Origin of the sequence: Shewanella litoralis (assembly GCF_009828585.1) — a bacterium.
Classification (GTDB): domain Bacteria; phylum Pseudomonadota; class Gammaproteobacteria; order Enterobacterales; family Shewanellaceae; genus Shewanella; species Shewanella litoralis.
The window spans coordinates 1-57,671 of record NZ_WSRZ01000023.1; the positions used below are offsets into that span (position 1 = coordinate 1).

A 57,671-nucleotide genomic window follows, 5' to 3' on the forward strand; every position below is an offset into this window, starting at 1 on the left:
GTTAAAGAGCGTACTAATACCAAAAGAATCAATCTTTCGCTTAGTGGCCGTTGACGCTAGGTCGTCGGCTTGGGCTGCGTATTCTACGCTTTCCCGTGTCGGCGTCAAGTGTTTTTTCAAACTTTTTTTCGCCTTGAACTCAGTATTTTAAAGCACTTTATTCAACCTAACCCGGTGACCGCTTTCGCTGTCTGCCGTGTCAGTGGATGCGCATTATAGGCACCGAGAGATTTAGTGCAACCCCTTTTTTAATGTTATTTGTTGTTTTCGACTTGTTTGCGGATAATTTAGCCTGACCAGCTAGTTTTTAAGCATTATACTGTCACAAACCATGAATATATAAGGATTGTTATGTCTACGAACGTAAGAACTTACCAAGGAATACACCCTGATTTAGCTGATAGTGTCTATGTTGATGAGTCGGCTGTGCTTGTAGGTGATATAAAATTAGACCATGACGCAAGTATCTGGCCTCTTGTTGCTGCTCGTGGTGACGTGAATATAATACGTATTGGTAAACGTAGTAATGTTCAAGATGGCAGCATATTACATGTTACTCGAAAATCTGCTGCTAACCCTGAAGGTCACCCATTGATTATTGGTGACGATGTGACGATTGGTCACAAAGCTATGCTGCATGGTTGTAAGGTTGGCCATCGTGTATTAATTGGCATGGGGGCGATTTTACTTGATGGTGCAATAGTAGAAGATGATGTCATTGTTGGTGCTGGTTCTTTGGTACCACCAAATAAAGTGCTACAAAGTGGTTTCTTATATGTAGGTAGCCCTTGTAAACAGGCTAGACCGCTAACAGATGCAGAACGAGCCTTCTTACCACAGTCTGCTGATAATTATGTACGTCTGAAAAATGAATATTTAGTCGATTTGCAGCAATCAAGCTAATCCTGCTCAGTGTAATGGGCCATATCCTTTGTGCCCATTTCATATTTACCCTATTAAAACAGCCTTCTGTCTAATGTTGTGGCTATTGCACTTGATTAAACGGCATTGCTTTATATGATAGATGTTCTTGAATGTGATTTTTCACTTCAGGATTTACTTATATAAAGTCAAAAGTGTTCACTTGGTCTACATTTAAGTTGTTCCAATAAAACACTGTTCTGTTTATATATTGCTATAAACCGTTAATGACGCTTTATGAACAAGGATGATTCGGTGCACCACAAAAATCTACAGCAAAATACACACAAAGCGTACATCGATATCAAGCAGCATTTATTACTGCTGGTTATTCCATTGCTACTTATTAGCATTTTGACTTTTGTGTTCATTGATGCCGACCAAGCCTATTTGTACTTGTTGCTGATTTGCGCTGGCTACGTGACAAGTTATGCGGTGACCTACTATGTCCATAAGCAGAATATGTTGCGTCTTTGGCAGCACTTAGCTCAGGTGGTACGGATTAATGATACAACTTTTGAGTTAGTTAATTTATCTAATCAGTACGATTCCGAAAAATCCTTTTTAGATGCTTTATTACAAAAAGCAGTAAATGCAATTGACGATGCGGAAATGGGTAGCATTATATTAGTTGATAATGCCGCTAATCGCTTACAGTTTGAGTCTGTTATTGGTTTGAATATTGACACTCTGCGCAGTATTAACTTTACCCTTGAAGAAACCTTTTTATACCGATTAACGAAGGGCCGTTTCGATAAAGCCGTCGTCATTAATAATATGCGAAACATTAATGCCAAAAGCACCCTGACAGATGATGATCAATTTGTTCTACTCAATGCATCGTCAAAGCCAATTTGTTCAACATTATCTAGCCCAATTAGAATTGAAGGTCAGCTATACGGGATGATGAACCTCGACAGTAGCAAAATGGAAGCTTTTGGTGAATATGATATTAATCTTGTTAACATTCTCACCTCAGAGGCGGCCAATGCTATTTCTTTGTATCAAAAATCGAAAAAAATCGAAGTGATGGCTAATTTCGATGGTTTAACAAACTTGTATAACCGTAAAAAATTTGATGCTGCTATTTTGCAATGGCAACACGATGCGACTTTAGCAAGCTATATTGTCATTCTGGATATGGACAACTTGAAACCACTGAATGATTTACACGGCCATCAAGCTGGTGATGATGCACTTAAAGCCTTTGCTCATGCATTAAAATCAATGTGGCACCCAGGCTTTTTGGTTGCTCGATATGGTGGAGATGAATTTGTTGCACTATGCCGTGGCCCGATAGAGACGTTAGAGGCACAGATAAATCAACTGCAACAAAATTTAGCTCTGCTGTCGCCAGCCATTCATTTTAGTTATGGCATAGCGCAATACCAACAAGATTGGCAAAGTGCATTTAAGCTGGCTGATAGCAATATGTATCAACAAAAGCGCCTTAAAAAACAAAACCCTATTAATTGAATATTTTGCCTAGATTGAAAATCAATTACTGACGGATTAAATTTCCACATCACCCTTGTCGTTAAAGACTTCTCGCTCTATCTGCGCTTCTGCTTTATCTTCTAAATCAAAACGGCAAAGCTCAAACAGGTTGGCAGCATTTGATAAGTTGACCTCTTGTTGCTCACACAACTGACTTATCGTACTGAAACGGGCATAACAATTGATATTGGCCCCTTGCTGTTGGGCAATAAATTTCACTTTATCTGCTTCAATATATAATTGGTCGGTAAAAATGATGCTTTGATTCATTACTCGACAGCCTCTTGTGCCAATAATTCGCGAAGCTTACGCAATACAGGACCTTTGTCTGGAGTAACATCGCACCATAAACTGAAACTTGCCGCCGCTTGCCCTACTAGCATGCCTAAGCCATCTGCAGTTTTACGCGCATGTTGTGCCTGAGCCCACTGATTAAACATTGTAGTTTGCTGGCTATACGTCATGTCGTAACAATCGGTAGTTTCATCGACGATAGTATCGGGTAAAGAAATAAGCTGCCCAGATAAACCGGCTGAGGTTGAGTTAATCACTAAATCAAATGGTGAAGTTAATTCTTCAATCGGTTTAGCAAAGAAGTTACCGTACTCATTAAATAACGTTTGTAGTTGTTCTGCTTTCTCGTGAGTGCGATTGCAAATAACCAATTGCGACACATTATGCTGCAAGATAGGTAAAATGCAGCCCCTGGCCGCGCCACCAGCACCCACCAGTAATACGCGCTTACCTCTTAATGACCCAAACAGCATTTCTAAATCGTTAACCAGCCCAACTCCGTCAGTATTGCCACCACCGATTTTCCCATTAGGTAGGTTAAACAAGGTATTAACAGCGCCAGCTAGTTTAGCCAGCTCACTGAGTTCATCACACATGGCAAAGGCTTGTTCTTTAAAAGGTGCGGTAACATTAGCGCCTTTACCACCACTGGCAAAAAACTCAGTTAATGAAGTAGAGAATTGATCTACCGGCGCGAGAATAGCTTCGTAACTCATATCTTGTTGGGTCTGCTGAGCAAACTCACGATGAATAAATGGCGACTTGCTTTGGGCAATAGGATTGCCAAATACCGCGTATTTGTCGGTCATCAAACTCTCTCTTCATTCACATGATTAAATCTAACGATACGCTGCTGGCATATCTGTTTTATGCTGATAGCGATCGCGCAGCTCATCTTGACGGCTTTGCAAAGATTGCTCTTCACCTGCAATCCACATCTTTTGAACTTTGCTGCTAAATTCAAACGGGTCGCCACTCCATAATACTAAATCAGCGGGTTTACCGACGGCAATACGTCCACTGTCTAGATGAAAAATATCTGCGATGTTAGCCGTTACAGCTGCCATAGCGGTATTATAATCCATACCATTAGCAACGGCATTGCCTGCGCTGTAACGCAATGCATATATGCTATGGCTGTCGCCAGGTAAAGCAATCGCCACTTTAACGCCTGCTTTTGCTAACTGACCAGCATTATTGAGTGAATTATGCAGCGAGTCAAAACTGTCAGGTAAATTGCGCATGGCATCGATTACCACTGGAATGCTGGCTTGTACCAATTGCTCGGTAACCAGCACTGCATCGGCGCCATTAACAATCACCACATCTAAATTGTAAACTTGTTTAAGCTTAATTAAGTGCATGATATCGCTTGCACGGTCAACCGCGACAATCAATGGTTTTTCACCGGCTAATACTGCCGAAATGATGCTATCTTCACGACTCGGCTCGTCGCTATCATCTTTATCTGACTGATTGGCTTTTTTGGCTTGGGTGAATGCTTTTTGGGCATCTTCAAGTTGATGTATTAGCTGTTGCATTCCCATTGCGCGCGAGCCTTCATCCGTGGCCCCTAGTTGCACAAATAAACCGGTATTACTGGCGATAACGCTATCAAAATCACCGGTTAGATCGACGACAAAAGTTTGCCCCGCAAAAATGCTTTCTCCGCCATTAGAGGTCACAATGTTACGTGTTATTCCCCCTTTGCGTGCAAAAGGGATCGTGGTGGTTTTAGGATTAAAAGCAAGGCTTGGATCAAAGGTGATATCTGCCTCTTTATCACTGGCGTCTCTAGAGGTAGCCACAGCGCCGACTTCGACTAAGCCCATGTCGTTCATCGCAGCGATAAAGCCTGGCGTTAGCATTGCCCCTTTCGCATCGATTGTTTTATCAGCTTGTAAGCTTTGGGGGTTAATCGCTGTAATGGTGCCGTTTTCAATCACCACTGTCGCATTATTCAGTACGCCCGACTCTGTTGCGGTATGCACTGTGGCATTGATTATCGCTAAGCTTTCCGCTTGCGCAACATTCGCGCTCAAAGCCACACTAAGAGATAAGCTCAAAGCAAGCGCTGATTGAGTAAATAATGTCATTGTCTTACTCCTTATTGCTGACCTAACATAAAGTCACTTTGCGCCTGATAGGCAGGGTCTTGGCGGTCATACACTTTGGCGCCATCAATAAACACTTTTTCAGCTTGGGCATAGACGCTAAATGGATTGGTATTCCATATCACCACATCTGCATTTTTACCGGCTTCAAGCGACCCGGTTTTATCACTTATGCCTAATGATTTAGCTGCATTCGCGGTAATCCAACCAATCACATGTTGCTCTGTTAACTCAAAACCATTGTCGTTTGCGGCATGCATGATTTTTGCGGTTTCTTGATTGAGTCGCTGAATAGTCACACCAGAGTCTGAATGCACAACAGCACAAGAATTTTTAATCGCATCAACCATGGCGACATTTTCAAGTACCATGTCGTAGGCTTCTAATTTAAAACCCCACCAGTCTGGCCACATCGCGGCACAGTTACCATTTTCGGCCAGTAAATCGGCAATTTTATAAGCTTCTACTGCATGGTGGAATGTCCCAGCGTGATAACCAAACTCTTTGCCTAGGTCGATCATCATTGCCATTTCTTCAGCTTTGTAGCAGTGATTATGAATGAGAATATCGCCTTCAAGCACACCTTTAAGGGTGTCTTTCATTAAGTCGCGCTCTGGCGCAACCGGGTTTTTACCTGCGGCGTAGTCTGCATCGTATTTATCCCATGCGCGTTTGTATTCAGTTGCTTGAATAAAAGCGGTGCGATAGCCAGCCATATTTCCCATGCGGGTCATGGGTAATTCATTACGGCTGCCGTATAGGTTTTTAGGGTTTTCACCACAGGCCATTTTTAAACCATAAGGCGCATGGGGGAACTTCATCGCTTGCATGGTCGTGGCTGGAACATTTTTGAGTGTGACTCCACGGCCACCAATCAAGTTAGCTGAACCGGGTAAAATTTGCAGGGTGGTAATCCCGCCTTCTCGAGCACGATTAAAACCGGGATCTTGCGGCCATACGCTATGTTCAGCCCAAACTTCAGCCGTAACAGGATTGGTCATTTCATTGCCGTCATTATGAGATTCAGCATTGGGGCTTGGGTATACACCTAAGTGCGAATGCACATCAATAATACCAGGCGTGATCCACTTACCTTTGGCATCGACAATCACCGCACCTTCTGCAACCAATTGTTGCCCAACTGCACTAATTTTACCCTCTTTGATCAACACATCAGCATCTTCGTGACGCTCGCCTGTACCGGTTAATACTGTGGCATTTTTAAGTAACGTCATTGAATTAGGTAGCGCATAATAAGTACTGGGGTACGGATTTGCGTTGATAGTCACTTGCGGATCTTGCTGTTCGGCTGGGCTACAACCGGCTATTGCGGAAGTTAATGTCACAGCAACCAAAGAAGGCATGAGTTTTGCCATTGGGGTCTCCTTTCTTATTTTGCGACCAATCTAACCAAGTTAACGCTTGAAATACAGCGTAATCGTTAAATAATTGGTATCAAAACGTTAACAACAAAATCATTCTGTGAGGCGATAGATTAGATATAATGGATGCAACATTCTTGACGACACAACACGATGAACTGGTTACGTAAACTATTCACTAAAACGCAAGCAAACGATGACAGAGATACCACGCAATCTAATGCCTACGATATAATTGGTGGCGATAAAGTGATTCGCGCGATAGCTCATGACTTTTATCAGCAAATGCAAACTCGGCCTGAAACTCAAAGCTTACTCGCCATGCATCGCTCTCCTATTGCTGACTCTGAACAAAAATTATATGAATTTTTAAGTGGTTGGCTTGGTGGGCCACAACTGTATCAACAGAAACATGGTCACCCTGCGCTTCGAGCAAGACATATGCCTTTTGCGATTAATGAGTCAATGCGCGATCAATGGCTAATATGTATGCATGCAGCAATTCACAATTCAATAAAAAAGCCTGAACATCAACAAGTGATTATTCAGGCTATTTCAACGTTAGCTGACAATATGCGCAACAGATAATGGCTAACGCAATGTCGCTAACTCATGTTACTAACTCACAGTTAAGCTTGCGCTAACCAGTCTTGTGGTTTTAAGTAAACATCGTACAATTCGGCTTCTGCTGTGCCTTCTTCTGGGGTAAATGCATATTCCCAGCGGACTAATGGCGGCATTGACATCAGTATTGACTCGGTGCGACCACCGGTTTGCAAACCAAACAAAGTGCCACGGTCATAAACCAAATTAAACTCTACATAACGACCACGACGGTATAGCTGGAACTGACGTTCATCATCGCCATACTCTAATGCTTTATTGCGCTCAACAATTGGCGCATAAGCTTCAATAAAACCATTACCGACCGCTTGCATAAACGCAAAGCTTCGCTCAAAACCAGGTTGATTTAAATCATCAAAAAATAATCCACCAACACCACGCGTTTCATTGCGATGCGGCAAAAAGAAGTATTCATCACACCATTTTTTGTATTTTGGATAAACATCTTCACCAAATGGGTCACAAATATCTTTCGCTGTTTGATGCCAGCTAACCACATCTTCTTTAAATGGATAATAAGGCGTTAAGTCAAACCCACCACCAAACCACCACACAGGATCCGCGCCTTCTTTACGGGCAATAAAAAAACGCACGTTGGCATGAGTAGTTGGAATAAACGGGTTATTAGGGTGGATAACTAATGACACCCCCATAGCCTCAAAACTACGGCCAGCTAATTCTGGACGATGTGCAGTTGCGGATGCAGGCATAGCAGCGCCCATCACATGTGAAAAATTTACCCCAGCCTGTTCAAATACCAGCCCTTGTGTCATTACACGGCTAGTACCACCGCCACCTTCTTCACGCTCCCACGAGTCGGCTTTAAACGTTGCTTTACCGTCGAGCTGTTCTAAACGCTGACAAATATTTTGCTGAAGTGCCAACAGAAACGATTTTACTTGTTGTGCATCCGGCACATGATGTTGGGTATTGGGCATGTTTTTAGCTTCCACTTCGAAGAATTTGACCACTGCGGGCATCAATAATGGTCGATGGCTGACGTTGCTCACCAAGTTGACCTAAGATTAATGCCTCAATTTTATCGCTAAAATCAGTGATGATTTGTTGTGCATCGACCACTGGCGGCTCACCCGCTAAATTGGCACTGGTCGAAACTAATGGTTTATTCAGGGTATCGCACAGTTCGCGCACCACAGGATGAGCAGATACTCTTACTGCGATTGAATCAAACTCGCCACATAATAGCTTAGATACACGCGGCTTAATTGGCATTACAAACGTAAATGGCCCTGGCCATTTAGATTGCGCAAACTGCAACTGCGACTCAGTAAGCTGAGTAATATCAATGTAAGGCAATAGTTGTTCAAATGAACTTGCCACCAAAATAAGGCCTTTTTGCCAAGGTCGCTGCTTTACTGCCAGTAATTTTTCAATGGCGGCATCATTATCAGGATCACACCCTAAACCAAACACCGCTTCTGTTGGGTAAGCTATTACATCACCTTGTTGTATGGTGGTGGCGACAGCCGATGGCTGCAATTGCAACATTGGATTTCCTTTCATCTATTTAATGGTGGTAATAACGAATTAAAGCGCTCGCTTATATTTACAAGATTTTTGTGGGCACTCAAGGCGACTGCCAGCTGCACCTTTACGTTCCACTAAAATCCCAAAGCCGCAATCAGGGCAAGGCTCATTATAAGGAGGATAGTTTACGATAAACTTACATTTAGGGTAGGCACTACAAGCAAAAAAAGTCTTACCATAGCGGCTGGTCCGAGACTCCAAATGGCCTTTATTGCATTGAGGGCATGCGATTTGTTCAGCTTCATTGCTGTGATCATGTTTTTCAATGTGGGTGCATTCTGGATAGTGTGTACAACCAATAAAAATACCAAAACGACCAGACTTCACTGCTAACTCATGGCCACATTTTGGGCATTGTGAACCACTAATCACTTGAGTTTCTATCGACTCGTGTTGCACTAAAGGCCGCGTATAATCACACGTGGGATAATTATTGCAGCCGACAAAACTGCCATGCTTACTGTGTTTAACCGACAGCTCTGAACCACAAACAGGACAAAGCTCAAACTCTTTTTCCAGTGCATGCTCGTGGACAGTAAACAGCTGTTGATCAATTTTCGACATGGTGCTCTCAATGAATAATATTCTATAGATCTAAAAAAGGAGGCTAAGCCTCCTTTCTGTTATGAGTGTAAGCGCCCTTCTGGCTGCTCGAAGATTAAATCTTCCATTTGCTCGTAGGCTGACTCATTTCCTGGCACATTGAATAGTACCATTAATACTACCCACTTGAGATCTTCTAACACCAACGTCGGCTCGTCTAACTCCATAACACGGTCAATGACCATCTCACGAGTTTCAACACTGAGCACTTGGATTTGTTCTAAGAACAATAAAAAACCACGGCTCTCAACATCTAACTTAGCCATTTCCGCTTTGGTGTAGATACGGAATGAATGTTGCGCATGATTGCACAAATACGGCTTATCGCTTTCTTGTAGATCAGCTAAGTGCTCTAACCAAGAAAGGGCTTTTATAATATCGACTTGATGAAAACCCGCTCGAGTTAACTCTTTCGTGAGCTCATCTTCATCCACTAATAGTTCAATTTCACTATGAACATAATTTTCAAATAAATACATGAGGATATCGAACATGGCTAACTCCTCTTTAGTCTGACGTAACCACCGGGCACAGCTGCAACCCACCCTTGTAATTCAAGCTCAAGCATTTGTACTAACACCAGATCTATTGGCTTCCCACTATCCTCAACCACTGCATCAATTGCAGTCGTTTCATATCCTACACTAGCTAACAGCGAAGGAAATGGCAAATCACAAATGTCATTATCCTGTATATGGTGCCGCTGATGCAATTGTTCAAGGTGATAATCTGACAAACTGCCTAACTCTTCTATTATATCGGCAGCAGACTCAACAAGTTTTGCACCATTTTTGATTAAATCATGACACCCCTGGCTGTATCCACCTAAAACGGACCCTGGCACGGCAAACACTTCCCGGTTTTGCTCCATTGCTAGCCGAGTGCTAATTAATGAGCCACTTTTACGACTGGCTTCAACCACTACGGTGCCCAGACTTAAACCACTGACAATACGATTACGTTTAGGAAAGTTACCCGCATAGGGTCCAATATGCGGCCAATACTCGCTCATCACACAACCAGAATGAATGATGTCGTGATACAACTGTTGGTGCCGTTGAGGGTAAATCCGTTCAACGCCCGTACCTAAAACCGCCAAAGTTGAACCATTAGCGGCTAACGTTGCTTTGTGGGCCGCGCCATCAATCCCTGTGGCCATACCACTGGTAATGGCAAAACCTTGAGTCGATAAGTTATATGCGAGTTCTGCAGCCATATCTATCCCCCCTCGAGAAGCATTACGACTGCCCACAATAGCAATACTTGGTATCACTAAAGATTCAATTGCGCCTTTAATGAATAGCACCAATGGTGCATCGCTAATTTGCTGTAATAATGGAGGGTAGAGAGGATCTGAGGGAGTTAAAATATAATGATTTGGCTGCGATTGTTGCCATGTTAATGCCTGCTCAACTTTATCAACGTCGATACGGCATTTTGCCAGCAGGTTTGCCGATAGCGGCAATCCCTGAGGTTCATACTCAAGACGTTGACGAAGCTCTTCAACGTCCATTTGAGTGAGTAATTGTTGAATCCGGGCGGGTCCTAACCCGGATACTGCACAAACAATGAGCCAGTCGACCAGCTTATCTGAAATTATTCACCTTTTAAGGTTAACGGCTCAGGCTTAACTAACTTGTCACCAACACGAGCGGGGCGCTCATTAAACATGATTAGGCCTAAACTGGTTTTATCAAATACTTTAAAGACCAGTAAATTGCCATGAAAGACATCAGGCATTTTATGAATCGTGTCTTCAGAGAAGTGTGCGAGCACCTTGTCGTAAGATGAACGGTCTAACGTACGAACAGGTAAACCATCATTATTAATCGTAATATCTTCACCGTCGCGATACATTGAAAAAACATGACCAGTCTCAACACCGTCTTCACTACCACGGTCAAGGTAAACTACATCTAACTTACCGGCTTCACGAATTTTGCCATTAATGGCAATAATCGTAGCGGGTACCGCAAGGTCTGCAGCTTTAGGCACAAAGTAGGCTGACATTAAGGCTTCATCTTCTACTGGCGCAACTTTAAAGCCGCCTTTCGTTTCACGTAAGCTACTTAGCAGCTCTACTTTTGAAATCGGCCCTGACTCAATCACTCGGCCGCTTGAGGCTAAAATCATCTCTTGGCCTAATAAAGCATCGCGCTCTAGTGAGAAAAACTCTTGGCCTTTTTCGTACATGGCCACTTTGAGCCCAAGTTCAAGTTGTGCATTAACATAAATAATATCACTGACCACATGGTGAATAGATGGACTTTCACCACTCATCACCATAGGTAAACTGGCATACCAAGCAGGGTCAACCACGCGATGTTGGACTAAATAAGGTTGTATTAGCGCTAAATCGACCGCAGGAATGGGACCGTCTTTTGATGCGATTCGACCCTCAGGGCTTTTTTTGATGTGCTGTTTCACCACTAATCGTGGTTGACCATCAATAAACACCAATGTCAGTCTATCGCCAGGATAAATTAGATGTGGGTTAGCAATTTGTGGGTTTACGCCCCACAATTTAGGCCAACGCCATGGATCATTTAAAAAGTATCCAGAGATATCCCACAACGTATCGCCTTTTTTAACGACATACGTATCAGGATGCCCAGCTTTTAAAGTTAATGTATCAGCATTAACTCCAAAAATATTTAATGATAAAAAAGCAAGTAAAAGTAAGCGTTTCATGGTGCGGTCCATGTTGTTTAGCTCTTTATTAGAGCTTTTTACTGTTATTGATAGGCGGTAAGGATTAAAATTACCCTAATCGCAACAGCCAGTATAGCTAACTGGCTGAAATTTGACAGACTTGTTAAGAGTTTATATATGCCAATATTAAATGTTTTACGATTTCCAGATGAGCGTTTACGCACTATTGCAGAGCCGGTGACAGATTTTGGGCCAGAACTACAAACCCAAATCGATAACATGTTAGAAACAATGTACGAAGAAAAAGGCATTGGCCTTGCAGCTACGCAGGTAGATTTTCATAAACAGCTCATCGTAATGGATTTACAAGATGATGTTGAGCGCCCAACCATTTTCATTAACCCGCAAATTATTAAAAGTAGCGGTGATTTTGCTAATGAAGAAGGTTGTTTATCCGTTCCAGGTATTTATGCCAAAGTGGATCGTGCTGAGTTTGTAACCCTAAAAGCACTCGACCGTCACGGCAAAGAATTTACCGTAGAAGCCGACGAACTGTTTTCAATTTGTATTCAACACGAAATGGACCATCTCAAAGGGAAGTTATTTGTTGATTACTTGTCACCACTTAAACGTCAGCGCATCAAAACTAAGCTTGAGAAAGAAGCCCGCTTAGCCGCTAAATAGGAAACGATTTGAAACCGTTAAAAATTATCTTTGCCGGTACTCCGGATTTTGCCGCCAGACATTTACAGGCGCTAATTGACTCACAACATGAAGTGATTGCTGTTTACTCCCAACCAGATAGACCGGCTGGTCGTGGAAAAAAACTGACAGCGAGCCCAGTTAAAGTACTGGCGCAAGAACACAACATAGCCGTTTTTCAACCTGCATCACTACGTAACGAAGCGGCGCAACAAGAATTAGCTAATTTGCAAGCCGACATCATGGTCGTGGTGGCATATGGGTTAATCTTGCCAAAGATAGTACTTGATACACCAAGGTTAGGTTGCATCAATGTACACGGTTCAATATTACCACGCTGGCGTGGGGCTGCACCTATTCAACGTGCACTATGGGCTGGCGACAGTGAAACCGGCGTCACCATTATGCAAATGGATGTTGGTCTTGATACGGGCGATATGCTGCTAAAAACGCACTTACCAATAGAAGCAACCGACACCTCAGCAAGCCTTTATGAAAAACTAGCAGAACAAGGGCCAACCGCCTTAGTTGAAGCACTAACCGGGTTAAGCGAAGGTAACCTTCAAGCACAAAAGCAAGATGAAAGCCTAGCAAACTATGCCGAAAAACTGTCTAAGGAAGAAGCACGCCTTGATTGGCATAAAAGTGCCAAACAGCTATGGCAAGAAATTAGAGCCTTTAATCCTTGGCCAGTCAGTTACTTTGAACACCAACAAAGCGTGATTAAAGTATGGCAGGCCACTTACAATGCTCAAGCATGCTCGCAAGCCCCTGGCACGGTGATAGCCGCCACCAAACAAGGTATTGAAGTTGCAACGGCTGATGGCTCATTAGTCATTGAAACCATGCAATTACCCAACAAAAAGCCACTTGATGTGGCAGATATTCTTAATGCTCGTGGTGATTGGTTTACTGCTGGTGTGTGTTTAAACCAAGAGGCTAACTAGCATGAATGTGCGTGCACTTGCTGCTAAAGCGATTTATGAAGTACTTGAAAAGGGCATGTCACTGTCGGTTGCGCTTCCTGAGCAACAGCAACACCTTGAAAACGGTAAAGACAAAGCCTTGTTAGCCGAACTCTGCTATGGGGTTATGCGTCAATTACCGCAACTAGACAAATGCGTCAGTGACTGCTTGGCTAAACCATTTAAAGGCAAACAACGCATTTTGCATCAGTTATTGATTGTGGGTTGTTATCAACTTTACTTCACCCGTATTCCTGCACATGCCGCCATTTCAGAAACCGCAGAAGCCTGTCGGCAATTGCGTTTTGATGGATTAGTAAAGGTCGTTAATGGCGTTTTACGTAATATTCAACGCCAAGATGCAACCTTAAATACCGACTCAGATACTCTGCGTTTTAATACCCCAGCCTGGTTTATTAAACGCTTACAACAAGCCTATCCAGACAACTGGCAAGCCATTATTGAGCAAAGCCATCAGCGTCCCCCCATGTGGCTTCGTAACAATCGTTTATCGCAATCGCGTGAAGACTACTTAAGCGCATTAGCCGCACAAGAAATTAGTGCCCAAGCAGGCCCAAGCCCAGATTCAATATTGCTAGACAGCCCTAAAGATGTCGCCAACTTGCCCGACTTTATGCAAGGCGCGGCGTCGGTACAAGATGGTGCGGCCCAATGGGCTGCAACACTCTTAGCGCCTGCTGCAAATGAGCTCGTGTTAGATGCTTGCGCAGCACCAGGTGGTAAAAGTTGTCATTTAATCGAACTCGCCCCAAGCATTAATCTTGTTGCGGTCGATTTTGATGAAAAACGCCTCGCCCGAGTACAACAAAATCTGGACAGACTGCATTTAAAAGCGCAAGTTATTCACGGCGACGCCGCCAACATAGATTCATGGTGGCAAGGTCAGCAATTTGACCGTATTTTACTGGATGCACCATGCTCGGCAACTGGAGTGATCCGTCGTCACCCGGATATAAAATGGCTGCGTAAAAACAACGACATTGAAGAGTTAGCCACGTTGCAGCGACAAATTTTTGATCATTGTTGGCAATGGCTAAAACCAGGTGGCACATTACTGTATGCCACTTGCTCTATTTTACCGCAAGAAAACAGCCAGCAAGTTGAACAGTTTTTAGCGCGCACGCCAGACGCTAAGTTAGTGCCCATCGCACAACAGTCAAATCCCGAAGATATTGGTTGGCAGATTTTACCCGGCCAGGACAATATGGATGGCTTTTATTACGCACGCCTAGTTAAAGCAATTTAAGGATGTACCCAAAGCCATGAAAATTATTATTTTAGGGGCGGGACAAGTTGGTGGCACACTTGCTGAAAACTTGGTCGGCGAGAATAATGACATCACCTTAGTCGACAGCGACCGGGCACGATTAAGAATTCTACAAGATAAGTTCGATTTACGCGTAGTAGTTGGTCATGGCGCCCATCCAAGTGTTTTAAAAGAAGCCGGAGCAGAAGATGCCGACATGCTGATTGCTGTGACAAACAGTGATGAATGCAATATGTCTGCCTGCCAAATAGCCTACAGTCTATTTGGTACACCAACAAAAATTGCCCGCATTCGCTCTGAAGCCTACCTCGACTTACAAGATAAACTGTTTATTAGTAGTGAAATAAAGTCCGGTGATGCCAAACCTCGTGGTGGTTTTATTATCGATGAGCTCATCGCGCCTGAACAGTTGGTAACCACTTACATACAACGATTAGTTGAATACCCAGGGGCACTTCAAGTACTTGAATTTGCTAAAGGTAAATTAAGCTTGGTCGCGGTAAAAGCATACTATGGTGGCCCGTTAGTCGGTAATGCCCTCGCCACACTGCGTGAACATATGCCGAATATTGATACCCGAGTCGCAGCCATTTTTAGGCAAGGCAGACCCATTATGCCGCGCGGTACCACCATTATTGAAGCCGACGATGAAGTGTTCTTCGTTGCTGACAGTCGTCATATTCGTGCTGTAATGAGTGAAATGCAAAAACTGGATAATTCATACCGTAATATCATGATTGCGGGTGGGGGTAATATCGGTTTTGGCCTCGCACAAAAGTTGCAACGCACCCACTCTGTAAAGTTAATTGAACATCGCCAAGAACGTGCAGAACAGCTATCTGAGAAACTCGAAAAAACCACGGTGTTTTGTGGTGATGCATCTGATCAAGAATTACTCCTTGAAGAACATATAGACCAAACTGATGTGTTTATTGCCGTTACCAACGATGACGAAGCCAATATCATGTCAGCATTACTGGCAAAACGTATGGGCGCTAAAAAAGTCATGGTGCTTATTCAGCGTGAAGCCTATGTCGATATTGTGCAAGAAGCCAATATCGACATTGCCATTTCACCACAACAAGCCACCATTTCAGCGCTATTGACTCATATTCGCCAAGGCGATATTTGTAACGTTTACTCATTACGCCGAGGCGCAGCAGAAGCCATTGAAGCTATTGCGCATGGTGATTCAAGCACTTCAAAAGTGGTTGGCAAGCAAATTGGTGAGATAAAACTGCCGCCCGGTACCACCATTGGTGCAATAGTTCGTAACGACGAGGTATTGATGGGCCATGACAAAACTGTCATCGAGCAAGGCGACCATGTGATTTTATTCTTGGTAAATAAAAAGTTTATTGGTGATGTAGAAAAGCTGTTCCAACCGAGTGCATTTTTCTTTTAGGTTTTTATGTTTAACATAAAACAACTTATTTTTATTCTGGGTATTTTTCTCTCGATACTCACAGGGTTTATGTTGGTGCCAATGGCATTCGCGCTATTTTATGGCGAAGAGACCATTGGCGATTTTATGATATCGGGCTTATTTACCGGCTTTATCGCCATTCTTTGTCTGCAAAATGGCCGTAATCGACAATTTAATCTCAATATTCGAGACATGTTCATGCTCACCAGCGTGACGTGGTTTGTGGTCAGTCTTTTTGCAGCATTGCCTTTCACCTTGTACCACGGCATCAACTACACCGATGCCTTTTTTGAAACCATGTCAGGTATCACTACCACAGGCTCTACCGTGCTCAGCGGCTTAGATACCATGGACCACAGTATTTTAGTGTGGCGTTCTCTGTTGCAATGGCTGGGTGGTATCGGCTTTATTGTGATGGCAGTAGCGATATTACCTTTTTTAAACGTGGGTGGTATGCGGCTATTTAGAACAGAATCATCTGACTGGAGCGACAAAACCATGCCGCGCACCCAGAATATGGCCAAGCATTTATTTCAGATTTATTTTGCGCTTACACTGTTATGTGCCCTAGCCTACCACCTTGCTGGAATGCACTGGTTTGAAGCCATTAACCACGCAATGACCACGTTATCAACCGGTGGCTACTCAACGTCAGACCGCTCCATGGCAGCATTTTCACATGAAGCTCATTGGGTGGGTATCGTATTTATGCTAGCGGGTGGATTACCGTTAATCATGTTTGTTCAGTCAATCCAACAACGCAGTCTACGATTATGGAATGACCAACAAGTAAAAGGCTTTTTACTGTTTGTGTTATTGGTGTCTTGTTCATTAGCATTTTGGTTGTGGCGACATCAGCATATGGATTTTATTGATGCTCTGAGGTTATCAAGCTTTAACGTAATATCCGTTATCACTACAACAGGTTACGGATTAACAGATTATCAAGCTTGGGGAGCGGTCGCGAGCGTGGTGTTTTTGTTCTTAATGTTTATCGGAAGCTGTTCTGGTTCAACGTCTGGTGGGATAAAAATATTTCGTTTCCAAATTGCCTTTTCAATTATGCGCCAGCAAATTAAACAACAATTTCATCCTAATGGCGTGTTTAAAGAAAAGTACAACGGCCATCGAATAAATGATGACATTGTTCGCTCAATTATGGCTTTTTTTATGTTGATGTTTGTGGTGATTTTAGGCTTATCGATTATTTTAGTGTCAACCGGCTTAGACCCAATGACCAGCTTTACCGGCGCAATCACCGCGGTAACCAATGTTGGGCCAGGGTTAGGGCCAATAATCGGCCCTGCGGGTAACTTTGCCCCCTTGCCAGATATTGCTAAATGGGCCCTCGCTGTGGGTATGCTTTTAGGGCGCCTGGAAATTCTCACCGTGGCGGTATTATTCCACCCGAAGTTTTGGCGCTTCTAGACCCTAGCTAAACTCAACTTGAGCCAGCTTAGCAATATGATTGCCATAAGCTTTTACATCTTGCCAATCAGTATAATCAATAATGGCGGTGGGATCTGTTGGTCCATCAGTCATTTTCATGATCAATCTAATCATTAAGCTGTCGTACCAAGGCCAGGATGGATAATCCACCTTACCGGCAATGATCTTAACATCTTGAGGTTTCCAGGCCGATAACGTTAAAAACTTCTGTAAATATTTATTGTTTTCAGGGATGCGCTTTTCTGGATTACGTGCCACAACGTTGACACAAAAAAAGCTATTTGGCATGTTCGACAATGCTTGCTGATGTTGGCTGACAAACTCAAACACCGATTTATGGTACGAGCCATATAAAACACAGGCGCCTAAAGCCACTGCCTGATATTTAGACCAGTCGATTGGCTGTTGTTTGGTGTCATGAATGTTCATCACATCACATTGATCGCCGTTAGCAATAATTTGCCCAGAAATTGCTCGACTAATTTGAGCCGTGTGCCCACCACGAGAATAATAAAGTACTAATATATGCGCCATGTTAGGTCTCATTACTGCGTTATTTGCCTCAGTTTGGCAAAAAAGGTCTTTTTAAACCTCTGCAATGATCACAAATTAGAAATAGCTCATATATTTAATAGTTAAAATTGAGATCTGTAAGGCGCGGAAGTATGATGACGTTAGATAGGCAGTTATGATTAAACTGAGCCACGTTCACCAGATAGGAACACACATGCAGCAAGATATCGATGTCGCAACCATGCTTAACAATGCAGAGACAGCCGCGCAATGGCTCAAGGCGATTGCTAACCCTTATCGACTGATGATTTTGTGTTTACTGCTGGAAAAAGAACACAGCGTAACAGAGTTGAATGAAACAGTACCCTTAAGCCAGTCGGCATTGTCGCAACATTTAGCGGTACTTCGTACACAAGACTTAGTCCATACACGTAAAAGCTCACAAGTGGTGTATTACACTCTTAAAAATGAGCAAGTAACCGAAGTGATATCCATTCTTCACCGCCGTTATTGCGCCTAATCTCCATTAGGCGTTTGATTAACGCTTTTGCGCCACGATTTGTTTGGCGTAATCGTCAACTTTATCCCAATCGGTAAATTCAAACGTGCCGCTAGTATCAGTCGGCCCTTTGGTCATCCACATAATGAAACGAATCATAACCTTGTCAAAAAAGCGGTAGCGAGGATAATCAATCTTGCCCGCAAACACACCTAGCATATTAGGTGTCCAAGCCGACAGTATTAAAAATTTCTGCATATAAGGATTGGTTTCTGGGGTATTTTTAAGCGGCTTTCTCGCCACAACATTAACCGTGAAAAAGCTGTTTAATTTACTGTCTAGCAAGGCTTGATGCTGCTCAGCAAACTTAAATAACTCAGGCCGATGTTTACCGTAACGAATGCTGGCGCCAATCACCACTTTATCCACTGCAGCGAGTTGCTCTGCGTCGGCGTCAGCAAGATCAATCACACTCACTTGCTCACCATTGGCAGTTAATGTTTGCTCAATACGCTGACAAATAGCGCGCGTTTGTCCATCTACCGTTGAATATAAAATTGCGGTTTTTAACATTAGTTTTTCCAAAACGTCGGTGTAAATAACACTAATAAAGTAAATACTTCTAAACGGCCAAACAGCATAGCAACAACCAATACCCACTTAGCCCCATCAGACACATTGGCATAGCTTGATGCAACATCACCTAGGCCGGGACCTAAGTTATTTAAGCTCGCTGCAGTGGCACTAAATGCAGTAATGGCATCCATGTCCATAGCCATTAAAATCACCATACACACCACAAACACCAGCGCATAAGCAGAAAAGAATCCCCATACCGCATCAATAATTCGGTCAGGTAAGGCATTTCCACCAATTCGGATTGAATACATTGCTTTAGGGTGAACTAGTCGTTTCAACTCACGTGAGCCTTGCAGCACCAATAGAACTAATCGAATCACTTTCATACCGCCACCGGTTGAGCCTGCACAACCACCGATAAAGCTAGAAAATATTAATAAAATTGGTAAAAATAATGGCCAGGAATGAAAGCTTTCGGTACCAAAACCGGCAGTAGTTGAGATAGACACTACTTGGAAAAAGGCATAATCGAGGGTTTGTTCTGCCGAGTCATAAATACCCGACTGATATAAGGTAATAAAACAAATGGCTGTTAATACCAACTGCACTGCTATTAACACTTTGAATTCGGTATCTCTAAAATAGATTTTAAAGTTAATGCCACGCCAACTAAACGCGGCAAAATGCAGGCTAAAATTAACCGCGGCAATCAATAAGAATACCGCACAAATCACGTTAATTAATGGGCTATCAAAATACCCTAAACTGGCATCGTGGGTAGAAAAGCCACCAATAGCAATGGTAGAGAATGAATGACATATCGCATCAAACGCATCCATTCCAGCAAAGTAAAACGCTAACGCACACGCGGTGGTTAACATAAAATAGATATACCACAATGCTTTGGCTGTTTCGGCTATTCGCGGTGTCACTTTGGTATCTTTAACTGGGCCAGGAACTTCAGCTTTATACAGCTGCATACCACCAATCCCTAACAGCGGTAGAATGGCCACTGCCAGTACAATGATACCCATACCGCCCATCCACTGAAGCAAATGTCGATAAAACAAAATTGATTTAGGCAAATCATCGAGGCCAACAATCACGGTGGCTCCCGTGGTGGTAAGCGCTGAAAATGATTCAAAAAAACTGTCTGTCCAACTGAGATCGGGCTCGTTGGCAAAAATAAATGGCAATGCTCCTATTGACCCAAGTACGGTCCAAAACAGCACTACAATAAGGAAACCTTCTCGGGTACGTAAATCGCCTTTTTGATGACGATTGGGATACCACAATAAAAAGCCTAAAAAGATACTGACAAAAAAGGCCTGAATAAACGCAGTACCACCACCATCTTTATACAAGATAGCCACTAATGCTGACGGCAGCATGGTGATTGAAAATAATCCCATCAACAAACCGGTGATTCTAATAATTGTTTTATATTGCATTAAGGATTCTGTTTAAGTTGTGCTGCGTCGAATTTAACAATTGAGTGACAGTTTGGCATAAGTTCGTCATAGCTCAAACTGTAAACTTTACTTGTAGCTGGCCTTGAGTCAGAGTTGCTAAGGCTTGATTAAAAGTCTGGTGGTATGATTTAGCCAATTCAAAATAAATCTCTACTTTATCAGTAAACACTTTATCAATGATCACACCATCATGTTGATTAACTAAATATTCGACATCAGTTAATTGCGCATAATGACATACCAAACTTGCTGGGTAGCGAATATGCTTTATTTGGGTTTGTATTTGAGGTAATCCTTGCTTTATCCCTGAGGTATAAGCACGAACTAAACCACCAACGCCCAGCTTGGTACCGCCAAAATAGCGCACAACAATCGCACCAAGCTCGCCAATATTCGCGCCCTGTAAACACGCTAACATCGGTTTGCCAGCACTGCCCGACGGCTCTCCATCATCGCTAGCGCCCATATCAATCGTGTTTTCAGGGCTGCCAGCAACATAAGCATAACAATAATGACTTGCACCTGGGTAGGTCAGCTGCATGTCAGTAAGCGCTAACTTCATTTGCTGCGGGTTTGGGCAATGAAACAACAAAGAGATAAAGCGACTATGCTTTATCTCTTCTTCTATCAATACGTTAGCTTGTGGTATTAAATATGACTCAATCAACTAAACCAAACTCTCTTGTCATGTTTTCGACCCGGTTATGGTGCACAATCACGTTATCTTCAATCCGTATGCCACCAAACGGACGCAATTCATCAACGGTATTCCAGTTAATCGCTTGTTTAGCCACTGGCGATAATTGCTCAAGCAGTGTGTCAATAATATACAGACCTGGTTCGATGGTCAGCACCTGATTAGCCGCTAATACTCGCGTACAACGTAAAAAAGGATGTGCCTCTGGCGCTGCGATATGAGTACCACGCTCATCATGAGCATAACCTCCCATATCATGCACCTGTAATCCTAGCATGTGCCCTAACCCATGAGGGAAAAACGCACTGGTAATACCCTGAGACACTAATTGCTCAACCGTGCCATTTGCCAAACCAAAGTCGATAAGCAGTTGAGCAATATACCCATGGGTTGCAATATGAAGATCAACATATTTAACCCCAGGCTTCATTTGCTCAATAATAGCGAGTTGCACCTTATCAAGTGCAACAATGAGCTCATAAAAACGATTTTTCTCAAATGAATAAGTACGGGTAATATCAGCTGCGTAGCCATGAAAATGAGCACCAGCATCAATCAAAAATGACAAACGCTGCGCAGGCTTTATATGCTCTAAAGCCGTGTAATGTAAAATCGCCGCATTCTGATTTAAAGCCACAATATTGCCATACGGCACTTCATTTTCACTTTGGCCAACTTCAAGTAAGTAGCGCTGCTGAATTTCGAACTCACTGGCGCCATTATAAAACGCATTTTTAGCCGCTAAATGGCCTTTAATCGCAATGTGGTTAGCTCGGCGCATACACTCGAGCTCATATTGAGTCTTATCCGCACGATGATAATGCAAATAATTCATTACAGCATCAGGGTTGCGAGCAGTAAAGCCGAGTACATCTGCTACATCTAAATGCTCGCCAATATAGGCCCATGAGGCGATATTTTTTGGCAAGTAATCAGCAATACGATCAGGCTTAGTTAATAATTGAATATCAAAATGCTCAGTCCAAAACGCTTGCGGCACGTCATTAACCTTATGCCAAAAATCGACCGGGCGATAAAACACTAAAGTAGGCTTATCTTGGCCGTTAGCGATAACCCAGCAATTGGGAGTATCTAAAATAGGTAACCAAGCTTTAAATTGCGGATTAACTTTGAAGGGATAATTTAAGTCGTCTAAAAACTGTCGATGCGGCTGTCCTGAATGAATCACTAGGCCGGAGATATTTTCACGCTGGCAAATATCAGCGACACGACGATTTAATTCGGCAATGTGTGCATGATATAGATGAGCTAACTGTTCCATTGACTATCCCTTTCATAAGTTTTAACTCAATAAGTCTATCACAAACAGAAAAACTCATCGCTAGATGATAAAAAATTAAACGGCCGTTTAAATTGGGTGTTGTAATTTTTCTCATTTAGTCGCACACTGAGAATTAGCTGGTCAATAGATGGCCGAAACTGCTGTGATTCAAGCTTGATAACTGCACAGTAAATAAGATGTGGAAGTCGCTTTTAAGCAATAAGGAAGCAAGCAATGATCTACCAAAGCCCTACCATTCAGGTTGAGTTACTTGAAGATAATATTGCCAAACTTTGTTTTAACGCACAAGGTTCGGTAAACAAGTTCGACAGAGAAACTCTAGCCTCTCTTGATGCCGCACTAGACAGCATCAAACAAAACACCAACATTAAAGCGTTACTGCTGACATCAGCAAAAAGCACTTTTATTGTCGGCGCTGACATTACCGAATTCTTAACGTTGTTTCAGCAAGATGATGCAACGTTACTTGCGTGGGTTGAACAAGCCAACGCCGTATTTAACAAGTTAGAAGACTTACCATTTCCAACCGTGTCTGCGGTTAACGGTTTTGCATTAGGCGGTGGTTGCGAGACCATTTTAGCGACGGACTTACGCGTTGCAGATACCAATGCTCGCATCGGTTTACCAGAAACCAAATTAGGTCTTATTCCTGGTTTTGGCGGTACCGTGCGTTTACCTCGTGTTATTGGTGCAGATAATGCCCTTGAGTGGATTACCACCGCGAAAGATCAACGCCCAGAAGACGCATTAAAAGTCGGCGCAATTGATGCTGTTGTCGCGCCAGAACATTTAGAAGCGGCAGCGCTACAAATGTTGCATGATGCCTTAAATGGTAGCCTTGATTGGCAAGCTCGTCGTACTCAAAAACAGTCTCCATTAATACTGCCTAAACTTGAAGCTATGATGTCTTTTGCTACGGCAAAAGGCATGGTGTTCTCTGTAGCAGGCAAACATTACCCAGCGCCGATGGCCGCTGTGAATGTGATTGAGCAAGCAGCTGGTTTCGACCGTGATGGTGCATTAAAAGTAGAAGCACAAGCGTTTATCAAGCTAGCTAAAACAGATGTTGCCCAGGCACTGATTGGTATTTTCTTAAATGACCAGTTCGTTAAAGGCAAAGCCAAAAAAGCCAGTAAATTGGCTAAAGATGTTAACCAGGCAGCGGTATTGGGTGCAGGTATTATGGGCGGTGGTATTGCTTACCAAAGCGCCAGCAAAGGCACACCGATTGTCATGAAAGACATAGCTCAGCCAGCATTAGAGTTAGGCTTGAACGAAGCCGCTAAAATTTTGACAACTCAAGTTGCTCGTGGCCGCTCTACGCCTGAGAAAATGGCAAAAGTATTAAATAACATTACCCCGTCACTTGATTACGCGGCCATAAAAGGTAGCGACATCGTGGTTGAAGCGGTTGTTGAACATCCAAAAGTCAAAGCGACAGTATTGGCTGAAGTTGAAGGTTATGTATCTGAAGATGCCATTATTGCATCTAACACTTCAACGATTTCAATCAACTTGTTGGCAAAAAGCCTCAAAAAACCTGAACGTTTCTGCGGTATGCATTTCTTTAACCCAGTGCACAAAATGCCATTGGTTGAAGTTATTCGTGGCGAGCACAGCTCAGACGAAACCATTGCATCAGTTGTGGCTTACGCAAGCAAGATGGGTAAAACCCCAATCGTAGTAAACGACTGCCCAGGCTTTTTCGTTAACCGCGTATTGTTCCCATATTTCGCTGGTTTCAGTGGTCTACTTGCTGAAGGTGCAGACTTTGCAGCTGTCGATAAAGTCATGGAAAAACAATTTGGTTGGCCAATGGGCCCAGCATACCTACTTGACGTAGTAGGCCTAGATACAGGTCACCACGCACAAGCGGTGATGGCAGAGGGCTTCCCAGATCGTATGGGTAAAAATGGCAAAGATGCTATCGACATTATGTTTGAAAACAAGCGTCTTGGTCAGAAAAATACTAAAGGTTTCTATGCTTACTCAGTTGACCGTCGTGGTAAACCGAAGAAAGACATTGATCCAACGAGCTACGAATTATTAAGCGCTGAATTTGGCGCATTAAAGGCGTTTGAGTCAGATGACATCATCGCTCGCTGTATGATCCCAATGATCATCGAAACGGTTCGTTGTTTAGAAGAAGGCATTATTGCATCACCTGCTGAAGGCGATATGGGTCTAGTTTACGGTATTGGTTTCCCTCCATTCCGTGGCGGTGTATTCCGTTATTTAGACACAATGGGCGTAGCAAACTTTGTTGCCCTAGCAGATAAATACGCACACCTTGGCGGCTTATACCAAGTCACCGATGCAATGCGTGAACTTGCAGCCAACAACGGTAGTTATTACCAAGCCTAATCAGTGGGAAAGGAATTAAATCATGAAACAAGCTGTTATCGTAGACTGCATTCGTACCCCAATGGGCCGCTCTAAGGCTGGGGTATTTAGAAATGTACGTGCAGAAACTCTTTCTGCAGAATTAATGAAAGCACTGTTAGTGCGTAACCCACAATTAGACCCAAACGACATTGAAGATGTCATTTGGGGTTGTGTACAGCAAACATTAGAGCAAGGTTTTAACATTGCTCGTAATGCATCGTTGTTAGCGGGCTTACCTAAAACAGCAGGTGCTGTAACCGTAAACCGTTTATGTGGTTCGTCGATGGATGCATTACATCAAGCAGCTCGCGCCATTATGACGGGCCAAGGCGACACCTTTATTATTGGTGGTGTTGAGCACATGGGCCACGTGCCAATGAACCACGGTGTTGATTTTCACCCAGGCATGGCAAACCGCGTAGCAAAAGCATCTGGCATGATGGGCTTAACCGCTGAAATGCTAGGTAAAATGCACGGTATCACTCGTGAACAACAAGATGCATTTGCCGTACGTTCACATCAACGTGCACACGCAGCAACCATCGAAGGTCGCTTCGCTAAAGAAATTTGGGGCATTGAAGGCCACGACGCAAACGGCGCATTAATTAAAGTGATGACCGATGAAGTGATTCGTCCAGAAACATCATTAGAATCTTTAGCCGGTTTACGTCCAGCATTCGACCCAGCAAACGGTACAGTAACTGCAGGTACATCATCAGCATTATCAGATGGTGCTTCGGCAATGTTAGTGATGGAAGAATCTAAAGCGCGTGCTTTAGGCTTAACCATTCGTGCACGTATTCGTTCAATGGCAGTTGCCGGTTGTGATGCGGCAATTATGGGTTATGGTCCAGTACCAGCAACCAAAAAGGCATTAGCCCGTGCTGGTTTGTCTGTTGCCGATTTAGATCTTATCGAACTAAACGAAGCGTTTGCGGCACAGTCTTTACCTTGCGTTAAAGATCTTGGTTTACAAGATGTTGTTGATGAAAAGATTAACCTTAACGGCGGCGCAATTGCACTAGGTCATCCATTAGGGTGTTCTGGCGCACGTATCTCAACGACGCTAATAAACTTAATGGAAGAAAAAGATGCAACGCTTGGTCTTGCCACTATGTGTATTGGTTTAGGTCAAGGTATCGCGACAGTATTTGAGCGTGTATAAAAACCCGCTTATTTGAAACTGAGCCAAACTCAGTTTACGAATAAACACTTAAACGAGCCAATTTGGCTCGTTTTTTTTATTTTTTAATTTTTCTGCTTTGACTAATGTTCCACGTGAAACATATTTTATAAAAATTTAAAAACGATTAAAAATGACAAAATTACATTACTGGCGCTGCGAACTTGGCAAGTTTACATGACAAGAGTAACATTAGCGGTAATGAGATCCGCTTATAAAGATTGTATTCAATGACTGATATTTACTCCCAAGCACAACACCAACTCGATGCACTTGGCCTTCGTTGCCCAGAGCCCGTAATGATGATCCGCAAAACCGTCCGTAAAATGACAGAGGGTGAAACCTTACTAGTTATCGCTGATGACCCAGCGACCACAAGAGATATTCCAAGCTTTTGTGAATTTATGGACCACACCCTAATTGCCAGTGACACCAGTAAAACTCCCTATCAGTACTTACTCAAAAAAGGACTTTAGATCATGGCAATCACATTGGAAGCCATCGCCTACAAAACGGCAAAGCGTGGCGTAATGAAACCCACCTTTTGTGCCAATGTGACTGTAGAACGTGGTGTTGAAAATGATATTTTTGGCCGCCCAGGTAAACGCCAGGTTACCGTTATGTCTCAACAACAATGGCAACTTGCTTGTGAGCAAATTAATGCAGACCTAGATTGGCTCACTCGCAGAGCAAACTTATTAATCAGTGGCTATCAGTTTAGTATGGCTGATGTCGGGAAAGTGATTTCAATTGGTACCGATCTTAAATTGCAAATCACCGGTGAGACCGACCCATGTAAAAAAATGGAAATGGCTCATCCAGGTTTAGAACAAGCGCTTTTACCCGACTGGCGCGGTGGTGTAACTTGCCGGGTTATTCAAGCCGGTTTAATTCAACCCGATGACTTAGTCACTGTCGCTTAAATAGATACTCGGTAACTCATTTTTATTTAAGCTTTGCCCTTTAAACTCGCCTCCCATCTCTCTATGCCCATTAATGATTAATGGGCATCTATGTTAATGTCTGTCATCAATTGAAACAGATTTGTTGTACACCTTATCGATAATTTGTGCGATAAAGGAACCTCTAAAATGTCACCTTGCTGCATTTAAGTGTGCAGAGACATCAATATCTAATACAAAAACTCGAAACAGGTTGATTCCACTAAAATCTAAAACCAAACGGATAATCTAATTTATGTTTACATCAAAATTGACACCTATTTATGCAGCAATAGCCCTATCACTCGGTATGAACACAGTAAGCGTTGCCGCTGAAGATGACACAACAAAATGGCAAGTTAACTCACCAGAAAATGCTCCACTGCAACAAATTGATATTAATGTCACTGAAGGCACCTGGATGAACGTCAATGTGTCGCCTGACGGTAAAAACATCGTATTTGACCTATTAGGTGATATTTATCAAATGCCAATTTCGGGTGGTGAAGCTAAGCCGCTTGCTCAAGGTATCGCCTGGCAAATGCAACCTGTTTATAGTCCTGATGGCAAACACATTGCCTTTACCAGCGATGAAGATGGCGGTGATAACATCTGGATTATGGATGCAGACGGCTCAAATCCACACCCTGTCACCAAAGAAACCTTTAGATTACTCAACAGCCCAGCATGGAGTCCAGACTCTCAATACCTTGTTGCTCGTAAGCATTACACAGGTACCCGCAGCTTAGGCGCAGGCGAAGTATGGATGTATCACGTCGCTGGTGGTGAAGGCGTTAAATTAACCGAACGTCCAAACGAGCAAAAAGACTTAGGTGAACCTGCCTACTCGCCAGATGGTCGCTATATTTACTTTAGCCAGGACGCAACGCCAGGTAAAACCTTTCACTACTCTAAAGACTCAGTAAAAGGCATTTATAAAATTAAGCGTTATGACACCCAAACTGGCGATATCGAAGTATTGATTGAGGGTACCGGTGGTGCAATCCGCCCAACGCCAAGCCCTGATGGCAAAACATTAGCGTATATTAAACGCGATGGATTTCAGTCAACGCTGTACTCACTTGATTTAAAGTCAGGCGCAGAAACCAAACTGTACGATAAGCTTGACCGCGATATGCAAGAAACCTGGGCGATTCATGGTGTGTACCCAACAATGTCGTGGACTAAAGACAACAAGCACATTGTGTTTTGGGCCCAAGGAAAAATTAATAAACTTGATGTCGACAGCAAAAAGGTCAGCGACATTCCATTTAGCATTAAAGGCCAACGCGACGTGCAGCCGGCGGTTCGTTTCACGCAAAACCTAGATCAAGATGAATTCGACGTAAAAATGTTACGTATGGCTCAAGTATCACCTAACGGTGAAAAAGTTGTATTTGAAGCCCTAGGAAAAATTTGGATCCGTGATATTAAAGACGGCAAACATAAACGCCTGACCCGTTTAGATGATGATATTAACGAGCTATTCCCGCAGTGGTCTCGCGACGGTAAAGACATTGTATTTACTACCTGGAATGATCAGCAACAAGGCACTGTGAGCGTTATAAGTTCTCGTGGTGGTAAAGCTAAAGTATTAACCAATGAACCAGGCAAATATGTCGAGCCAACCTTCTCGCCTGATGGCGACTACATTGTGTACCGTAAAGCCCGTGGCGGATACATGACTCCACGCACCTGGTCACAAGAACCGGGCTTATATAAAGTCGATATCAAAGGTAAACAAAGTACCAAACTAACTGCCAGCGGCCATCAACCGCAATTTGGTGCAGACTCAGACCGAGTGTATTTTATGGATTTTGGTAAAACCCCAGAGTTCGCCTCAATTGGCATGAATGGCTTTGAAAAGCGTACCCATTACACCAGTGAACACGCAACAGAGTTTCGTTTATCGCCAGATGGTGAACACCTAGCCTTTGCAGAACGCTTTAGAGTATATGTAACCCCGTTTGCCAAACACGGTGAAACCATTGCCATTGGACCTAAAGCCACTAATTTACCTATTAGCCAGCTAAGTGCTCGTGCAGGTGAAAGCATCAGCTGGAATGGTAAAAACAACCAACTGTATTGGACATTAGGCCCTGAGCTATATCAAGCTGATGTTGACACTCAATACAGCAAATCAGACAAAAAAGTAGAACCCAAAGTGACTGCCATTGGCTTTAAAGATAAAGCAGATGTTCCACGTGGAACAGTGGTATTTGTCGGTGGTAAAGTCATTACCATGGAAAATGACCAGGTCATCGACAATGGTGTTGTCATTGTAAAAGACAATAAAATTAGCCAGGTTGGTGATGCAACATTAGCAATTCCAGATAACGCACAGGTTATCGATATTAGCGGTAAAACCATTATGCCTGGGTTATTTGATGCCCATGCACATGGTGGACAAGCAGATGATGAAATTATCCCGCAACAAAACTGGGCATTATATTCAGGCTTGTCACTTGGGGTGACCTCTATTCATGACCCATCAAATGATACTACTGAAATTTTTGCCGCATCAGAGCAACAAAAAGCAGGTAAAATAGTTGGTCCACGAATTTTCTCGACGGGTACCATTTTATATGGCGCAAACCTACCGGGTTATACCTCGCATGTTGATTCGTTAGATGATGCAAAGTTTCACCTAGAGCGTCTTAAAAAGGTCGGCGCATTCAGTGTTAAAAGTTACAACCAACCTCGTCGAGATCAACGTCAGCAAATTATTGCCGCGGCGCGTGAACTCGAAATGATGGTCGTCCCTGAGGGTGGCAGTTTGTTGCAACACAACTTATCAATGGCCGCTGACGGACACACAACTTTAGAACACTCATTACCTGTGGCATCTATTTACAGTGACATTAAGCAATTCTGGAGCCAGACTAAAGTTAACTATACGCCAACACTTGTGGTTTCTTATGGTGGCATATCAGGTGAACATTACTGGTACGACAAAACCGATGTCTGGGCACACCCACGCTTAAGCATGTATGTACCGCATGAGATTTTAGACGCTCGCTCAATGCGCAGAACCACCGCGCCAGACGAGCACTATAACCACTTCAATGTTGCCAGAGTGGCCAATGAACTGAATGATTTAGGTGTTAAAGTTAATATTGGTGCCCATGGACAACGCGAAGGGTTAGCGGCTCATTGGGAAATGTGGATGTTCGCACAAGGCGGCATGAGTAATATCGATGTGCTCAAAACGGCCACCATTAACCCAGCAACCACATTCGGCATGGATCATCAGTTAGGTTCAATTAAACCGGGCAAATTAGCCGACCTCATTGTGATTGACGGCGATCCATTAACTGATATCCGTAGTACCGATAAAGTGACCTACACCATGATAAACGGTAAGTTATTTAACTCAGAGACCATGAACGAATTAAATGGTGATAAGCAAAAACGTAAAGCGTTTTTCTTTGAGAAGATCTAGCATTCTCACTCTGATAATGTGAATAAGTAAAAAGGGTGTTCCACGTGGAACACCCTTTTTTATTAACAGAAATGAGTTTTAAAGATAATCAATACTGACCATAACAATGGCAATCTGTCGTGTGGTCATTCACCATTCCAACGGCCTGCATAAACGCATAACAAATAGTTGGCCCAACAAAGTTAAAGCCTAATTTTTTAAGCGCTTTAGACATCGCTTCAGATTCTGGGGTTTGAGCTGGCACCTGGCTTGAGTTTTCAAAATGATTGACCTTAGGGCTTTCACCAACAAAGCTCCATAAAAAAGATGAAAAGTCATTGCCCTGCTCTACAAAGGCCATATACGCCTTAGCGTTTTTGATGATCGAGTTTATTTTTAATCGGTTGCGCACTATGCCTGGCTCAAGCATTAATGCTTCTACTTTATCCTGGTCAAATTCAACAATCAGGCTCGGTTCAAATCCAGCAAATAATTGCTCATAGTTTTCCTGCTTTTTTAAAATAGTAATCCACGACAAACCTGCTTGCTGACCATCTAAACATAACTTGGCAAATAACTGCTTTGCATCATATTCAGGCCTCCCCCAAACGTTATCATGATAATCTTGATACAAAGGATCTTCACTTACCCAGCCACATCGGTTAACTTGCATTATACGGTTCCAATAACGTTTTTATTCATACGTTAAAAAATAACCTACATCTGCCTTGCTCGACAAGGTATAATCATTACCATTTTCTATTAATAGCCTGATAGCAGTAGACATGACGACGAAACACGACGTAAAGACATTTCAGGGTTTCATCCTAACCCTTCAGGAATATTGGGCGCAGCAAGGTTGCGCAATTGTTCAACCTCTCGATATGGAAGTTGGTGCAGGTACTTTCCACCCGCAGACGTTCTTACGCTCATTAGGCCCTGAGCCAATGAGCAGTGCATATGTGCAGCCGTCTCGCCGTCCTACTGATGGACGCTATGGTGAAAACCCAAATCGCTTGCAACATTATTACCAATTCCAAGTGGTATTAAAGCCATCACCAGACAATATTCAAGAGCTTTACCTAGGCTCACTAGAAGCCCTGGGTATTGATACTCAAGTGCATGATATTCGCTTTGTTGAAGACAACTGGGAATCTCCAACTTTAGGCGCATGGGGTTTAGGCTGGGAAGTGTGGCTTAACGGTATGGAAGTGACACAGTTTACTTACTTCCAGCAAGTGGGCGGTATTGAATGTAGCCCTGTAACTGGTGAAATTACTTATGGCCTTGAGCGTTTGGCCATGTATATTCAAGAAGTCGACAGCGTGTACGATCTTGTATGGACCGACGGACCTATGGGCCGTGTAACCTACGGTGATATTTTTCATCAAAACGAAGTTGAGCAATCAACTTACAACTTCGAACATGCCGATGTTGACTTTATGTTTACGATGTTCGATCAATGCGAAAAAATGTGCCAGCACTTATTGTCGCTAGAAAAACCTCTACCACTGCCTGCTTACGAGCAAGTAATGAAAGCATCGCACGCTTTTAACTTACTTGATGCTCGCCATGCCATTTCGGTTACTGAACGTCAGCGTTACATTTTACGCGTTCGCACCATGGCTAAAGGTGTTGCAGAATCTTATTATCAAGCACGCGAAGCGCTAGGCTTCCCAATGTGTAAGTAGAGGTCACCAATGAAATTTGAAAACTTACTTATTGAAGTGGGAACAGAAGAGTTACCGCCAAAGTCATTACGCACTTTAGCGGAGTCTTTTTTAGCAAACTTTACCGATGAATTAACCAAAGCTGATATCCCTTTTGACTCTGCGCTTTGGTATGCAGCGCCTCGTCGTTTAGCTATTAATGTTGTTGGCCTTGCCCTTGCTCAAGCAGATAAAGTCGTAGAAAAACGCGGCCCTGCGGTAAGCTCTGCATTTGATGCAGATGGCAACCCAACCAAGGCAGCGCAAGGCTGGGCACGTGGTAACGGTATTACGGTTGATCAAGCTGAGCGTTTAGTCACCGACAAAGGCGAATGGTTAGTTCATCAAGCTAAAGTGGTCGGTGTTGAAACCAAAAGTCTGATTGCTGAGATGGCACAACGTGCGCTTGATAAATTGCCAATCCCAAAACCAATGCGTTGGGGCAGCAACAAAACACAATTTATTCGCCCTGTGCACACTGTCATCATGTTATTGGGTAGCGAATTAATCGCTGGTGAATTATTGGGTATTAAATCTGCTCGAGTTATTCGCGGTCATCGCTTTATGGGTCAGGCAACTTTCGAGCTAGACCATGCCGACAACTATTTAACTGCACTAAAAGAGCAAGGTAAGGTGCTGGCTGATTATCAGCTTCGTAAATCATTAATCAAAGCAGACTCTGAAGCAGCAGCTGCCAAAATTGGTGGTGTTGCCGATATCCAAGAAGACTTACTTGAAGAAGTGGCTTCATTGGTTGAATGGCCAATAGTATTAACAGCTAGCTTTGAAGAAAAGTTTTTAGCGGTGCCATCTGAAGCCCTTGTGTACACCATGAAAGGCGACCAGAAATACTTCCCTGTATTTGATAAAACCGGTAACTTGCTACCTAACTTTATTTTCGTCACTAACATCGAATCTAAAGACCCGCAGCAAATTATTTCAGGTAATGAGAAAGTGGTTCGCCCTCGCCTAGCCGATGCTGAATTCTTCTTTAATACTGATAAAAAGCATACGCTAGAGTCACGTTTAGCCAGTCTTGAAACGGTTGTATTCCAAAAACAACTTGGCACGTTAAAAGCGCGCGTTGAGCGCATTTCAACACTTGCAGGGTTTATTGCTACACAACTCGATGGTCAGGGTGTTAGCACAAACAGTGCTGATGCAAGCCGCGCCGGTCTATTATCTAAAACAGACTTGATGACCAACATGGTGATGGAGTTTACTGACACTCAAGGCACCATGGGGATGCATTATGCTCGCCTAGATGGTGAAACTGAAGCGGTTGCCGTTGCTTTAGAAGAGCAATACAAACCTAAGTTTTCTGGTGATACGGTACCAACTGCAAGCGTGTCTTGCGCGGTTGCGTTAGCTGAAAAGCTAGACACCTTAGTGGGCATTTTTGGAATTGGCCAGGCACCTAAAGGCGCTGCCGATCCATTTGCACTTCGCCGCGCTGCTATCGGTATTTTACGCATTATTGTTGAAAACAATTTGCCACTAGACTTAGTCGATTTAATTGCTAAAGCGCAAGCGTTACATGCTGATAACGTCAGCAATGCCAATACCGCCGAAGACGTACTTGAGTTTTTAATGGCGCGTTTCCGTAGTTGGTATCAAGATAAAGGCATTCAAGTTGATGTAATTTTAGCAGTATTAGCTCGTCGCCCAACTCGCCCAGCTGATTTTGACAGTCGCGTTAAAGCGGTATCGCACTTCCGTGCTTTAGAGGCTTCTACTGCGCTTGCTGCTGCCAATAAACGTGTTTCTAATATCTTGGCTAAAGTTGAAGGCGAACTGCCTGCAAACATTAACCAGACACTATTAGCGGAAACAGCTGAAAAAGCCTTGGCAGAAAAGTTAGCACAACTACAACCACAGTTAGCACCATTGTTTGCCAATGCTGATTATCAGCAAGCATTAACATTATTAGCCGATTTACGTGAAAGCGTGGATCAGTTCTTTGAAGATGTAATGGTAATGGCTGACGATAAAGCATTGAAAAATAACCGCCTTGCGTTATTAACTAATCTTCGTGAGCAGTTTTTACATGTAGCGGATATTTCATTACTACAATAATGTGATATTGCAGCAATAAAAAAAGCGCCGAAAGGCGCTTTTTTTATTCATTTTTAATATTAAGAGTAAAACGTAACCCTCACCACACTGATAACTTTCAATGTTCAAAGCACAAATTTTAAATCAGATTTAAAACTCAATCAGTTTTTGATGTAAATCAGCAAACTCTTGTTCACTTATTTCCACCTGTGCTAATAACACCGCCAATGCTGATTGCGGTAATTTATCCACTTGCTTAAGCATAGAGCACTCACTAATGATATTAGCCTTCCAGATAACGAGTGTCATTTGATCATCGGGTTTAATATTGGTATTCGCTAGCAATGTTAACGGCGCTTCAAAGTGTTGCGGCAACTGCCAATAACGGGCAAGTAATGCGCTGAGTGCTAATGATTTACTGGTCATTACCTGTTTAAACAACATTGAACTAGGCTGCTCGCCAGGTTCTGCCTGATAAAATGCATCAACAAGCATTTTAAAAATGGCGATTTTTCCTACATCGTGGAGCAATGCAACTAAAAAGGCACGTTCGCGTTGTTCTGGGATCGCTAATTCACTGGCTAAAAATGCCACCTGCATTGAATGGCGCCAAATCTCTGCACCAAAACGTCTGAAATATATTGGCTTAATATCAATCATTTCACGTGCCAAACAACTGGTAATAAATTGCCTCAGTTGTTGTCTACCAACCTGCACTAGCGCTTGCTGAATGCTAGTAACATCATGTTCTGCTCGTTTAAACGCAGGAGAATTACACAGTTTAAGCACTTCAATGCACAGCAATGGATCTTGCTCAATCAACTGGATTAACTCTTGGATTTCAATATTATCGTCTGCTAGTTTTTTATCTAATTCGAGTATTTTACTTGGAAGCTTTAGCACATTCTCAGCAATGGCTTGAGGCGAACTTAACGCACGTTCTATATCTTGCATAACACGGCGCTCTAGATTATTCGCAATTCCTGTCGTATCGGTTTGAGTACTGGCAAACAAAAAACTGTAAAACAAAGATGATAAATCTAACTGCGACTCTACCGCGAGTTTGGGACTGACTTCAATAATAGGTTTGACGGTTGGCGTTGGTGTTTGCTGACGTTTCTCGACCGCTGTACGGCCAGTAAATTTGACTTGTTCATTGCGATCACGAATATTAAACAGCTTCTTAAAAAAACTTGTCACCACAATAAATAACCTTATAAGACATTAGATTAATAGCAATAATTTAATCATAGCAATAAAAACAAAAATGGGCGCCATAAGGCACCCATTTATTTTAACAAGACGTGCTACACGTCTAAGTTAGCTACGTTTAATGCGTTCGTTTCGATAAACTCACGACGAGGCTCAACTTGATCGCCCATTAAGCAGGTAAATAATTGGTCTGCTGCTACCGCATCTTCAATGGTAACGCGCAACATACGGCGAGATTCGGGATCCATTGTGGTTTCCCACAATTGTTCAGGGTTCATTTCACCCAATCCTTTATAACGCTGAATGTATAAACCACGCTTAGCTTCGCTCATGGTCCAGTCTAAGGCTTCTAAGAAGCTTTCAACTTCTTTAACACGCTCACCACGTTGTACATAACCACCTTCTTCAATCATACCGTCTAACGCTGCGCCTAATTTGGCAATACGCTGATAATCGGTTGAGGTAAAGAAGTCGTAACCAAATAAGAAGTTGGTATCGATACCATGCTTACGGATAGTGACACTTGGGGTATACACTTTACGCTCAGGATCAAGGATGACGTTAGCAGAGAAAATAATACCACTGCTTTCACGCTCAACTAAATCATCAATAAAGATTTTACACCATGCTGTCATTCGCGTTTCATCACTGAGCATCTCTAACGTCACTTCTGGGTGATACAACATGCGATCGGTTAGGTTCATCGGGAAACGTTTTTCTAAACGCTTAACGATTTTTTCAACTTCGCGATATTGATTCACCAAACGCTCTAATGGTTCACCGCTCATGCCCAACTCGCCTTGGCTTGGGTAAACATGTGTGCCGTCTAACGCTTGTGTTGTTAAGTATTCAGTTAACGCTAATTCGTCTTTTAAATATTGCTCTTGCTTACCTTTTTTAACTTTGTACAAAGGTGGTTGCGCAATATACACATAACCACGCTCAATTAATTCAGGCATTTGGCGGAAAAAGAAAGTCAACAGCAAGGTACGAATGTGCGAGCCGTCGACGTCAGCATCGGTCATGATAACAATGTTGTGATAACGAGTTTTATCTGGGTTGTATTCATCACGGCCAATACCACAACCTAATGCGGTAATCAGGGTTGCCACTTCTTGTGAGGATAGCATCTTATCAAAACGTGCTTTTTCAACGTTTAAGATTTTACCCTTTAATGGAAGAATCGCTTGGTTTTTACGGTTACGTCCCTGCTTGGCTGATCCGCCAGCAGAGTCCCCTTCCACTATGTATATTTCAGAAAGACCAGGGTCTTTTTCTTGGCAATCGGCAAGCTTACCTGGTAAACCACCTAAATCTAATGCGCCTTTACGACGGGTCATTTCACGCGCTTTACGGGCGGCTTCACGAGCACGAGCAGCATCAACAATTTTACCTACGATTAATTTCGCATCAGCAGGGTTTTCTAATAGGTAATCATTTAACTGCTCACCCATTGTTTGTTCTACAGCACTTTTCACTTCGCTCGAAACCAGTTTATCTTTGGTTTGCGAACTAAACTTAGGATCCGGTACTTTAACAGAAATAACCGCGGTTAAACCTTCGCGAGCATCATCACCCGTCGCATTCGTTTTACCCTTTTTGTTAAATCCTTCGCGTTCCATGTAAGTGTTTAAGTTACGCGTTAATGCGCCGCGGAAGCCCGCTAGGTGAGTACCACCATCGCGCTGAGGAATGTTATTGGTAAAACAGAAAATACTTTCTTGGTAACCGTCATTCCACTGCATTGCCACTTCAACGGTAATGCCGTCTTCGCGCTCTTGCGAAAAGTGGAATACATCTTTGTTTACTGGTGTTTTATTGCGGTTCAAGTAATTTACGAAAGCGCTAATGCCACCTTCGTACTTGAAGAATTCGTCTTTGTTTTCGCGTTCATCAACTAAACGAATACCCACACCTGAGTTTAAGAAAGACAGTTCACGTACACGCTTGGCTAAAATATCGAAATGGAATTCAACATCGGTAAAGGTTAGGCCACTAGGCCAGAAACGAATTTCGGTACCGGTTTTAACAGCATCGCCAATTTCTTTAATCGGCGCATCAGGCACACCATGAGTATAAAACTGCTCATAGACTTTGCCGGCACGACGAATAGTTAACTGTAATTTTTCTGATAATGCGTTAACAACCGACACACCCACACCGTGAAGACCACCAGACACTTTGTAAGAGTTATCATCAAACTTACCGCCGGCATGCAATACCGTCATAATAACTTCAGCAGCAGATACACCCTCTTCCTCATGGATAGAAACCGGAATACCACGACCGTCATCTTTTACAGAGACAGAACCGTCTGAGTGAATAGTAATGGTGATATCGCTACAATGACCGGCTAAAGCTTCATCGATAGAGTTATCGACCACTTCGAATACCATGTGATGAAGACCTGTGCCGTCATCAGTATCACCAATGTACATACCAGGTCTCTTACGGACTGCATCAAGGCCTTTTAATACCTTGATACTCGAAGAATCGTAACTATTCTCTGACATATTTCTCTCTCGTTGTTATTCAATAACCGTTACTTGCCCGTGTTCCACATGAAACATCCTGTTGGGAGGGCTAGATAACGAATCGACTATTGCTAGCGGATCAATTGCGGTGACAAAAATTTGCGCACCGGTTTCGGTTAACTGCTGTAGCAATAGCTGCCTATGCTGTGCATCCAACTCTGACGGTAAATCGTCGACTAAATAAATACTGTTTTTATCTAGTTGTTGTTTGAGCAACTTTCCCTGTGCAATACGCAGTGCACAGACTAATAATTTTAATTGTCCACGGGATAGCGCATCCTGCACTGGTAAGTTACCCACTCGCAAACGTAAGTCTGCCTTATGAGGACCACTACCCGTGTTACCCGCGGCAACATCGCGCGAATATTGGTTTTCAAGTAACTGCGAAAAATCCGTTTTGCTGTCCCATCCTCGGGTAAAAGAAACCTTAATATCAACCTGAGGTAAAAACCGCCCTATTATACCCTTAAGTAGCTCATTTAACGAGTCTACATATCGATTTCGTATGTCGGTAACTTGTTCAGCATACCGCACCAGCTCCTTATCCCAAAATTGTATTTGACTATAAGCAGATTGGTTACGAAGTAATTGATTACGTTGCTTTAAAACCTTACGGACATTCACCCAGGCTTGATAAAAATGTGGGTCAGAATGAAAGGCGCCCCAATCAATAAACTGCCTGCGAGCTTTTGGGCCTTCAAACAGTAAAGAAAAACTTTCGGGGGTAATAACTTGAATAGGCAACGTTTCAGCTAATGTCGATAAACGTTTGACTTTTTCGCCATTAATTTTAACTTCAATATCGCCACTACGGTGACGTCTAAGTCCAATTTTACAGTCGCTATCATCTTGTACTAAATTGGCAAATAAGGTGAGTTTATCGTCATCATTGTTGATAACCCGCTGCGATAAATGGCTGCGAAAAGAGCGTCCCATGCCTAAAAAATATATCGCTTCTAAAATACTGGTTTTACCGCTGCCATTTTGACCGTATATCAAATTTAACCCGTCACTTGGGTTAAGTGATGCTGTGGTAATATTACGAAACGAGCCAATGGTAATGCGCGATAAACTCATGAACACCTATTGTGATAGCCAAATAAAGCGGTAGAGACAAAGAAGGTGCTTTGCAGCACCTTACTTATGATTAATGGACAATAACGTATTACAGGCGCATTGGCATCACCACATACATAGAATCTTCTTCTTTGTGGTTCTCAATGAGTGCACTTGAGTTACCATCAATGAGCGTTATACGCACATCATCACTGGCAAGGTTATTCAGTACATCAAGTAAATAACTCACGTTAAAACCAATTTCGAGCTTATCTGAATCATAATCAACGTCGATAATTTCTTCGGCTTCTTCTTGCTCTGGGTTATTGGCGGTAATCTTTAATAAACCAGGCTCAAGTTGAATGCGTACACCACGGAATTTTTCGTTCGATAAAATAGAGGCTCGAGTTAACGCTTGTTTTAGTTGATTGCGACTGGCAATAACTACCTTATTACCACCCTTTGGTAACACCCGGCGGTAATCAGGAAAACGGCCATCAACTAATTTACTGGTAAATACAGCAGAGCTCGTCATAGCGCGAATCGCGTTATCGCCAATCGCAATGGTAATGTCTTGGTCGTCGCTTTCAAGCAAGCGCGCCATTTCAACTACCCCTTTACGTGGCACAATCACTTGTTTTTCGGGCAAAGAAATATCAACAGTGCGATGGCTTAACGCCAAACGGTGACCGTCGGTAGCAATAGCGCGTAATACATTGCCTTCGGTTTCAAATAATAAACCGTTGAGGTAATAGCGCACATCCTGGTTAGCCATCGAAAACTGAGTAGAGTCGATAATCGACTTTAATACGCCTTGCTTTAAGCTAAATTCAATATCAGCCTGAAACGCTTCAACATTGGGATAATCTTCAGCTGGCAATGTGGCTAATGAAAAACGGCTACGACCTGAGCGCAACAGCCATTTGTTATCTTGCTGTTCTACTTTTAATTCGCTTTGTTCAGGTAATGACTTAACAATGTCGAGTAATTTTTTAGCTGGAACGGTAGTGCGACCAATGCTGATATCACCATGAATAGCGGCTTGACCAACAAGTTCAACCTCTAAATCCGTACCGGTCAGCTTAAGTGAGTCTTCACTAACTTCAACTAATAAATTAGCTAAAATAGGTAAGTTATGTCTACGTTCTACCGCGCCACACACTAGTTGCAGCGGCTTTAATAGGGCATCCCTATCAATTGAAAATTTCATCGTTCTACTTTCCCTGAATTAAGAAGACAAAGTTCTAATCAAGTTAGCGTAATCTTCTTTAATGTCATGACTCTCTTCACGCAGTTGCGCAATTTTACGACAAGCATGTAATACCGTCGTATGGTCACGACCACCAAATGCATCACCAATTTCTGGCAAGCTTTGGTTAGTGAGTTCTTTAGATAGCGCCATCGCCACTTGTCGTGGCCTTGCCACACTGCGTGAACGACGTTTAGACAGCATATCTGCCATTTTAATTTTGTAGTATTCAGCAACCGTCTTCTGAATATTGTCTATAGTGACTAATTTTTCTTGCAGTGCCAAGAGATCACGTAACGCTTCACGTACAAAATCAATGGTAATTGGACGACCGGTGAAGTTGGCATTAGCAATAACGCGGTTTAATGCACCTTCAAGCTCGCGTACGTTTGAACGTAAACGCTTAGCAATAAAGAAGGCCACTTCATCAGGCAGGTTAATACCGCTCTCTTGTGCTTTACGCATTAAAATCGCTACGCGGGTTTCTAATTCCGGTGGCTCAATGGCAACCGTTAACCCCCAACCAAAGCGAGATTTTAAGCGATCTTCTACTCCGTCGATCTCTTTAGGATAACGGTCAGAAGTTAAAATAATTTGATGATTACCTTCTAGTAGCGCATTGAAGGTATGGAAAAACTCTTCTTGAGAACGATCTTTGTTGGCAAAAAATTGAATATCGTCAATAAACAGGGCGTCGACACTGCGATAATAACGTTTAAATTCTTCAATGGCATTATTTTGTAAGGCTTTGACCATGTCCTGTACAAAACGCTCAGAATGCATATACACCACTTTAGCATTCGGATTATTTTTAATGATCCCATTACCGACAGCATGCAATAAGTGAGTTTTACCTAAACCGGTACCACCGTATAAAAATAATGGGTTATATGCGCCACCAGGGTTTTCAGATACTTGTAAGGCGGCCGCTTTACCGAGTTGGTTTGATTTACCTTCAACGAAGTTATCAAACTGATAGGTAGGGTTAATGTTACTACGATGATTGGCATTAACAATGGGTTCTGCCTGAGTATTAAATGACGTTGTGCCAACTTGAGCACGCGTTTGGCTACTCACAGGCTTAGCGGCAACTGGGGCAGGAGCTACAGGACGTGCAGACGGACGGCTACCAATATCAAAACGCAACTTAGGTGCATCACTGCCCATTTGTTCAGTGAAAAATTGATTAATGATATTAATGTATTTATCGCGTACCCAATCGAGTACAAAACGATTTGGCGCATACAAAACCAGAGTATCACCATCCATTTCAGCTTGTAACGGACGGATCCACATACTGAACTGCTGGGCTGATAACTCGTCTTGCAGTCTGCCGATACATTGTTGCCAAAGTGAAACCGCCACTTATTTATCCCCAAATATCTTTAGTCAAAGGAGGTGTATTCTATAGGGAGATCACAATGATCGCTATCCTTAAAAACAGATTTATCCCCAGCGGGATCATTCTATGTGGATATCTGGGATCACGAAAGATCAAAATCGATCCATTAATTGCAAATATCATGCAAATCCAGCTTTATTAACCGATCCACATTGATCTATAATACGCCAGCTTTGATCTACTGAAACGAGTTAAGATCCACAAGATATAGTGTCTGTACACAGACTTATCCACATCTTCTGGTGCTTTTTTACTTTCAGCATCAAAGAAAGATTGGCAGAAATTCATCATATAACCACTTTCGTTATTGACGATAGTAATTAAAGTGATTACAATTCGGCCTCTTTTTTGCCCTTACCTCTAATTTTGGAGATAAGGTAAATTCACTAACAAAGACGGATTGCCATCATGAGTAAACGTACTTTTCAACCTAGCAACCTGAAGCGCAAGCGTTCTCACGGCTTCCGCGCTCGTATGGCCACTGCAGGCGGCCGTAAGGTGCTTGCACGTCGTCGTGCGAAAGGTCGCGCTCGTTTATCTGCGTAAGTAGATAACTAGGTGACTAGCTATACCTTTACGCGGGAGTTACGTTTGTTAACTCCCGCGCAATTTAAATCTGTATTCTCCAATCCAATCAAAGCATCCTCTGCTGAAATAACTCTGCTCGCAATTCCAAATTCAGAGCAACATCCTCGTTTAGGGTTAACTGTGGCCAAACGTTTTGTTAAACGTGCTAACCAACGTAATCGTATTAAACGCGTGATAAGAGATAGTTTTCGTTTACATCAACACGACATCCCCAATATAGATATCGTGGTATTAGTCAGAAATGGCGTGATGGAAATGGAAAATGCAGAACTACATAAATTGATAGAAAAGCTATGGCGAAAACTCAGTCGCCGTTACAATGGCTAGCAACCACGGTTATCCGTGGTTATCAACTTTTTATAAGCCCTTTACTGGGACCTAAGTGTCGGTTCAATCCAACTTGTTCTTATTATGCGATTGAAGCAATAAAAACGCACGGAACAGTGAAAGGTAGTTGGTTTGCAATCAAACGCATATTAAAATGTCACCCTTTACATCCCGGCGGTAGTGATCCCGTCCCCCCTAAAAATGACAGGTGTAATAAATAGGCTATGGAATCTCAACGCAATATATTGCTAATCGGTCTGCTGTTTGTCAGCTTTTTAATGTGGCAGCAATGGCAAACAGATAAAGCACCACAACCGGTAGCACAACAAACCGTTACCCAAACAAACGCTGCGACAATTAATGGCGCTGACGTCCCTGAAGCAGACTCAACTGGTATGCCAGTAGATATGCCTGCAACCAAAAACTTAATTACCGTTAGCACTGACCAGCTCGATATTAAAATCAGCCCAGTAGGTGGTGATATCGTTTACGCTGCATTAGTTGCTCACAAAGTTGAGATTGATAAAGATGATCCTTTTATCATCCTTGAGCAAACCAACGACCACACTTATATCGCGCAAAGTGGCTTAATCGGTCGCGACGGCATTGATAGCAGTGCTAAAGGTCGTGCCGCATTTGCCGCGCAAAATACTTCTTATACATTAGCTGACGATCAAGACACATTATCAGTGCCATTAACCTTTACTGCAAACAACGGTGTGACTTACGTAAAAACCTTTACGTTTACCCGTGGTCAGTACGATGTTGGCGTTGATTACAATATTAGCAACACTTCAGATACTGCATTACAAGTGCAAATGTATGGTCAAATTAAACAAACCATCAGAGAATCTGAAAGCAGCATGATGATGCCTACCTACCGTGGTGCAGCATTCTCAACTCAAGATACTCGCTACGAAAAGTATGACTTTGAAGACATGGCTGACAAAAACCTAGGTAAAGTAACACTAGGTGGTTGGGCAGCAATGTTACAGCACTACTTCGTGTCAGCCTGGATCCCACCTGCTACAGACTCAAACACCATTTTCTCAAGCGTGAGTGCTGGTGGTTTAGCTAACATCGGTTTCCGTGGCGCGGTATATGATATTGCACCAGGCACAACACAAAAAATTAGTTCACAATTTTATGTTGGCCCTAAAAACCAAAAAGCCCTTTCTGCTATCTCTGAAACTTTAAACCTAGTGGTTGATTATGGTTTCTTGTGGTGGCTAGCAGTACCTATTCACTGGTTATTGATGTTCTATCAATCGTTTGTGGGTAACTGGGGTATGGCAATTATTTTAATCACCCTAACGGTACGTGGTTTGTTATATCCATTGACTAAAGCACAATACAGCTCAATGGCTAAAATGCGTAACCTACAGCCAAAATTAGCTGAGATGAAAGAGCGCTTTGGTGATGACCGTCAAAAGATGGGTCAAGCCATGATGGAACTGTACAAAAAAGAGAAAGTAAACCCAATGGGCGGTTGCTTACCTATTTTGCTACAGATGCCAATCTTCATCGCATTATACTGGGTATTACTTGAAAGCTATGAATTACGCCACGCGCCATTCATGCTATGGATTGATGACTTGTCAGTACAAGATCCATACTACGTATTACCATTGCTAATGGGTGTATCGATGTTCTTGATGCAGAAAATGCAGCCAATGGCACCGACCATGGACCCAATGCAAGTTAAGATGATGCAATGGATGCCAGTTATCTTTACCGTATTCTTCTTATGGTTCCCAGCAGGTCTGGTACTTTACTGGTTAGTCGGTAACTTAGTGGCTATTACCCAGCAAAAGATTATTTATGCAGGTTTAGAGAAAAAAGGCTTAAAATAAGCCCAAGCTCAACAGTTAACTTATTCAAAAGTTAAATGAATAAAAAAGGCGGCTTAATAGGCCGCCTTTTCCTTTAATGATTTAGCAGGTATTTACCGTGACAACAGACACTATCGTAGCGCAAGCAACAGCACCAGGACGTGGTGGAGTGGGTATCATTCGTGTATCTGGCAATCTCGCTGCCAATGTAGCCAACGCCATTATTGGTCATGTGCCTAAAACCCGTTACGCCGAATATTGTGATTTTAATAGCCACGATGGTCACGTTATTGATCAGGGTATTGCGCTATTTTTTAAAGGTCCAAACTCATTTACTGGCGAAGATGTTCTAGAGCTGCAAGGTCATGGTGGCCAGATAGTACTTGATATGTTGATTAAACGCGTCATGGAAATCGATGGTATCCGCATAGCTAAACCCGGTGAGTTTAGTGAGCAAGCGTTTATGAACGACAAGCTCGATTTAACTCAAGCAGAAGCGATTGCCGACTTAATTGATGCCACCAGTGAGCAAGCGGCAAAAAGTGCTTTGCAATCATTGCAAGGTGAGTTTTCTAAAGAAGTTCATGAGCTAGTAGAGCAAGTCACTAACCTACGTTTATACGTAGAAGCCGCGATTGATTTTCCTGATGAAGAAGTCGACTTTTTATCGGACGGTAAAATTGCTAATGCCTTGTACCGAATTATCGACAAACTCACTACCGTTAAAGCCAGTGCCAAGCAAGGTTCAATTATTCGCGAAGGCATGAAAGTCGTCATTGCTGGGCGTCCTAATGCCGGTAAATCAAGCTTACTGAATGCCTTAGCCGGTAAAGAGTCTGCCATTGTTACAGAAATTGCCGGCACCACCCGTGACGTACTGCGTGAACACATACACCTTGATGGCATGCCGCTGCACATTATCGACACAGCAGGATTACGTGACACCACAGATACCGTTGAGCAAATCGGTATTGAGCGCGCCTGGGCAGAAATAGCGAGTGCCGATAGAGTGTTGTTTATGGTTGATGGAACAACGACAGATGCCGTTGACCCACATAACATTTGGCCCGATTTTATTGACCGTTTACCTTCAAGACTGGGTGTAACTGTAGTGCGTAACAAAGCCGATTTAACCGGTGAAACCCTCGAAATGTCGCAAGAGCAAGGATACGATGTTTACCGTATTTCAGCTAAAACAGGGCTTGGTATTGAAGACCTAAAACAGCACTTAAAATCATTAATGGGTTACCAAAGTAATCTAGAAGGCGGTTTTATTGCCCGCCGTCGTCATTTAGAAGCGTTAGACTTAGCCGCAAGTCACTTACAACTGGGTAAAGAACAGCTTGAAGTGTATCTCGCCGGAGAGTTACTGGCAGAAGAGTTACGCATGTGCCAAATGGCGCTATCTGAAATTACTGGTAAATTCACTTCAGATGACTTACTCGGCAAAATCTTTAGTTCATTCTGTATAGGTAAATAGTGTATTGGTAAGAAATGCATTGGTAAATCGTGTATAGCTCAGTAGGAATAAACACATGACATTGGCTAATCAGGTTGTCGTTCTCGACTTTGAAACCACAGGTTTATCACCCGATAATGGTGACAGAGCCATTGAAATTGGTGCGGTAAAGCTAGTTGATGGCCAAATAGTGGACACTTTTCAAGAGTTAATAAACCCAGGTAAACGGGTAAATAGCTTTATTGAGCAGTACACAGGTATTAGCAATAACATGCTCAAACATGCGCCATCATCTAAAGAGGTGATGGCACAATTTGCCAAGTTTATTGATGGATTCAATTTAGTCGCGCACAACGCCAACTTTGATAAAAAATTCTTAGATGCCGAATTCAAACATAATAAGCTGCACTACACCGGCCAATTTGCTTGCTCACTGTTGTTATCTCGTCGTATAAGCCAGGATGCCCCTAATCACCAACTGGGTACCTTGGTGAGTTATCATCAATTGCCTAACGACGGTGTGTTTCACCGCGCCTTAGCTGACGCCACCATGACCAGCCACCTTTGGTTACATCAACTTGACGTGCTGCAACAACAATTGCCAAATCAGCTTATCACTCTTGATATCATCAATAAGATATCGAGTTTGCCTAAAGCGCAAATAAGCCGCTACTACCAAACTATGGCTCGTTGATAATCCCTAGCCCAGTGTTTATTACAAGTCTTGGGCTAATTTATCCACTAACAACCGTACTTTGGGTGACAAATGGCGGTTGTGTGGATACAAAGCCCAAATGCCTTCTTTAGGTTGCTGATATGGCGCGAGCAACACCACAAGTTGCCCAGCTTCAATTGCGTCATTAACGTAATAGCCCGGCAATTGCACAATGCCCAATCCCTTAATGGCCGCAGACAATAAACTTAAGCCACTGCTGCAACTCAACGATCCACTCACTTTAACCGCTTTAGACTTACCCTGGTCAATAAAATTCCAATGCGACTGACTGCCAATTAAACAATTATGCTGGCTCAGTTCCGACAAAGTATAAGGTGTACCAAATTGGGCAATATAGCTCGGCGCAGCACACACATATTGACTGCGATTCGTTAAGCGCTTGGCCATCATTGACGAGTTAGTTAACCGCCCTAGCCTAATGGCTAAATCAAACCCACCTTCCACTAAATCAAGCTGACGATTCGTTAACTCGCACACGACTTCAATATCACGATACTGCTGCATAAAATCGATAACAATCGGCATAACAAACTTTTCGCCGTAAGTTACCGGTGCCGTCATTCTTATTAAACCTTGGGGTTTATCTTTTAAACTTGAAATAGCCCGCTCAGCTTCATCAAGACTGTCTAGCACCTGGCGGCAGTGCTGATAATAAACCGAGCCTTCTTCGGTTAACGACACCTTGCGCGTAGTGCGGTAAAACAGTTTAGTATTTAAACGATTTTCAAGTTGACTCACTTGACGACTAACTTGCGCCGTCGAAACACTTAAACGCTTACCTGCGGCAGTAAAACTGTCGGTTTCTGCTACCGCAACAAACTCAAAAATCCCTTCCCACTGCATCATTATTACATTCTCGTAAAAGTCATTTGCAAAACTAGCTGATTATCATTTGATGATAAACAAATACAATGGATAAATACACTACACTGTAGTGATGTTTATCATCCATATTTCATGGTGTTTACGTTTAAGGAAGCTATCTATGTCTGCACAATTTATTAAATCAAAAGCCGCAATTGCTTGGGGACCAGGTCAACCGTTATCGGTTGAAGAAGTCGATGTTATGTACCCAAAAGCCGGTGAAGTTATGGTGCGTATCGTGGCATCTGGTGTTTGTCATACCGATGCATTCACCTTATCGGGTGATGATCCTGAAGGCGTATTCCCAGCAATTCTTGGTCATGAAGGTGGCGGGATTGTTCATATGGTTGGCGAAGGTGTCACCAGTGTCAAAGTGGGTGACCATGTTATTCCGTTATACACAGCAGAATGTGGTGTATGTAAGTTCTGTACTTCTGGCAAAACCAACTTATGTAGTGCAGTACGAGCTACACAAGGTAAAGGCTTAATGCCAGACGGCACAACCCGTTTCTTTAAAGATGGCGAACCTATTTTCCACTACATGGGTTGTTCTACTTTTTCTGAATACACTGTCTTACCTGAAATTTCACTGGCTAAAGTCAGTAAAGAAGCGCCATTAGAAGAAGTGTGCTTATTAGGTTGTGGTGTCACGACCGGAATGGGCGCAGTACTGAAAACAGCGAAAGTACAAAAAGGCGATACCGTGGCAATATTTGGTCTAGGCGGCATTGGCCTATCAGCCATTATTGGCGCAACTATGGCTGGAGCAAGCCGCATTATTGGTGTCGACTTAAACGAATCTAAGTTTGAATTGGCGAAAAAACTGGGGGCAACAGACTGCATCAACCCTAAAAACTTTGATAAGCCAATTCAGGACGTGATTGTTGAAATGACCGATGGCGGCGTTGATTTCTCATTCGAATGTATTGGTAACGTTAACGTGATGCGCAGTGCATTAGAATGTTGTCACAAAGGTTGGGGTGAATCAGTGATTATTGGTGTAGCAGGTGCTGGCCAAGAAATTTCAACGCGTCCATTCCAATTAGTCACAGGCCGAGTATGGCGTGGCAGTGCATTTGGTGGCGTTAAAGGACGCAGTGAATTACCCGGTATTGTTGAACAATACTTAGCCGGTGAGTTTAAGTTAGATCACTTTATTACCCATACAATGGGCCTTGAAGGGATTAACGATGCATTTGATTTAATGCATAAAGGCGAAAGTATCCGCAGCGTTATCCACTTTAATAAATAGGTCTATAAGCTGATCTTATAGTCAAAAAACAATGCAGTTAATTTTTAATTAGCTGCATTTATTTTATAAGGACCCATCATGACCATTGAAAATATCAGCAGCACCAAAGCATTCGGTGGCTGGCATAAACAATATCATCATCAGTCAACGGCGCTCAATTGCACGATGCGTTTTGCCATTTATTTACCACCACAAGCTGAACAGCAAAATGTGCCTGTGTTGTATTGGTTATCAGGGCTCACCTGCACTGACGAAAACTTTATGCAAAAAGCAGGCGCACAACGTATTGCTGCAGAACTTGGAATAGCCATTGTTGCACCAGACACCAGCCCACGTGGCGAAGGTGTTGCCGACGATAAAGACGGTGCATATGACTTTGGTTTAGGTGCTGGATTTTACCTCAATGCCACCAAACCACCTTTCGATCAGCATTATAAAATGTATGACTACGTGGTGTCTGAACTACCAGCTATCATCGAAGCACATTTCCCTGTGACTAAGCAGCGCAGCATTAGTGGTCACTCAATGGGCGGCCATGGTGCCCTGACTATTGCATTAAAAAATCCAAATCAATTTAACAGCGTCTCAGCATTTAGCCCGATTTGTAATCCAATGGATTGCCCATGGGGAATTAAAGCATTTCGCGGTTATTTGGGCGATGATCAACAACAATGGCAACAATATGATAGCTGTGAGCTAATGCAAAACAGCCAACAATTTGTGCCTGCGCTGGTGGACCAAGGCAGCAATGACAACTTTTTAGATGAGCAGTTAAAGCCTCATGCATTAGAAAAAGTCGCACAACAAAAGGGCTATCCTTTCGAGTTAAGAATGCAGCCAGGATATGACCATAGCTACTATTTTATCTCGACGTTTATTGAAGATCACCTACGCTTCCATGCTAAACATTTACAGATTAGCTAACGCGAGCAATTGCTTTGCAAGGATTAAGCGGCAATTTAACTTAGTCTAAATCTGTTAATGCTAACCAACCAGTTACCCAAAACGAGCCTTTATGGCTCGTTTTTTCGTTTCTAAAAGCTTGAAAACTGTGGATTACAAAAATAAATCTGCTATACGAACCAATTAAGAGTACTCAATATTCAGTTAAAAAGTGTAAATAAGCCAACATTTAGCGTAATTGAGCGAGTAAAATAACCCTATAGCGAACAAAATCGACGTTAAAATGAACAAACTCATCACTTATTCGGAGTCAAAATGGCAAAAATAGCGTTATTAGTGGGTACAACATTGGGTAGTTCAGAATACGTTGCAGATGAAATGGCAGAGCAGTTAACCCAATTAAACCACCATACTGAGGTATTTATAGATCCACAATTAGCCCAATTAAGCGATTTTTCTATGTGGATCATCGTTAGCTCAACCCATGGTGCAGGCGATCTTCCAGACAATATAGTGCCTTTTTATAAACAATTAATGTTAGAAATGCCTGATCTTAATGGGATCCAGCATGCATTATGCGCCATTGGCGATTCAAGCTATGACACTTTCTGCCAGGGCCCTGAAAAAATAATTGATCTCCTTGTGCAATGCGGATCTAAACCCATTGTGGATAAGATCCAAATTGACGTTCAACAAGACCCTGTACCTGAAGAGCCCGCGCTAGCGTGGTTAATACCGTGGCAATCTAAAATTAAACAATAAAAAAGCCGATCTTTCATTGTACAAACACAGATCAATTCACAATTTAGATCGTATTTATCCACAAATTATTATTTAAAATGATAACTTTGTGGATAAGCTATTATTTTTAGCGATCATAACTCTGTACTATTAACACTCCGATCAGCTTAAAGATCACCCTTGTGGATAACTACCCGATCTATCCCCATGTTATCTTGAGTTTGATCGCGATCAGATCACAGGTTTAGTTAGCTGTTAACTATTGATTTTAAGACATAATAAAAGTTACTAACAGAAAGTGGCGATCCTAATAATAAACATAATAAAAAGATCTATATAAAGATCTTAAGATCTATTAAGCAAACCCATCTTGATCAATCTATGAAAAATGATCGTTCACGTTCAGACAAGCAAGTGCTAAAATGTCCTCATTGAATAACGTTTCAAATAGAATTTAACTTTCTTAGCAATCAAAGGTCGCATAATGCATTTTCATGAACGGTTTGATGTAATTGTCGTTGGTGGTGGTCATGCCGGTACAGAGGCAGCACTAGCAGCAGCAAGAATGGGATCAAAAACATTATTGTTAACCCATAACATCGACACATTAGGTCAGATGTCTTGTAATCCAGCCATAGGTGGTATTGGTAAAGGCCATTTGGTTAAAGAGATCGATGCATTAGGCGGCGCAATGGCAACAGCCACAGATTTTGCCGGAATTCAATTTAGAACATTAAATTCAAGTAAAGGCCCTGCCGTTCGCGCAACTCGTGCACAAGCAGACAGAGCTTTATATCGTCAAAAAATCCAATCTATTTTACAGAACCAACCTAACTTACGCATTTTCCAACAAGCAGTAGATGACTTAGTTGTTGAAAATAATAAAGTTGTTGGTGTAGTCACTCAAATGGGATTAGCATTTGAAGCACCAACTGTTGTATTAACGACAGGCACATTTTTAAGTGGCAAAATCCACATTGGTTTACAAAATTACAGCGGTGGCCGTGCAGGCGATCCGCCAGCGATTGCATTAGCAAATCGTTTACGTGAATTACCCATCCGTGTTGGCCGTCTAAAAACCGGTACACCACCACGTATTGATGCCAATACCATTGATTTTTCACAAATGACAGAACAAAAAGGTGATACGCCATTACCGGTAATGTCATTTATCGGTAATGTGAGTCAGCATCCTAAGCAAATTTCATGTTTTATTACTCACACTAATGAAAAAACCCACGATATTATTCGTGGTGGTTTAGACAGAAGCCCAATGTATTCAGGTGTTATTGAAGGTATTGGCCCTCGTTACTGCCCATCGATTGAAGATAAGATCCATCGCTTTGCTGATAAATCATCGCATCAGATCTTTATTGAACCAGAAGGCTTAAGCACTAACGAAATCTACCCTAACGGTATTTCTACCAGTTTACCTTTTGATGTTCAGCTCAATTTAGTGCGTTCAATCAAAGGCATGGAAAACGCTGAAATCGTTCGTCCAGGTTATGCAATCGAGTACGATTATTTTGATCCACGCGATCTTAAAAACTCATTAGAAACCAAAACCATTTCAGGTTTATTCTTTGCTGGTCAAATCAACGGCACAACAGGCTATGAAGAAGCTGGTGCTCAAGGTTTATTAGCGGGTATGAACGCATCATTACAAGTACAAGGTAAAGACACCTGGTGTCCTCGTCGTGATGAAGCATATCTTGGTGTATTAGTTGACGATTTATCAACATTAGGCACCAAAGAACCGTACCGCATGTTTACTAGCCGTGCTGAATATCGTTTATTACTACGTGAAGATAACGCCGATCTCCGTTTAACAGAAAAAGGCCGTGAACTTGGTTTAGTTGACGATAATCGTTGGGAATTATTCAGTAAGAAAAAAGAGTCGATCGAGCTGGAGTTACAACGTCTACGCGGACAGTGGGTACACCCTAATTCACCACTGCTCGATGTGCTTAATCCACAATTGAATACGCCAATTTCTCGCGAAGCCTCTTTTGAAGATTTACTGCGTCGTCCTGAAATGGATTACAGTAAATTAATGCAATTAGAAGGTTTTGGCCCAGGCCTTGAAGATCCACAAGCTGCTGAGCAAGTGCAAATTCAAGTTAAGTATTCTGGTTATATTCAACGTCAACAAGATGAAATTGATAAAGCAATCCGCCATGAGAGTTCATTATTGCCACTGGATCTTGATTACCAAGAAGTGCCAGGTCTTTCAAATGAAGTGATCGCTAAACTCAATAATCATAAACCCGATACCGTTGGGCAAGCATCACGTATATCAGGTATTACCCCTGCTGCGATTTCGATCTTGCTAGTCCATTTGAAAAAACGCGGTTTATTGAGAAAAAGCGCTTAAATTCAGGTATTTTTTTGACTCAATAACACTAGGGAAGCCATAAGGCTTCCCTTAGTGCTTTTACGGCTTCATAATAACTGCCGTCTGTTCATGTATTTTACGAGGCTTGCTGTGTTATCTGCCCAACTCCAAACTTATTTAGCTGAAATGAAAATATCAGCCACTGAATTACAACAAAAACAATTAGTCGGTTTTGTTGAAATGCTCGCTAAATGGAATAAAGCCTATAACCTCACTTCGGTTCGCGATCCTGAGCAAATGTTAATCCGCCATATTATGGACAGTTTAGCCGTTTCTCCTTATCTTGAAGGACAGCGTTTTATTGATGTCGGCACGGGTCCAGGTTTACCTGGGATCCCATTAGCCATTATGAATCCAGATAAACAGTTTGTATTGTTAGACAGTCTAGGTAAACGGATCCGTTTTCAGAAACAGGTTCAATTTGAACTAAAAATTAATAATATAACCTCAGTAGAAAGTCGGGTTGAAGCTTATCAACCAGATGATAAATTTGACGGCGTATTGAGCAGAGCTTTTGCATCAATACAAGATATGCTCAGCTGGTGCCATCATTTACCAACTGAAAAAGGCATCTATTACGCCTTAAAAGGTCAGTTAAACGAACAAGAATTACAGCAAATGCCAGCAGGATTTTCGCTGGTCGAAACCATTGTATTGCATGTACCAAAGCTAGACGAACAGCGACATTTATTAAAAATTGCTAAGCAATAAAGTGCATTTCTTTCGCTAATTAAGCTAACCGGACATCAATAATTTAAAGACAGGATGACATTGTGGGTAAAATCATTGCCGTAGCCAACCAAAAAGGTGGCGTAGGAAAAACAACAACTTGCGTTAATTTAGCCGCGTCACTTGCCGCCACAAAGCGTAAAGTGTTGTTGATCGATTTAGATCCTCAAGGCAATGCAACCATGGGTAGTGGTGTTGATAAATACGATGTTGACAATACAGCTTATGAGCTTCTTGTAGAAGAAAAACCCTTTGCTGACATCGTGATCAAAAATACCGTGGGTAAATTTGATTTGATCGCCGGTAACGGCGATGTGACCGCAGCAGAAATTAAATTAATGGAGTTTTTTGCTCGCGAGATCCGTTTACGCAATGCGCTTGCCCCCATAAGAGATGACTACGATTATATCTTTATCGATTGCCCACCCTCATTGAACATGTTAACCGTAAATGCCATGTCTGCAGCTGATTCTGTTTTGGTGCCAATGCAGTGTGAGTACTATGCGTTAGAAGGACTGACAGCGTTAATTGATACGATTACCAAGCTCGGTGCAATGGTAAACCCAACGCTGACAATTGAAGGCATATTGCGCACCATGTACGACCCTCGCAATCGCTTATCTAATGACGTGTCAGATCAGCTTAAGCAACATTTTGGTGATAAGGTTTATCGAACGGTCATTCCGCGAAATATCCGTTTAGCTGAAGCCCCTAGTTTTGGTGCACCAGCTATGTATTACGACAAATCAAGTGCCGGAGCCAAAGCATATTTAGCCCTTGCGGGTGAAATTATTCGTCGTGCAGAGCAACAAACACAACCCAAACAAGCGTAGGACATAAAAATGACGTTAAAAAAACGCGGTTTAGGTAAAGGCCTGGATGCCTTATTAAGCCATAGCAATGCAGCGAGTCGAAAAAGCGAACAGCCAGAAGAGACTTTGCCATTAACGACAGCAGGCGAACTTATTCACCTTGATCTGGATAAACTTCAAACAGGAAAATATCAACCACGTAAAGATATGTCGCCTGAAGCGCTAGAAGAACTGGCTGAGTCCATCCGTTCTCAAGGGGTTATTCAACCGATTGTGGTACGTAAAGTGGCTAATGGTAATTACGAAATTATCGCCGGTGAACGTCGTTGGCGCGCTGCACAACTCGCCAAGCTTGATAAAGTTCCGTGTATTGTTAAGCAGGTGGCCGACGAAGCCGCAGTGGCTATTGCATTGATTGAGAATATTCAACGTGAAGATCTTAACGCAATGGAAGAAGCGATAGCTTTACAGCGTTTGTTGGAAGAATTTGAATTAACTCATCAGCAAGTTGCTGATGCAGTTGGTAAATCTAGGGCTAGTGTCTCTAATTTGTTGCGATTAAACAGTCTCAATGAGCCTGTTAAGCGTTTGTTAGAATATGGTGACATTGACATGGGTCATGCCCGTGCATTATTGGCCATAGAGGGTGATGAACAGACTAATTTAGCTCGATTAGTAGCATCAAAGGAAATGACTGTTCGAGAAACTGAACGATTAGTTAATAAAGCCTTAAATCCGGCTAAAACCGTCGAAACTCATGCTAAAGATCATGATGTTAGCCGTTTAGAACAAGAGTTAATTGAAAGACTCGGTGCCAAAGTTGCCATTAACCATGGTACTAAAGGCAAAGGAAAAATTGTAATAAACTACCAAAATCTCGCTGAATTAGACGGTATTTTAAGTAAAATTCATTAAAAAGCTGACTAAACCATTTCATGTAGTAATTTTGTGACACAGCGCTAATTTTTACTTTTGTATATTTAGCGCTAATTCACTCATTAAATCGTTGTTTTCCTATCATCAAAGTTGCAAACAAAGCGCGAAAAGGTATACTTTGCAGGCTTTTTGTATCTTAAGGCTAGTTTAATATATTAAATTTAACATTAGGACCGCGAAAAGCATTAATGCGGAGATATGAAGTTGGGTAATGTTTTAGCGCGTCGTGGTAGGTTAGCAGCCTATAAATTAGTGCTGGTACAAGCGATTGTTGCGGGTATTATTTCAATACTATTTTTCGTAATGTGGGGAGCACAGTATGGTCAGTCTGCACTAGCAGGTGCGACTATCGCTGTACTTCCTAATTTTGTATTCGCAACCCTAGCTTTCTCACATAGTGGGGCAAGCTCTGCAGCAAAAGTCGTTAAAAGCTTTTACTGGGGGGAAGCGGTAAAGATGCTCTTGACCATTGCATTGTTTACGTTGGTGTTTATCAATATGAAAGTCGGTTTTATGCCGCTTTTTACCTGTTATTCGTTAGCGTTAGTTGTGCATTGGATAGCACCTTTATATTTCAAGCAAAGTTAAGTGGGATGAATCATGGCTGCAACTGGTGAAGCGTTAACACCGCAGGGCTATATCCAACATCACCTTACCAATTTAAGCGTTGGTGAAGGGTTTTGGACTTGGCACATTGATTCGTTGCTCTTTTCGGTTGGGCTTGGGATGTTGTTCTTATGGCTGTTTTACAGTGTTGGCAAGAAAGCGACAACAGGCGTTCCTGGCAAATTTCAATGTTTTGTCGAGATGATTGTTGAGTTTGTTGATAGCAGCGTAAAAGAAACCTTTCACGGCCGCAATCCTGTTATTGCGCCTTTAGCTCTGACTATTTTTGTGTGGATTTTCATGATGAACTTCATGGATATGATCCCTGTTGATTGGTTGCCTCATGCAGCAAGTCTAATGGGTATCCCATACCTTAAAGTGGTTCCGACTACTGACGTTAACATTACCTTTAGCTTAGCTCTTGGTGTGTTTGTGCTGATTATTTACTACAGCATTAAAGTCAAAGGTGTTTCAGGTTTTGTTAAAGAACTAACATTTCAGCCTTTTAACCATTGGGCAATGATACCCGTCAACTTATTACTAGAAACAGTCACCTTAATTGCGAAACCGATTTCATTGGCTTTGCGACTATTTGGTAACTTGTATGCTGGTGAGTTGATATTTATCCTTATTGCATTGATGTATGGTTCTAACGTGGCGTTATCTGCTCTAGGTGTAGGTTTACAACTAGGTTGGTTAATATTCCATATTTTAGTTATTACTTTACAAGCATTTATTTTCATGATGTTGACCATTGTTTATTTAAGCATGGCGCATGAAGATCACTAAGGGTAACCGAAAATTTTTTTGACCTAAATCATTAATAACAACGATTTAGAATATTGGAGATAGATATGGAAACTGTATTAGGAATGACGGCTATTGCTGTTGCTCTACTTATTGGTATGGGTGCATTAGGAACAGCTATCGGTTTCGGCCTTTTAGGTGGAAAGTTTTTAGAAGGTGCAGCTCGTCAGCCAGAAATGGCGCCTATGTTACAAGTTAAAATGTTCATCGTAGCGGGTCTTCTAGATGCCGTAACTATGATTGGTGTAGGTATTGCGCTATTTATGCTATTTACTAACCCATTGGGTGCAATGCTTTAACTAACGCTTCTGTCTTTAATCTAACTAGGAGGCTGTTGTGAATTTCAACGCTACCTTACTCGGTCAGACGGTTGCCTTTATTCTCTTCGTGTGGTTTTGCATGAAGTTTGTATGGCCTCCGTTGATGAATGCCATCGAAGAACGCCAGAAGAAAATTGCTGATGGTCTGGCAGATGCCGGCCGTGCAGCAAAAGATCTAGAGTTAGCACAAATTAAAGCTACTGAGCAACTTAAAGAAGCAAAAGTAACTGCCAACGAAATTATTGAGCAAGCTAACAAGCGTAAAGCTCAAATCGTTGAAGAAGCTAAAGTTGAAGCACAAACTGAGCGCGCTAAAATTATCGCTCAGGGTCAAGCAGAAATTGAAAACGAACGTAATCGCGTAAAAGATGACTTGCGTAAGCAAGTTGCTTCTCTAGCCATTATTGGTGCTGAGAAAATCCTTGAACGTGTAATCGATCCAGAAGCCCACAGTGACATAGTTGATAAACTAGTTGCTGAAATTTGATTAAGGGAGTTGAGTTATGGCTGAATTAAGCACCATCGCTCGCCCTTACGCAAAGGCAGCTTTTGATTTTGCTGTTGAGCATAAAGCAGTAGAAAGTTGGACAGAAATGTTAACTTTCGCTTCATTGGTGAGTGAAAACGAATCAATCAAGCCATTGCTTAATGGTACTCTTGCGAGTACAGAACTTGCTTCACTGTTTATT

56 protein-coding genes (1 of these 56 running past the window's edge) are annotated in these 57,671 nt (G+C 42.5%); 34 read left to right on the forward strand and 22 right to left on the reverse strand.

What is annotated here, in order from left to right; all coding sequences use genetic code 11:
- Positions 1–351 precede the first annotated feature (351 nt).
- Both GQA99_RS16345 and GQA99_RS16350 read left to right on the forward strand, forming a co-directional pair.
- Positions 352–903: a gamma carbonic anhydrase family protein gene (locus GQA99_RS16345; protein ID WP_160055662.1), complete on the forward strand. Its 552-nt coding sequence runs from the start codon at positions 352–354 to the stop codon at positions 901–903.
- 273 nt (positions 904–1,176) lie between these two features.
- Positions 1,177–2,397 (forward strand): sensor domain-containing diguanylate cyclase, encoded by a 1,221-nt coding sequence (locus GQA99_RS16350; protein ID WP_229785926.1) that lies wholly within the window; start codon positions 1,177–1,179, stop codon positions 2,395–2,397.
- Positions 2,398–2,433: 36 nt separating this feature from the next.
- On the opposite strand, the gene GQA99_RS16355 is transcribed toward GQA99_RS16350, so the two are convergent.
- Genes GQA99_RS16355 through GQA99_RS16370 form a run of 4 tightly spaced genes read right to left on the reverse strand, consistent with a single transcriptional unit; the run spans position 2,434 to position 6,202 of the window.
- Positions 2,434–2,688 carry a DUF1488 family protein gene (locus tag GQA99_RS16355; protein WP_160055666.1) on the reverse strand — a complete coding sequence of 85 codons (255 nt, stop codon included), beginning with the start codon at positions 2,686–2,688 and terminating at the stop codon, positions 2,434–2,436.
- Positions 2,688–3,521 (reverse strand): shikimate dehydrogenase, encoded by an 834-nt coding sequence (aroE, locus tag GQA99_RS16360; RefSeq protein ID WP_160055668.1) that lies wholly within the window; start codon positions 3,519–3,521, stop codon positions 2,688–2,690. The genes GQA99_RS16355 and aroE overlap by 1 nt, the downstream gene beginning before the upstream one ends.
- Before the next feature lie 30 nt (positions 3,522–3,551).
- Complete coding sequence (locus GQA99_RS16365) at positions 3,552–4,808, reverse strand: amidohydrolase family protein (RefSeq protein WP_160055670.1); 1,257 nt, start codon at positions 4,806–4,808, stop codon at positions 3,552–3,554.
- Between the two features lie 11 nt (positions 4,809–4,819).
- The gene (locus tag GQA99_RS16370; RefSeq protein WP_160055672.1) at positions 4,820–6,202 is read right to left on the reverse strand and encodes an amidohydrolase; all 1,383 of its coding nucleotides are present in this window, start codon (positions 6,200–6,202) and stop codon (positions 4,820–4,822) included.
- Between the two features lie 159 nt (positions 6,203–6,361).
- Between GQA99_RS16370 and GQA99_RS16375 the strand changes: the two genes are divergently transcribed.
- Positions 6,362–6,796 carry a group II truncated hemoglobin gene (locus GQA99_RS16375; protein ID WP_160055674.1) on the forward strand — a complete coding sequence of 145 codons (435 nt, stop codon included), beginning with the start codon at positions 6,362–6,364 and terminating at the stop codon, positions 6,794–6,796.
- A 41-nt stretch (positions 6,797–6,837) separates the two neighbouring features.
- Here GQA99_RS16375 and hemF read toward each other — a convergent pair whose 3' ends face one another.
- The 6 genes from hemF to GQA99_RS16405 all read right to left on the reverse strand — a co-directional run bounded on the left by hemF (position 6,838) and on the right by GQA99_RS16405 (position 11,686).
- Positions 6,838–7,770 (reverse strand): oxygen-dependent coproporphyrinogen oxidase, encoded by a 933-nt coding sequence (hemF, locus tag GQA99_RS16380; RefSeq protein ID WP_160055774.1) that lies wholly within the window; start codon positions 7,768–7,770, stop codon positions 6,838–6,840.
- Positions 7,771–7,774: 4 nt separating this feature from the next.
- Entirely contained in the window at positions 7,775–8,341 is a 567-nt protein-coding gene (tsaC, locus tag GQA99_RS16385) for an L-threonylcarbamoyladenylate synthase type 1 TsaC (protein ID WP_160055676.1), read from the reverse strand.
- A gap of 39 nt (positions 8,342–8,380) precedes the next feature.
- Positions 8,381–8,944 (reverse strand): DNA topoisomerase family protein, encoded by a 564-nt coding sequence (locus tag GQA99_RS16390; protein WP_160055678.1) that lies wholly within the window; start codon positions 8,942–8,944, stop codon positions 8,381–8,383.
- A gap of 59 nt (positions 8,945–9,003) precedes the next feature.
- Positions 9,004–9,477, reverse strand: a complete 474-nt coding sequence (locus tag GQA99_RS16395) for a DUF494 family protein (protein ID WP_140232873.1) — start codon at positions 9,475–9,477, stop codon at positions 9,004–9,006.
- A 2-nt stretch (positions 9,478–9,479) separates the two neighbouring features.
- Positions 9,480–10,496 carry a DNA-processing protein DprA gene (dprA, locus tag GQA99_RS16400; protein ID WP_160055680.1) on the reverse strand — a complete coding sequence of 339 codons (1,017 nt, stop codon included), beginning with the start codon at positions 10,494–10,496 and terminating at the stop codon, positions 9,480–9,482.
- Between the two features lie 83 nt (positions 10,497–10,579).
- Positions 10,580–11,686, reverse strand: coding sequence for a LysM peptidoglycan-binding domain-containing protein (locus GQA99_RS16405; RefSeq protein ID WP_160055682.1), 1,107 nt, complete (start codon positions 11,684–11,686; stop codon positions 10,580–10,582).
- 126 nt (positions 11,687–11,812) lie between these two features.
- Between GQA99_RS16405 and def the strand changes: the two genes are divergently transcribed.
- Genes def through GQA99_RS16430 form a run of 5 tightly spaced genes read left to right on the forward strand, consistent with a single transcriptional unit; the run spans position 11,813 to position 17,444 of the window.
- Complete coding sequence (gene def / locus GQA99_RS16410) at positions 11,813–12,319, forward strand: peptide deformylase (RefSeq protein WP_206194584.1); 507 nt, start codon at positions 11,813–11,815, stop codon at positions 12,317–12,319.
- An 8-nt stretch (positions 12,320–12,327) separates the two neighbouring features.
- Positions 12,328–13,284: a methionyl-tRNA formyltransferase gene (fmt, locus tag GQA99_RS16415; protein WP_160055684.1), complete on the forward strand. Its 957-nt coding sequence runs from the start codon at positions 12,328–12,330 to the stop codon at positions 13,282–13,284.
- A 1-nt stretch (position 13,285) separates the two neighbouring features.
- Positions 13,286–14,569, forward strand: a complete 1,284-nt coding sequence (gene rsmB, locus GQA99_RS16420; RefSeq protein ID WP_160055686.1) for a 16S rRNA (cytosine(967)-C(5))-methyltransferase RsmB — start codon at positions 13,286–13,288, stop codon at positions 14,567–14,569.
- A gap of 16 nt (positions 14,570–14,585) precedes the next feature.
- Positions 14,586–15,995 carry a Trk system potassium transporter TrkA gene (trkA, locus tag GQA99_RS16425; protein ID WP_160055688.1) on the forward strand — a complete coding sequence of 470 codons (1,410 nt, stop codon included), beginning with the start codon at positions 14,586–14,588 and terminating at the stop codon, positions 15,993–15,995.
- Between the two features lie 6 nt (positions 15,996–16,001).
- Entirely contained in the window at positions 16,002–17,444 is a 1,443-nt protein-coding gene (locus tag GQA99_RS16430; RefSeq protein ID WP_160055690.1) for a TrkH family potassium uptake protein, read from the forward strand.
- Positions 17,445–17,447: 3 nt separating this feature from the next.
- Here GQA99_RS16430 and hemG (GQA99_RS16435) read toward each other — a convergent pair whose 3' ends face one another.
- Positions 17,448–17,999, reverse strand: coding sequence for a menaquinone-dependent protoporphyrinogen IX dehydrogenase (gene hemG / locus GQA99_RS16435; protein WP_160055692.1), 552 nt, complete (start codon positions 17,997–17,999; stop codon positions 17,448–17,450).
- A gap of 193 nt (positions 18,000–18,192) precedes the next feature.
- Between hemG (GQA99_RS16435) and GQA99_RS16440 the strand changes: the two genes are divergently transcribed.
- The gene (locus tag GQA99_RS16440; protein ID WP_160055694.1) at positions 18,193–18,498 is read left to right on the forward strand and encodes an ArsR/SmtB family transcription factor; all 306 of its coding nucleotides are present in this window, start codon (positions 18,193–18,195) and stop codon (positions 18,496–18,498) included.
- A gap of 18 nt (positions 18,499–18,516) precedes the next feature.
- Here GQA99_RS16440 and hemG (GQA99_RS16445) read toward each other — a convergent pair whose 3' ends face one another.
- The 4 genes from hemG (GQA99_RS16445) to pepQ form a co-directional block, all read right to left on the reverse strand.
- A complete protein-coding gene (gene hemG, locus GQA99_RS16445; protein WP_160055696.1) occupies positions 18,517–19,050 on the reverse strand; it encodes a menaquinone-dependent protoporphyrinogen IX dehydrogenase in 534 nt (177 codons plus the stop codon).
- Positions 19,050–20,507, reverse strand: coding sequence for a TrkH family potassium uptake protein (locus GQA99_RS16450; RefSeq protein ID WP_160055698.1), 1,458 nt, complete (start codon positions 20,505–20,507; stop codon positions 19,050–19,052). Before GQA99_RS16450 ends, hemG (GQA99_RS16445) begins: the two co-directional genes overlap by 1 nt.
- A gap of 73 nt (positions 20,508–20,580) precedes the next feature.
- Positions 20,581–21,195: a YigZ family protein gene (locus GQA99_RS16455; protein ID WP_160055700.1), complete on the reverse strand. Its 615-nt coding sequence runs from the start codon at positions 21,193–21,195 to the stop codon at positions 20,581–20,583.
- Positions 21,188–22,507, reverse strand: coding sequence for a Xaa-Pro dipeptidase (gene pepQ, locus GQA99_RS16460; RefSeq protein WP_160055702.1), 1,320 nt, complete (start codon positions 22,505–22,507; stop codon positions 21,188–21,190). Before pepQ ends, GQA99_RS16455 begins: the two co-directional genes overlap by 8 nt.
- Positions 22,508–22,741: 234 nt before the next feature.
- Here pepQ and fadB point away from each other — a divergent pair, with 234 nt between their 5' ends.
- The 5 genes from fadB (at position 22,742) to GQA99_RS16485 (ending at position 30,479) form a co-directional block, all read left to right on the forward strand.
- Positions 22,742–24,892 carry a fatty acid oxidation complex subunit alpha FadB gene (gene fadB / locus GQA99_RS16465; protein WP_160055704.1) on the forward strand — a complete coding sequence of 717 codons (2,151 nt, stop codon included), beginning with the start codon at positions 22,742–22,744 and terminating at the stop codon, positions 24,890–24,892.
- Between the two features lie 22 nt (positions 24,893–24,914).
- Complete coding sequence (gene fadA / locus GQA99_RS16470; RefSeq protein WP_160055706.1) at positions 24,915–26,078, forward strand: acetyl-CoA C-acyltransferase FadA; 1,164 nt, start codon at positions 24,915–24,917, stop codon at positions 26,076–26,078.
- A 248-nt stretch (positions 26,079–26,326) separates the two neighbouring features.
- The gene (tusA, locus tag GQA99_RS16475; RefSeq protein ID WP_160055708.1) at positions 26,327–26,572 is read left to right on the forward strand and encodes a sulfurtransferase TusA; all 246 of its coding nucleotides are present in this window, start codon (positions 26,327–26,329) and stop codon (positions 26,570–26,572) included.
- Between the two features lie 3 nt (positions 26,573–26,575).
- Positions 26,576–27,019: an MOSC domain-containing protein gene (locus GQA99_RS16480; RefSeq protein ID WP_160055710.1), complete on the forward strand. Its 444-nt coding sequence runs from the start codon at positions 26,576–26,578 to the stop codon at positions 27,017–27,019.
- A 274-nt stretch (positions 27,020–27,293) separates the two neighbouring features.
- The gene (locus GQA99_RS16485; RefSeq protein WP_160055712.1) at positions 27,294–30,479 is read left to right on the forward strand and encodes an amidohydrolase family protein; all 3,186 of its coding nucleotides are present in this window, start codon (positions 27,294–27,296) and stop codon (positions 30,477–30,479) included.
- Between the two features lie 88 nt (positions 30,480–30,567).
- Here GQA99_RS16485 and GQA99_RS16490 read toward each other — a convergent pair whose 3' ends face one another.
- Positions 30,568–31,131: a DNA-3-methyladenine glycosylase I gene (locus tag GQA99_RS16490; RefSeq protein ID WP_160055714.1), complete on the reverse strand. Its 564-nt coding sequence runs from the start codon at positions 31,129–31,131 to the stop codon at positions 30,568–30,570.
- Positions 31,132–31,243: 112 nt separating this feature from the next.
- Between GQA99_RS16490 and glyQ the strand changes: the two genes are divergently transcribed.
- Positions 31,244–32,149 (forward strand): glycine--tRNA ligase subunit alpha, encoded by a 906-nt coding sequence (gene glyQ / locus GQA99_RS16495; RefSeq protein ID WP_160055716.1) that lies wholly within the window; start codon positions 31,244–31,246, stop codon positions 32,147–32,149.
- A 9-nt stretch (positions 32,150–32,158) separates the two neighbouring features.
- Positions 32,159–34,243, forward strand: coding sequence for a glycine--tRNA ligase subunit beta (glyS, locus tag GQA99_RS16500; protein ID WP_160055718.1), 2,085 nt, complete (start codon positions 32,159–32,161; stop codon positions 34,241–34,243).
- Between the two features lie 129 nt (positions 34,244–34,372).
- Here the strand turns inward: glyS and GQA99_RS16505 are convergent, their stop codons facing one another.
- The 5 genes from GQA99_RS16505 to dnaA form a co-directional block, all read right to left on the reverse strand.
- Complete coding sequence (locus GQA99_RS16505; RefSeq protein WP_160055720.1) at positions 34,373–35,425, reverse strand: HDOD domain-containing protein; 1,053 nt, start codon at positions 35,423–35,425, stop codon at positions 34,373–34,375.
- A 104-nt stretch (positions 35,426–35,529) separates the two neighbouring features.
- Entirely contained in the window at positions 35,530–37,947 is a 2,418-nt protein-coding gene (gene gyrB, locus GQA99_RS16510; protein WP_160055722.1) for a DNA topoisomerase (ATP-hydrolyzing) subunit B, read from the reverse strand.
- Positions 37,948–37,962: 15 nt separating this feature from the next.
- Entirely contained in the window at positions 37,963–39,045 is a 1,083-nt protein-coding gene (gene recF, locus GQA99_RS16515) for a DNA replication/repair protein RecF (RefSeq protein WP_160055724.1), read from the reverse strand.
- Between the two features lie 88 nt (positions 39,046–39,133).
- Positions 39,134–40,234 (reverse strand): DNA polymerase III subunit beta, encoded by a 1,101-nt coding sequence (gene dnaN, locus GQA99_RS16520; RefSeq protein ID WP_160055726.1) that lies wholly within the window; start codon positions 40,232–40,234, stop codon positions 39,134–39,136.
- Between the two features lie 18 nt (positions 40,235–40,252).
- Complete coding sequence (dnaA, locus tag GQA99_RS16525) at positions 40,253–41,638, reverse strand: chromosomal replication initiator protein DnaA (RefSeq protein WP_160055728.1); 1,386 nt, start codon at positions 41,636–41,638, stop codon at positions 40,253–40,255.
- A gap of 445 nt (positions 41,639–42,083) precedes the next feature.
- On the opposite strand from dnaA, the gene rpmH reads away from it, so the two are divergent.
- From rpmH to GQA99_RS16555, 6 genes are all read left to right on the forward strand, one after another.
- On the forward strand, positions 42,084–42,221 hold the full coding sequence (gene rpmH / locus GQA99_RS16530; protein ID WP_011070423.1) for a 50S ribosomal protein L34: 138 nt from the start codon (positions 42,084–42,086) through the stop codon (positions 42,219–42,221).
- A 12-nt stretch (positions 42,222–42,233) separates the two neighbouring features.
- Positions 42,234–42,590: a ribonuclease P protein component gene (gene rnpA / locus GQA99_RS16535; protein WP_160055730.1), complete on the forward strand. Its 357-nt coding sequence runs from the start codon at positions 42,234–42,236 to the stop codon at positions 42,588–42,590.
- Positions 42,557–42,811, forward strand: coding sequence for a membrane protein insertion efficiency factor YidD (yidD, locus tag GQA99_RS16540; protein WP_160055732.1), 255 nt, complete (start codon positions 42,557–42,559; stop codon positions 42,809–42,811). The genes rnpA and yidD overlap by 34 nt, the downstream gene beginning before the upstream one ends.
- A 3-nt stretch (positions 42,812–42,814) precedes the next feature.
- Positions 42,815–44,443 carry a membrane protein insertase YidC gene (yidC, locus tag GQA99_RS16545; RefSeq protein ID WP_160055734.1) on the forward strand — a complete coding sequence of 543 codons (1,629 nt, stop codon included), beginning with the start codon at positions 42,815–42,817 and terminating at the stop codon, positions 44,441–44,443.
- Between the two features lie 97 nt (positions 44,444–44,540).
- Positions 44,541–45,902: a tRNA uridine-5-carboxymethylaminomethyl(34) synthesis GTPase MnmE gene (mnmE, locus tag GQA99_RS16550; protein ID WP_160055736.1), complete on the forward strand. Its 1,362-nt coding sequence runs from the start codon at positions 44,541–44,543 to the stop codon at positions 45,900–45,902.
- A gap of 55 nt (positions 45,903–45,957) precedes the next feature.
- A complete protein-coding gene (locus GQA99_RS16555) occupies positions 45,958–46,575 on the forward strand; it encodes a 3'-5' exonuclease (RefSeq protein ID WP_160055738.1) in 618 nt (205 codons plus the stop codon).
- 21 nt (positions 46,576–46,596) lie between these two features.
- Here the strand turns inward: GQA99_RS16555 and GQA99_RS16560 are convergent, their stop codons facing one another.
- Positions 46,597–47,463: a LysR substrate-binding domain-containing protein gene (locus GQA99_RS16560; RefSeq protein ID WP_160055740.1), complete on the reverse strand. Its 867-nt coding sequence runs from the start codon at positions 47,461–47,463 to the stop codon at positions 46,597–46,599.
- 139 nt (positions 47,464–47,602) lie between these two features.
- Here GQA99_RS16560 and GQA99_RS16565 point away from each other — a divergent pair, with 139 nt between their 5' ends.
- The 12 genes from GQA99_RS16565 to atpH form a co-directional block, all read left to right on the forward strand.
- The gene (locus GQA99_RS16565) at positions 47,603–48,733 is read left to right on the forward strand and encodes an S-(hydroxymethyl)glutathione dehydrogenase/class III alcohol dehydrogenase (RefSeq protein ID WP_160055742.1); all 1,131 of its coding nucleotides are present in this window, start codon (positions 47,603–47,605) and stop codon (positions 48,731–48,733) included.
- Between the two features lie 78 nt (positions 48,734–48,811).
- Entirely contained in the window at positions 48,812–49,657 is an 846-nt protein-coding gene (gene fghA / locus GQA99_RS16570; RefSeq protein ID WP_160055744.1) for an S-formylglutathione hydrolase, read from the forward strand.
- Between the two features lie 294 nt (positions 49,658–49,951).
- Positions 49,952–50,398, forward strand: a complete 447-nt coding sequence (gene mioC / locus GQA99_RS16575) for an FMN-binding protein MioC (protein WP_160055746.1) — start codon at positions 49,952–49,954, stop codon at positions 50,396–50,398.
- A gap of 463 nt (positions 50,399–50,861) precedes the next feature.
- The gene (mnmG, locus tag GQA99_RS16580; RefSeq protein ID WP_160055748.1) at positions 50,862–52,751 is read left to right on the forward strand and encodes a tRNA uridine-5-carboxymethylaminomethyl(34) synthesis enzyme MnmG; all 1,890 of its coding nucleotides are present in this window, start codon (positions 50,862–50,864) and stop codon (positions 52,749–52,751) included.
- A 111-nt stretch (positions 52,752–52,862) separates the two neighbouring features.
- Complete coding sequence (gene rsmG / locus GQA99_RS16585; RefSeq protein ID WP_160055750.1) at positions 52,863–53,483, forward strand: 16S rRNA (guanine(527)-N(7))-methyltransferase RsmG; 621 nt, start codon at positions 52,863–52,865, stop codon at positions 53,481–53,483.
- A gap of 62 nt (positions 53,484–53,545) precedes the next feature.
- A complete protein-coding gene (locus tag GQA99_RS16590) occupies positions 53,546–54,334 on the forward strand; it encodes a ParA family protein (RefSeq protein WP_160055752.1) in 789 nt (262 codons plus the stop codon).
- 9 nt (positions 54,335–54,343) lie between these two features.
- The gene (locus GQA99_RS16595) at positions 54,344–55,228 is read left to right on the forward strand and encodes a ParB/RepB/Spo0J family partition protein (protein ID WP_160055754.1); all 885 of its coding nucleotides are present in this window, start codon (positions 54,344–54,346) and stop codon (positions 55,226–55,228) included.
- 225 nt (positions 55,229–55,453) lie between these two features.
- The gene (locus tag GQA99_RS16600) at positions 55,454–55,837 is read left to right on the forward strand and encodes an ATP synthase subunit I (RefSeq protein ID WP_160055778.1); all 384 of its coding nucleotides are present in this window, start codon (positions 55,454–55,456) and stop codon (positions 55,835–55,837) included.
- A gap of 12 nt (positions 55,838–55,849) precedes the next feature.
- Positions 55,850–56,644, forward strand: a complete 795-nt coding sequence (gene atpB, locus GQA99_RS16605; RefSeq protein WP_160055756.1) for a F0F1 ATP synthase subunit A — start codon at positions 55,850–55,852, stop codon at positions 56,642–56,644.
- A 65-nt stretch (positions 56,645–56,709) separates the two neighbouring features.
- Positions 56,710–56,961 carry a F0F1 ATP synthase subunit C gene (atpE, locus tag GQA99_RS16610; RefSeq protein ID WP_011639455.1) on the forward strand — a complete coding sequence of 84 codons (252 nt, stop codon included), beginning with the start codon at positions 56,710–56,712 and terminating at the stop codon, positions 56,959–56,961.
- 37 nt (positions 56,962–56,998) lie between these two features.
- Positions 56,999–57,469, forward strand: coding sequence for a F0F1 ATP synthase subunit B (gene atpF, locus GQA99_RS16615; RefSeq protein WP_160055758.1), 471 nt, complete (start codon positions 56,999–57,001; stop codon positions 57,467–57,469).
- A 16-nt stretch (positions 57,470–57,485) separates the two neighbouring features.
- Positions 57,486–57,671, forward strand: the beginning of a protein-coding gene (gene atpH / locus GQA99_RS16620; RefSeq protein ID WP_160055760.1) for a F0F1 ATP synthase subunit delta. It continues 348 nt past the right edge of the window; only the first 186 of its 534 coding nucleotides appear in the window; it begins with the start codon at positions 57,486–57,488; the stop codon falls past the right edge of the window.

Excerpts from the sequence above, each read along its gene's own strand:
- rpmH (WP_011070423.1), top strand. The coding sequence starts at position 42,084 with ATGAGTAAACGTACTTTTCAACCTAGCAACCTGAAGCGCAAGCGTTCT.
- GQA99_RS16345 (WP_160055662.1), top strand. The coding sequence starts at position 352 with ATGTCTACGAACGTAAGAACTTACCAAGGAATACACCCTGATTTAGCT.
- dprA (WP_160055680.1), bottom strand. The coding sequence starts at position 10,496 with ATGGACGTTGAAGAGCTTCGTCAACGTCTTGAGTATGAACCTCAGGGA.
- GQA99_RS16485 (WP_160055712.1), top strand. The coding sequence starts at position 27,294 with ATGTTTACATCAAAATTGACACCTATTTATGCAGCAATAGCCCTATCA.
- recF (WP_160055724.1), bottom strand. The coding sequence starts at position 39,045 with ATGAGTTTATCGCGCATTACCATTGGCTCGTTTCGTAATATTACCACA.
- GQA99_RS16560 (WP_160055740.1), bottom strand. The coding sequence starts at position 47,463 with ATGATGCAGTGGGAAGGGATTTTTGAGTTTGTTGCGGTAGCAGAAACC.
- yidC (WP_160055734.1), top strand. The coding sequence starts at position 42,815 with ATGGAATCTCAACGCAATATATTGCTAATCGGTCTGCTGTTTGTCAGC.
- dnaN (WP_160055726.1), bottom strand. The coding sequence starts at position 40,234 with ATGAAATTTTCAATTGATAGGGATGCCCTATTAAAGCCGCTGCAACTA.
- tusA (WP_160055708.1), top strand. The coding sequence starts at position 26,327 with ATGACTGATATTTACTCCCAAGCACAACACCAACTCGATGCACTTGGC.
- GQA99_RS16370 (WP_160055672.1), bottom strand. The coding sequence starts at position 6,202 with ATGGCAAAACTCATGCCTTCTTTGGTTGCTGTGACATTAACTTCCGCA.
- def (WP_206194584.1), top strand. The coding sequence starts at position 11,813 with ATGCCAATATTAAATGTTTTACGATTTCCAGATGAGCGTTTACGCACT.
- mnmG (WP_160055748.1), top strand. The coding sequence starts at position 50,862 with ATGCATTTTCATGAACGGTTTGATGTAATTGTCGTTGGTGGTGGTCAT.
- GQA99_RS16555 (WP_160055738.1), top strand. The coding sequence starts at position 45,958 with ATGACATTGGCTAATCAGGTTGTCGTTCTCGACTTTGAAACCACAGGT.
- GQA99_RS16390 (WP_160055678.1), bottom strand. The coding sequence starts at position 8,944 with ATGTCGAAAATTGATCAACAGCTGTTTACTGTCCACGAGCATGCACTG.
- GQA99_RS16490 (WP_160055714.1), bottom strand. The coding sequence starts at position 31,131 with ATGCAAGTTAACCGATGTGGCTGGGTAAGTGAAGATCCTTTGTATCAA.
- mioC (WP_160055746.1), top strand. The coding sequence starts at position 49,952 with ATGGCAAAAATAGCGTTATTAGTGGGTACAACATTGGGTAGTTCAGAA.
- rsmB (WP_160055686.1), top strand. The coding sequence starts at position 13,286 with ATGAATGTGCGTGCACTTGCTGCTAAAGCGATTTATGAAGTACTTGAA.
- yidD (WP_160055732.1), top strand. The coding sequence starts at position 42,557 with ATGGCGAAAACTCAGTCGCCGTTACAATGGCTAGCAACCACGGTTATC.
- atpE (WP_011639455.1), top strand. The coding sequence starts at position 56,710 with ATGGAAACTGTATTAGGAATGACGGCTATTGCTGTTGCTCTACTTATT.
- GQA99_RS16375 (WP_160055674.1), top strand. The coding sequence starts at position 6,362 with ATGAACTGGTTACGTAAACTATTCACTAAAACGCAAGCAAACGATGAC.
- GQA99_RS16405 (WP_160055682.1), bottom strand. The coding sequence starts at position 11,686 with ATGGACCGCACCATGAAACGCTTACTTTTACTTGCTTTTTTATCATTA.
- GQA99_RS16440 (WP_160055694.1), top strand. The coding sequence starts at position 18,193 with ATGCAGCAAGATATCGATGTCGCAACCATGCTTAACAATGCAGAGACA.
- GQA99_RS16595 (WP_160055754.1), top strand. The coding sequence starts at position 54,344 with ATGACGTTAAAAAAACGCGGTTTAGGTAAAGGCCTGGATGCCTTATTA.
- GQA99_RS16365 (WP_160055670.1), bottom strand. The coding sequence starts at position 4,808 with ATGACATTATTTACTCAATCAGCGCTTGCTTTGAGCTTATCTCTTAGT.
- aroE (WP_160055668.1), bottom strand. The coding sequence starts at position 3,521 with ATGACCGACAAATACGCGGTATTTGGCAATCCTATTGCCCAAAGCAAG.
- GQA99_RS16430 (WP_160055690.1), top strand. The coding sequence starts at position 16,002 with ATGTTTAACATAAAACAACTTATTTTTATTCTGGGTATTTTTCTCTCG.
- GQA99_RS16395 (WP_140232873.1), bottom strand. The coding sequence starts at position 9,477 with ATGTTCGATATCCTCATGTATTTATTTGAAAATTATGTTCATAGTGAA.
- GQA99_RS16480 (WP_160055710.1), top strand. The coding sequence starts at position 26,576 with ATGGCAATCACATTGGAAGCCATCGCCTACAAAACGGCAAAGCGTGGC.
- pepQ (WP_160055702.1), bottom strand. The coding sequence starts at position 22,507 with ATGGAACAGTTAGCTCATCTATATCATGCACACATTGCCGAATTAAAT.
- hemF (WP_160055774.1), bottom strand. The coding sequence starts at position 7,770 with ATGCCCAATACCCAACATCATGTGCCGGATGCACAACAAGTAAAATCG.
- glyS (WP_160055718.1), top strand. The coding sequence starts at position 32,159 with ATGAAATTTGAAAACTTACTTATTGAAGTGGGAACAGAAGAGTTACCG.
- trkA (WP_160055688.1), top strand. The coding sequence starts at position 14,586 with ATGAAAATTATTATTTTAGGGGCGGGACAAGTTGGTGGCACACTTGCT.
- GQA99_RS16450 (WP_160055698.1), bottom strand. The coding sequence starts at position 20,507 with ATGCAATATAAAACAATTATTAGAATCACCGGTTTGTTGATGGGATTA.
- glyQ (WP_160055716.1), top strand. The coding sequence starts at position 31,244 with ATGACGACGAAACACGACGTAAAGACATTTCAGGGTTTCATCCTAACC.
- hemG (WP_160055692.1), bottom strand. The coding sequence starts at position 17,999 with ATGGCGCATATATTAGTACTTTATTATTCTCGTGGTGGGCACACGGCT.
- fghA (WP_160055744.1), top strand. The coding sequence starts at position 48,812 with ATGACCATTGAAAATATCAGCAGCACCAAAGCATTCGGTGGCTGGCAT.
- tsaC (WP_160055676.1), bottom strand. The coding sequence starts at position 8,341 with ATGTTGCAATTGCAGCCATCGGCTGTCGCCACCACCATACAACAAGGT.
- fadA (WP_160055706.1), top strand. The coding sequence starts at position 24,915 with ATGAAACAAGCTGTTATCGTAGACTGCATTCGTACCCCAATGGGCCGC.
- gyrB (WP_160055722.1), bottom strand. The coding sequence starts at position 37,947 with ATGTCAGAGAATAGTTACGATTCTTCGAGTATCAAGGTATTAAAAGGC.
- fadB (WP_160055704.1), top strand. The coding sequence starts at position 22,742 with ATGATCTACCAAAGCCCTACCATTCAGGTTGAGTTACTTGAAGATAAT.
- hemG (WP_160055696.1), bottom strand. The coding sequence starts at position 19,050 with ATGTTAAAAACCGCAATTTTATATTCAACGGTAGATGGACAAACGCGC.
- GQA99_RS16565 (WP_160055742.1), top strand. The coding sequence starts at position 47,603 with ATGTCTGCACAATTTATTAAATCAAAAGCCGCAATTGCTTGGGGACCA.
- atpB (WP_160055756.1), top strand. The coding sequence starts at position 55,850 with ATGGCTGCAACTGGTGAAGCGTTAACACCGCAGGGCTATATCCAACAT.
- GQA99_RS16355 (WP_160055666.1), bottom strand. The coding sequence starts at position 2,688 with ATGAATCAAAGCATCATTTTTACCGACCAATTATATATTGAAGCAGAT.